54 protein-coding genes and 2 pseudogenes (1 of these 56 running past the window's edge) are annotated in these 57671 nt (G+C 62.8%); 28 read left to right on the top strand and 28 right to left on the bottom strand.

Translation table 11 applies throughout. The annotated features are described in order from the left end of the window. Positions 1-244: the 3' portion of a GlxA family transcriptional regulator gene (locus AC1MLZ_RS20535; RefSeq protein ID WP_480961836.1), read on the top strand. Its footprint begins 740 nt before the window's first position; only the last 244 of its 984 coding nucleotides appear in the window; its start codon lies off the left edge, out of view; the stop codon is at positions 242-244. A 171-nt stretch (positions 245-415) separates the two neighbouring features. Here AC1MLZ_RS20535 and copM read toward each other — a convergent pair whose 3' ends face one another. The 13 genes from copM to AC1MLZ_RS20600 are packed head-to-tail and all read right to left on the bottom strand — an operon-like array spanning position 416 to position 13177. Beyond that, positions 416-823 (bottom strand): CopM family metallochaperone, encoded by a 408-nt coding sequence (gene copM, locus AC1MLZ_RS20540; RefSeq protein WP_480961837.1) that lies wholly within the window; start codon positions 821-823, stop codon positions 416-418. Positions 824-882: 59 nt separating this feature from the next. After that, positions 883-1569 carry a ZIP family metal transporter gene (locus AC1MLZ_RS20545; RefSeq protein WP_480961838.1) on the bottom strand — a complete coding sequence of 229 codons (687 nt, stop codon included), beginning with the start codon at positions 1567-1569 and terminating at the stop codon, positions 883-885. After that, the gene (locus AC1MLZ_RS20550; RefSeq protein ID WP_480961839.1) at positions 1557-1925 is read right to left on the bottom strand and encodes a hypothetical protein; all 369 of its coding nucleotides are present in this window, start codon (positions 1923-1925) and stop codon (positions 1557-1559) included. Before AC1MLZ_RS20550 ends, AC1MLZ_RS20545 begins: the two co-directional genes overlap by 13 nt. A 32-nt stretch (positions 1926-1957) precedes the next feature. Then, positions 1958-2314, bottom strand: a complete 357-nt coding sequence (gene fliE, locus AC1MLZ_RS20555) for a flagellar hook-basal body complex protein FliE (protein ID WP_480961840.1) — start codon at positions 2312-2314, stop codon at positions 1958-1960. Between the two features lie 59 nt (positions 2315-2373). Continuing rightward, positions 2374-4857: a heavy metal translocating P-type ATPase gene (locus AC1MLZ_RS20560; RefSeq protein ID WP_480961841.1), complete on the bottom strand. Its 2484-nt coding sequence runs from the start codon at positions 4855-4857 to the stop codon at positions 2374-2376. Beyond that, on the bottom strand, positions 4850-5467 hold the full coding sequence (locus tag AC1MLZ_RS20565) for a cation efflux transmembrane domain-containing protein (RefSeq protein ID WP_151989670.1): 618 nt from the start codon (positions 5465-5467) through the stop codon (positions 4850-4852). The genes AC1MLZ_RS20560 and AC1MLZ_RS20565 overlap by 8 nt, the downstream gene beginning before the upstream one ends. After that, positions 5464-5835, bottom strand: a complete 372-nt coding sequence (locus AC1MLZ_RS20570; RefSeq protein WP_084214887.1) for a hypothetical protein — start codon at positions 5833-5835, stop codon at positions 5464-5466. Before AC1MLZ_RS20570 ends, AC1MLZ_RS20565 begins: the two co-directional genes overlap by 4 nt. Continuing rightward, on the bottom strand, positions 5832-6329 hold the full coding sequence (locus AC1MLZ_RS20575; RefSeq protein WP_052148875.1) for an SRPBCC domain-containing protein: 498 nt from the start codon (positions 6327-6329) through the stop codon (positions 5832-5834). Before AC1MLZ_RS20575 ends, AC1MLZ_RS20570 begins: the two co-directional genes overlap by 4 nt. Before the next feature lie 60 nt (positions 6330-6389). Beyond that, entirely contained in the window at positions 6390-9617 is a 3228-nt protein-coding gene (locus AC1MLZ_RS20580) for an efflux RND transporter permease subunit (RefSeq protein WP_151989672.1), read from the bottom strand. Between the two features lie 4 nt (positions 9618-9621). Then, positions 9622-10794 carry an efflux RND transporter periplasmic adaptor subunit gene (locus tag AC1MLZ_RS20585; RefSeq protein ID WP_037527202.1) on the bottom strand — a complete coding sequence of 391 codons (1173 nt, stop codon included), beginning with the start codon at positions 10792-10794 and terminating at the stop codon, positions 9622-9624. Continuing rightward, positions 10791-12104, bottom strand: a complete 1314-nt coding sequence (locus tag AC1MLZ_RS20590) for a TolC family protein (protein ID WP_480961842.1) — start codon at positions 12102-12104, stop codon at positions 10791-10793. Before AC1MLZ_RS20590 ends, AC1MLZ_RS20585 begins: the two co-directional genes overlap by 4 nt. A gap of 57 nt (positions 12105-12161) precedes the next feature. Next, entirely contained in the window at positions 12162-12494 is a 333-nt protein-coding gene (locus AC1MLZ_RS20595; RefSeq protein WP_151989675.1) for a hypothetical protein, read from the bottom strand. 32 nt (positions 12495-12526) lie between these two features. Then, a complete protein-coding gene (locus AC1MLZ_RS20600) occupies positions 12527-13177 on the bottom strand; it encodes a cation efflux transmembrane domain-containing protein (protein WP_480961843.1) in 651 nt (216 codons plus the stop codon). 70 nt (positions 13178-13247) lie between these two features. On the opposite strand from AC1MLZ_RS20600, the gene AC1MLZ_RS20605 reads away from it, so the two are divergent. Then, positions 13248-13640: a MerR family transcriptional regulator gene (locus AC1MLZ_RS20605; protein ID WP_037527198.1), complete on the top strand. Its 393-nt coding sequence runs from the start codon at positions 13248-13250 to the stop codon at positions 13638-13640. Between the two features lie 321 nt (positions 13641-13961). Here AC1MLZ_RS20605 and AC1MLZ_RS20610 read toward each other — a convergent pair whose 3' ends face one another. From AC1MLZ_RS20610 to copC, 4 genes are all read right to left on the bottom strand, one after another. Further along, on the bottom strand, positions 13962-14345 hold the full coding sequence (locus tag AC1MLZ_RS20610) for a MerR family DNA-binding protein (protein ID WP_037527196.1): 384 nt from the start codon (positions 14343-14345) through the stop codon (positions 13962-13964). Beyond that, positions 14342-16816, bottom strand: a complete 2475-nt coding sequence (locus AC1MLZ_RS20615) for a heavy metal translocating P-type ATPase (protein WP_480961844.1) — start codon at positions 16814-16816, stop codon at positions 14342-14344. Before AC1MLZ_RS20615 ends, AC1MLZ_RS20610 begins: the two co-directional genes overlap by 4 nt. A gap of 127 nt (positions 16817-16943) precedes the next feature. After that, positions 16944-17873, bottom strand: a complete 930-nt coding sequence (copD, locus tag AC1MLZ_RS20620) for a copper homeostasis membrane protein CopD (protein WP_480961845.1) — start codon at positions 17871-17873, stop codon at positions 16944-16946. Position 17874: 1 nt separating this feature from the next. Continuing rightward, the gene (gene copC, locus AC1MLZ_RS20625; protein ID WP_480961846.1) at positions 17875-18246 is read right to left on the bottom strand and encodes a copper homeostasis periplasmic binding protein CopC; all 372 of its coding nucleotides are present in this window, start codon (positions 18244-18246) and stop codon (positions 17875-17877) included. 123 nt (positions 18247-18369) lie between these two features. Here copC and AC1MLZ_RS20630 point away from each other — a divergent pair, with 123 nt between their 5' ends. The 14 genes from AC1MLZ_RS20630 to AC1MLZ_RS20695 all read left to right on the top strand — a co-directional run bounded on the left by AC1MLZ_RS20630 (position 18370) and on the right by AC1MLZ_RS20695 (position 31398). Next, positions 18370-18645, top strand: coding sequence for a hypothetical protein (locus AC1MLZ_RS20630; protein WP_480961847.1), 276 nt, complete (start codon positions 18370-18372; stop codon positions 18643-18645). Then, a complete protein-coding gene (locus AC1MLZ_RS20635) occupies positions 18642-19082 on the top strand; it encodes a periplasmic heavy metal sensor (protein WP_480961848.1) in 441 nt (146 codons plus the stop codon). Before AC1MLZ_RS20630 ends, AC1MLZ_RS20635 begins: the two co-directional genes overlap by 4 nt. Further along, on the top strand, positions 19079-19672 hold the full coding sequence (locus tag AC1MLZ_RS20640) for an RNA polymerase sigma factor (protein ID WP_465238547.1): 594 nt from the start codon (positions 19079-19081) through the stop codon (positions 19670-19672). The genes AC1MLZ_RS20635 and AC1MLZ_RS20640 overlap by 4 nt, the downstream gene beginning before the upstream one ends. 44 nt (positions 19673-19716) lie before the next feature. Continuing rightward, positions 19717-21660 carry a copper resistance system multicopper oxidase gene (locus tag AC1MLZ_RS20645; RefSeq protein WP_480961849.1) on the top strand — a complete coding sequence of 648 codons (1944 nt, stop codon included), beginning with the start codon at positions 19717-19719 and terminating at the stop codon, positions 21658-21660. After that, positions 21657-22874 (top strand): copper resistance protein B, encoded by a 1218-nt coding sequence (locus tag AC1MLZ_RS20650; RefSeq protein ID WP_480961850.1) that lies wholly within the window; start codon positions 21657-21659, stop codon positions 22872-22874. Before AC1MLZ_RS20645 ends, AC1MLZ_RS20650 begins: the two co-directional genes overlap by 4 nt. A 23-nt stretch (positions 22875-22897) precedes the next feature. After that, complete coding sequence (locus tag AC1MLZ_RS20655) at positions 22898-23593, top strand: PepSY domain-containing protein (RefSeq protein WP_480961933.1); 696 nt, start codon at positions 22898-22900, stop codon at positions 23591-23593. 62 nt (positions 23594-23655) lie between these two features. Next, positions 23656-24051: a DUF305 domain-containing protein gene (locus AC1MLZ_RS20660; protein WP_465238555.1), complete on the top strand. Its 396-nt coding sequence runs from the start codon at positions 23656-23658 to the stop codon at positions 24049-24051. Positions 24052-24106: 55 nt separating this feature from the next. After that, positions 24107-24556: a DUF411 domain-containing protein gene (locus AC1MLZ_RS20665; protein ID WP_480961851.1), complete on the top strand. Its 450-nt coding sequence runs from the start codon at positions 24107-24109 to the stop codon at positions 24554-24556. A gap of 97 nt (positions 24557-24653) precedes the next feature. Continuing rightward, complete coding sequence (locus AC1MLZ_RS20670) at positions 24654-25013, top strand: hypothetical protein (protein WP_133192481.1); 360 nt, start codon at positions 24654-24656, stop codon at positions 25011-25013. Between the two features lie 80 nt (positions 25014-25093). Continuing rightward, entirely contained in the window at positions 25094-25354 is a 261-nt protein-coding gene (locus AC1MLZ_RS20675) for a hypothetical protein (RefSeq protein WP_480961852.1), read from the top strand. Between the two features lie 83 nt (positions 25355-25437). After that, a complete protein-coding gene (locus AC1MLZ_RS20680; protein WP_480961853.1) occupies positions 25438-26676 on the top strand; it encodes a TolC family protein in 1239 nt (412 codons plus the stop codon). After that, positions 26673-27920 carry an efflux RND transporter periplasmic adaptor subunit gene (locus AC1MLZ_RS20685; RefSeq protein WP_480961854.1) on the top strand — a complete coding sequence of 416 codons (1248 nt, stop codon included), beginning with the start codon at positions 26673-26675 and terminating at the stop codon, positions 27918-27920. Before AC1MLZ_RS20680 ends, AC1MLZ_RS20685 begins: the two co-directional genes overlap by 4 nt. Then, a complete protein-coding gene (locus AC1MLZ_RS20690; RefSeq protein ID WP_480961855.1) occupies positions 27917-31072 on the top strand; it encodes an efflux RND transporter permease subunit in 3156 nt (1051 codons plus the stop codon). The genes AC1MLZ_RS20685 and AC1MLZ_RS20690 overlap by 4 nt, the downstream gene beginning before the upstream one ends. Before the next feature lie 2 nt (positions 31073-31074). Continuing rightward, positions 31075-31398, top strand: a complete 324-nt coding sequence (locus AC1MLZ_RS20695; protein ID WP_480961856.1) for a copper-binding protein — start codon at positions 31075-31077, stop codon at positions 31396-31398. 38 nt (positions 31399-31436) lie between these two features. Here the strand turns inward: AC1MLZ_RS20695 and AC1MLZ_RS20700 are convergent, their stop codons facing one another. Then, complete coding sequence (locus AC1MLZ_RS20700; RefSeq protein WP_480961857.1) at positions 31437-33392, bottom strand: FTR1 family protein; 1956 nt, start codon at positions 33390-33392, stop codon at positions 31437-31439. Then, positions 33392-34018 (bottom strand): cation efflux transmembrane domain-containing protein, encoded by a 627-nt coding sequence (locus AC1MLZ_RS20705; protein ID WP_480961858.1) that lies wholly within the window; start codon positions 34016-34018, stop codon positions 33392-33394. The genes AC1MLZ_RS20700 and AC1MLZ_RS20705 overlap by 1 nt, the downstream gene beginning before the upstream one ends. A 94-nt stretch (positions 34019-34112) precedes the next feature. Here AC1MLZ_RS20705 and AC1MLZ_RS20710 point away from each other — a divergent pair, with 94 nt between their 5' ends. Next, positions 34113-34514: a MerR family transcriptional regulator gene (locus tag AC1MLZ_RS20710; protein WP_121905647.1), complete on the top strand. Its 402-nt coding sequence runs from the start codon at positions 34113-34115 to the stop codon at positions 34512-34514. Here AC1MLZ_RS20710 and AC1MLZ_RS20715 read toward each other — a convergent pair. Next, entirely contained in the window at positions 34511-35713 is a 1203-nt protein-coding gene (locus AC1MLZ_RS20715) for a pepsin/retropepsin-like aspartic protease family protein (protein ID WP_480961859.1), read from the bottom strand. The two genes, AC1MLZ_RS20710 and AC1MLZ_RS20715, sit on opposite strands and share 4 nt — an antisense overlap. A 681-nt stretch (positions 35714-36394) precedes the next feature. On the opposite strand from AC1MLZ_RS20715, the gene AC1MLZ_RS20720 reads away from it, so the two are divergent. From AC1MLZ_RS20720 to AC1MLZ_RS20730, 3 genes are all read left to right on the top strand, one after another. Beyond that, positions 36395-36625 carry a hypothetical protein gene (locus AC1MLZ_RS20720; protein ID WP_480961860.1) on the top strand — a complete coding sequence of 77 codons (231 nt, stop codon included), beginning with the start codon at positions 36395-36397 and terminating at the stop codon, positions 36623-36625. A 672-nt stretch (positions 36626-37297) separates the two neighbouring features. Then, positions 37298-37570, top strand: coding sequence for a hypothetical protein (locus AC1MLZ_RS20725; RefSeq protein WP_480961861.1), 273 nt, complete (start codon positions 37298-37300; stop codon positions 37568-37570). A 144-nt stretch (positions 37571-37714) separates the two neighbouring features. After that, entirely contained in the window at positions 37715-38332 is a 618-nt protein-coding gene (locus AC1MLZ_RS20730; RefSeq protein ID WP_480961862.1) for a carbonic anhydrase, read from the top strand. 538 nt (positions 38333-38870) lie between these two features. Here AC1MLZ_RS20730 and AC1MLZ_RS20735 read toward each other — a convergent pair. Further along, positions 38871-40313: a TolC family outer membrane protein gene (locus tag AC1MLZ_RS20735; protein ID WP_480961863.1), complete on the bottom strand. Its 1443-nt coding sequence runs from the start codon at positions 40311-40313 to the stop codon at positions 38871-38873. Between the two features lie 489 nt (positions 40314-40802). Here AC1MLZ_RS20735 and lpdA point away from each other — a divergent pair, with 489 nt between their 5' ends. From lpdA to AC1MLZ_RS20750, 3 genes and pseudogenes are all read left to right on the top strand, one after another. Continuing rightward, entirely contained in the window at positions 40803-42197 is a 1395-nt protein-coding gene (lpdA, locus tag AC1MLZ_RS20740; RefSeq protein ID WP_480961864.1) for a dihydrolipoyl dehydrogenase, read from the top strand. Positions 42198-42290: 93 nt separating this feature from the next. Next, positions 42291-43577 carry a glycoside hydrolase family 130 protein gene (locus AC1MLZ_RS20745; protein WP_480961865.1) on the top strand — a complete coding sequence of 429 codons (1287 nt, stop codon included), beginning with the start codon at positions 42291-42293 and terminating at the stop codon, positions 43575-43577. Positions 43578-43734: 157 nt separating this feature from the next. Next, positions 43735-44011: pseudogene (locus AC1MLZ_RS20750) on the top strand (integrase core domain-containing protein); the annotation flags it as partial. On the opposite strand, the gene AC1MLZ_RS20755 reads toward AC1MLZ_RS20750, so the two are convergent. After that, positions 44008-44445 (bottom strand): DUF411 domain-containing protein, encoded by a 438-nt coding sequence (locus tag AC1MLZ_RS20755; protein ID WP_480961866.1) that lies wholly within the window; start codon positions 44443-44445, stop codon positions 44008-44010. The pseudogene AC1MLZ_RS20750 and the gene AC1MLZ_RS20755 sit on opposite strands and share 4 nt — an antisense overlap. Positions 44446-45485: 1040 nt before the next feature. Here AC1MLZ_RS20755 and AC1MLZ_RS20760 point away from each other — a divergent pair. The 4 genes and pseudogenes from AC1MLZ_RS20760 (at position 45486) to fliE (AC1MLZ_RS20775) (ending at position 49610) form a co-directional block, all read left to right on the top strand. After that, on the top strand, positions 45486-45707 hold the full coding sequence (locus tag AC1MLZ_RS20760; RefSeq protein ID WP_480961867.1) for a hypothetical protein: 222 nt from the start codon (positions 45486-45488) through the stop codon (positions 45705-45707). A 1355-nt stretch (positions 45708-47062) separates the two neighbouring features. Next, complete coding sequence (locus AC1MLZ_RS20765) at positions 47063-47668, top strand: DedA family protein (protein WP_480961868.1); 606 nt, start codon at positions 47063-47065, stop codon at positions 47666-47668. Next, a pseudogene (locus AC1MLZ_RS20770) lies at positions 47658-49141 on the top strand (phospholipase D-like domain-containing protein). Before AC1MLZ_RS20765 ends, AC1MLZ_RS20770 begins: the two are co-directional and overlap by 11 nt. Before the next feature lie 118 nt (positions 49142-49259). Beyond that, entirely contained in the window at positions 49260-49610 is a 351-nt protein-coding gene (gene fliE, locus AC1MLZ_RS20775) for a flagellar hook-basal body complex protein FliE (protein WP_480961869.1), read from the top strand. Between the two features lie 453 nt (positions 49611-50063). On the opposite strand, the gene AC1MLZ_RS20780 is transcribed toward fliE (AC1MLZ_RS20775), so the two are convergent. From AC1MLZ_RS20780 to AC1MLZ_RS20795, 4 genes are all read right to left on the bottom strand, one after another. Further along, complete coding sequence (locus tag AC1MLZ_RS20780; protein ID WP_480961870.1) at positions 50064-50435, bottom strand: TFIIB-type zinc ribbon-containing protein; 372 nt, start codon at positions 50433-50435, stop codon at positions 50064-50066. Between the two features lie 63 nt (positions 50436-50498). After that, the gene (locus tag AC1MLZ_RS20785; RefSeq protein WP_480961871.1) at positions 50499-50813 is read right to left on the bottom strand and encodes a hypothetical protein; all 315 of its coding nucleotides are present in this window, start codon (positions 50811-50813) and stop codon (positions 50499-50501) included. 196 nt (positions 50814-51009) lie between these two features. After that, entirely contained in the window at positions 51010-51978 is a 969-nt protein-coding gene (locus AC1MLZ_RS20790; protein WP_480961872.1) for a magnesium and cobalt transport protein CorA, read from the bottom strand. Positions 51979-53313: 1335 nt separating this feature from the next. Next, complete coding sequence (locus tag AC1MLZ_RS20795; RefSeq protein WP_480961873.1) at positions 53314-54549, bottom strand: integrase; 1236 nt, start codon at positions 54547-54549, stop codon at positions 53314-53316. Between the two features lie 150 nt (positions 54550-54699). Here AC1MLZ_RS20795 and AC1MLZ_RS20800 point away from each other — a divergent pair, with 150 nt between their 5' ends. Next, positions 54700-55791 carry a hypothetical protein gene (locus AC1MLZ_RS20800; RefSeq protein ID WP_480961874.1) on the top strand — a complete coding sequence of 364 codons (1092 nt, stop codon included), beginning with the start codon at positions 54700-54702 and terminating at the stop codon, positions 55789-55791. An 83-nt stretch (positions 55792-55874) separates the two neighbouring features. Here AC1MLZ_RS20800 and AC1MLZ_RS20805 read toward each other — a convergent pair whose 3' ends face one another. Next, positions 55875-56225 (bottom strand): hypothetical protein, encoded by a 351-nt coding sequence (locus tag AC1MLZ_RS20805; RefSeq protein ID WP_139227008.1) that lies wholly within the window; start codon positions 56223-56225, stop codon positions 55875-55877. Then, the gene (locus AC1MLZ_RS20810; RefSeq protein WP_082445157.1) at positions 56222-56905 is read right to left on the bottom strand and encodes a ParA family protein; all 684 of its coding nucleotides are present in this window, start codon (positions 56903-56905) and stop codon (positions 56222-56224) included. The genes AC1MLZ_RS20805 and AC1MLZ_RS20810 overlap by 4 nt, the downstream gene beginning before the upstream one ends. Positions 56906-57671 lie beyond the last annotated feature (766 nt).

Below are 57671 nucleotides of genomic sequence, written 5' to 3' on the forward strand. Positions count from 1 at the left end.
GGAAACAGGTGAAACCCCGGCGCGCGCGGTCGAGCGTCTGCGTTGCGAAGCTGCACGCATCCGTCTTCGCGATAACAATGAAAGCGTCGGGACCGTCGCTCGCCTCGTTGGGTTCGCGGATGCCGAGCGCATGCGGTGCGCATTTTTACGCAGCTACGGTCATCCTCCCCAGACACAACGCCGGCTTGATCAACCGTTGGTGCGGGGCGGTGACGGATACACCTGCTGGCCACCCATCATGTAAAACATCGTTGCCGCACACTGGCGCGCCGTTCACGCCATTCCAAATTTGTAGAGTCATGCGTCAGAATAGCTGCTCGCATCGAACTTCTGTCACGCCATCACCCCATCGGACCCCGAGGGGCGGAGGGTGCGAGGGGTAGCGCAGCATTATCGAAATGGCTGCGAGCCGTCATCAAGAGCCCTTTCCAGCAGCTTGCCGTTCGGCAAGCCAAGTCTGCATCGTCGCGATCTCGGCCTGTTGGTTGCGAATCACCTCCTCCGCCATCGCCCGAATTTTTGGATCGGTGCCGGTGGCGATCTCGGCGCGCGCCATCTCCACTGCACCTTCGTGATGGGGGATCATGCCGCGCAGGAAATCGGTGTCCGGATCGCCCGTCGATGGCATGACCATGCTTGTCTTGTCGTGCGGAGGGTTCGCCCCATGCATCTCACCTTTGGCGTTCTGCATATTCGATCCGTGGATCACATCGGCCGATTCCGGTTCGTTTGAGGTGAACTGGTATGGAGGCTTCCCAGCGGAACAGGCGGACAGGGCTATAGCGACGCTGGGAATAAGCCAGCGCGCCTTGATGATCGACATTCTTGTCTCCTTATTGAAATGGTCGGTTCCCGGATCGGCCCCGCGTGAACGATGCCCCCTCACAGTGCGATCTCCTCGATGAGAAGAAGCGTCAGGAAGCCGACGAAGAACATCGCGCTTATGAGCGGCGTGTCCGGCTTCTCGTGCGCTTCGGCTAGCAACTCTTCGGTGACGAGGAACAGGAGTGCCATGAGACCGAAGCTCAGGAAGCCCGCGACCACGGGAGGCGACAGGCCAGCGACCGGGATCGCCAGCAGCGCGCCGATCGGCAGCAGCAGCGCGAGTCCCGCCACGGTAAGGATGATCCTGAGTTTAGAGGTGATGGTTTCCGCGAGTTCCGTCGTCAGCGTCACGCCGAGGAACAGCACCTCCAGCGTGAGCGCGACGGTGAGCAGAACGCCCGCCTTGGCGCCGGCGACGAACGCAAGGCCCAGCACCAATCCGTCGACGACGATGTCGATCCCGACCGCGGATATCAGTGTAACAGGTCCAGCCGCGCGGGCTTCGTATGCTTTCAGTCCCAGCATGACCGCGACCCCGACCGATCCGCCGATGAACGTCGCCAGCGGCGACCCGGCGTGCAGGACCTGAGGCAGGATCTCGGTCGCCGCAGCGGCGAACACGACACCGGCCGCGAGGTGCTGCATGGCCGAGATGAACGCGTCACTCGGCCTGCGCCACGTCGCGAACGCACCGCCCAGGATAACCGCGAGGACCGGAATGATGGTATAGCTCAGCGCCAGCATGATTTCCCCCTGAACGACAAATGTTCGTTGCCACCCTTTTGCCCGATCCGCTCGAGGTGGAGCAGATCCTTGCCGATCGCGACCGTCAATCTTCCATCGACTGCGCGCGCACGTCCGCGTGGCACGCTCAGCGTCTCACGGTCCTCGGGCGTTGAACCGACCAGATCGACAACGAAGCTGTCGGCACTCAACCCGGTTAGGATCGATGATCCATCCTCACAGGTGAAGACATGCATCTGCATCTTGGAACCGGGCGCCGAGGTGTTGTGCGCCTCGCCATCGGCATCCGCATCGGGGGACGAGCACGCCGCGGCGAGCAAAGCGACCAGCACCACGCCCGCACGCCGGACGAACACGCTCCCGGGCAGGATCCTACTTCTGATCTGCGTCATCCGAGTGGAATGCTCATGATGTCCCTGTAGGCCGACAGGAGCTTGTTCCTGACCTGAAGCGTCGCCTCGAATGACACAGAAGCGCGGTTCTGCATCAACGCCACGGTGGCGATGTCAGTGGTTTCGCCCCGCTCGTAGCGCTCGGTGGCCACGTCCTCCGCTTCCTGCGCTTCGTTCACCTTGCCGACGATGTTCTTGAGGGTGTCCCCGAATGTCGCGGGCGCTTCGGTCCGCGGCACGGCCGCAGCTGCACCCGGCGCCGCAGCAGGCGACGCCAGGCGGTTGAGCGTTTGACTGCGTGCGAGGATCTGCGCACGGACGGCCAGGACGCCGGAGACGGTGGTATCGGACATCGCAAACGGTCCTTTCTAACCTGCGGAGACCGCATCCGATGGACGCGGTCTCCGGGGCATCAGGCGGTCCGCGTCGCGGCGAACCGATCGCGATAGGCGAGCAGCCGCAACGCGTTCACGACGACGAGCAACGTCGACCCTTCGTGCATGGCGACGGCTGCCCCGATCCCGAGACCGAAGATCGTCGCGGGAACCAGGATCGCCACCACGCCCAGACTGACGAAGACGTTCTGCCGTATGATCGATCGGGTCTGCCGCGACAGGCCGACCGCAAACGGAAGATGCGCGAGATCGTCCGCCATCAGCGCCACGTCGGCAGTCTCCAGCGCGACGTCGGAGCCTGCCGCGCCCATCGCGATCCCGACGGTCGCATTCGCCATCGCTGGCGCGTCGTTCACGCCGTCGCCGACCATCGCCACCTTGCCGTCGCTGCGCAGCTTCTTGATCGCCTCGACCTTGTCTTCCGGCATCAGGTCGCCCCATGCCTCGTCGATACCGACCTCGCGGGCGATCGCCTCGGCGACGGTCTGATTGTCGCCCGAGATCATGATCATGCGCTTGATGCCGAGCGTGCGCAGCGTCGCAAGCGTCGCCTTGGCTGCCGCACGGGGCGTATCCATCAGCCCGATCACGCCCAGATCGACGTCACCGCGTCGCACGACCATCGTCGTCCGCCCGCCCGCGCGGAGCCGTTCGACCGCAGCCATCGTCTCTTCCGCCAATGCAGCGAGACCGTCCTTACCGAACATCTCGGCCTTGCCGATCGTGACGGGATCGCCCTCGAGCGTCGCGCGGACGCCGCGGCCGGTCAGGCTTTCCAGATCGCTCGCCTGCGGCAGCGTGGCGTCGTTCAGGCGTGTCCTGCCGTCCTTGACGATCGCCGCGGCAAGGGGGTGATCGCTCAGCGCTTCCACGGCGACGGCCGTGGTAAGAAGCCGGTCGTCGGCTATCCCCGCCATCGCGACGACATCGGTGATCCGGGGCTGGCCTTCTGTCAGCGTACCGGTCTTGTCAAAGGCGATAGCTGTGAGCGAACCGAGGTTCTCCAGCGGCCCGCCGCCCTTCACCAGCACCCCGCCGCGGGCAGCGCGGGCGACACCCGACAGCACGGCGCTCGGCGTCGCGATCGCCAGCGCGCAAGGGCTGGCGGCGACGAGGACCGCCATCGAGCGGTAGAAGCTGTCGCGGAAGGGTTCATCGATGACGACCCACGCAAACAGGAGCAGGACGGCCAGGCCCAGCACTACCGGCACGAACACGCGCTCGAACCGGTCGGTCATGCGCTGCGTCGGCGACTTCTGCGTTTCGGCTTCGCTGACCATCTTCACGACCTTGGCGAGCGCGCTCTCGGTCGACAGCCGCGTGACCTCAATCTCGATGGCGCCGCTGCCGTTGATGGTGCCGGCAAACACGCGACTGGCAGCGTCGACGCGGTCGGGATTGGCCCGCGCCTGGTCCGTATCGGTGACTGCGGTCTTGTCGACCGGGATACTTTCGCCCGTCACTGGCGCTTGGTTGATGCTGCTCGAACCCAGCGTCACGAAGCCGTCGGCGGGTAACCGTGCATCGGGTTTGACTACGACGATGTCGCCGACTACCAGCGTGTCAACGGATATCTCGCTGATCTTGCCTTCGCGGCGGACAAGGGCGGTTTTCGGTGCCAGCTCGGCCAAGGCCTCGATCGCCCGCTTGGCGCGACCCATCGCATAATGTTCGAGCGCGTGGCCGAAGCTGAACAGGAACAGCAGCAACGCGCCTTCCGCCCAAGCGCCCAGCGCGGCCGCACCCGCTGCGGCGACCAACATCAGCGTGTCGATCTCGAACCGGCGCATTCGCAGATTGTCGATCGCTTCGCGGACGGTGAAGAATCCACCTAGAACGTAGGCGATCAGGTAGCAGGCTAGCGGCAGCCACGATGGCGCCTCGGCGACCAGCTTCTCGATCGCGAAGCCAATGCCGAGGACGGCACCGCAGCCCAATGCGAAGAACAGCTCGGTATTCGGCCCCAGGATGCCGCCATGATTGTGATTATGCCCCTCCTTGCCATGGTCGTGCTCGCCGGGGGCATGGTCATGGCCGGCGTGATCGTCGCTAACGGCCTGCGGGACGGCTATGTCGCGTTCGAGGACGGCGCCGCGGATCATGGTTTCGTTGGTGCGTTCTCGGTCGAACTCGACCCGCACTCTGCCACTCGCAGCTACCTCAGCCTCCAGAACGCCGGACAGGGCCTTCAATCGATCGCCAAGGGTACGCGCGCGCCGTTGATGCATGGCCCCGATGTCGAACATCGCGTGACCGTAGCGCACACCGATTTGCGCGCCCGCGCCGGTCGCGACCTCGCGAATACGCGATAGCGTAAGCTGGTCTGGATCATAATGGATGCACAATTGGGCGGGCGTCTCGCCAATGGCGGGAACGACGTGCGCTTCACTGACGCCCTCGCGGTCCGTCAGCCGCTGGACCAGCCGCGCGACGCAGGCGTCCGCGGCATCCGGCACGTCGGGCAGGACGACGGCGAGGTCGATCTTGGTCTTCTCAGCCATTCTGATTGTCCTTGGTTTTGCGCGCGTCCTGTTTCGCGTCGCGCAGGATCTTGATGCCGCCCCACAATTGGATGGCGGCCGTCGCCAGCCCAACCACGAGGTCCGGCCAGTTCATGCCCAGCCACATGACGAGGACGCCGGCGATCACGATGCCGCCGTTCGAGATGAAGTCGTTAAGGCTGAAGGTCGTCGCCGCGCGCAGGTTGACGTCCTTGTTCTCCAGCTTCTGCAGGAGGCGCAGGCATAGATAATTGATGATGCCCGCCACGATCGACATCCCGATCATGGTCGGGCCGATCGGGTCGCTGCCCTGCGCAAAGCGGCGCGCGACATCGATGAGGACGGCGACTGCGAACAGGAGCAGCATGATGCCGGACACCCCGGCCGCAAGCTGCTTCCAGCGTGCACCGCGCGTCAGCGCGACGAGGCTAAGCCCGTAGACCGCGGCATCGGAGCCGTTGTCGAGACCATTGGCGATCAGCGCGCTGGAATCGCCAATCAGTCCCGTGGCGACGAACGCCAAGGCGAGTCCGGCATTGAGGATCAGGACGATCCAGAGCGTACGTCGCTGGCGATCCGTTGTGCTGGCACTCAGAGTGGGATCGCTCATAACCGGGTTGCCTTCTGGCAAAGTACCGGGCGTTTGCCAGGTGCCTCGATCTTGATCTGGTTGCCGGAGAAGGTCGCGGTCTCCGCATCGCCGACATATTGGAGGCCTTGCAGCGGTGCGGTCAGAACGGCCGCAGGTGCTTTCGCATCGCGTCGTAACTCGACCGTGAGCCCCTGATCCTTGAAGTCGACCAGGAGCGTCTTGTTATCGTCGCATCGATAGGGGTGACGCCCAGGTGCCCTGCTGGCCACGGCGCTGTCCGCGGCGTGGATCTCCTGTTCGGTCGGGGGGCCCTTCTGCGGCTGCTCGGAACAGCCGGCCAATATCAGTACGGCGCCCAGGCCCAAGCCAACATGATACATCGTCATCGCTGCCTCCGTTGATTTCGCGCGCCGATGCGCGCAGTTCCAGTCCGGCTGTTCGGAACCGGGACCGCCGACAGGCGGCGAAGCTGGCGATCCAGGCACCTGTCCGACTGCACGAGGCTCGTCTGGAGCCTGCGGCGCATCAGGGCCCAGAGCGGACGACCGAAGATGCCTGAGAAGCGCAGACTATGGCGCAGGCGGGTTCCGGCGGGATCGCTTTCCAGCGCATAGGCTTCCTCGAACATCAGGAACCTGGCCACGCCGGCCGTCCACGCGAACGCTAGCGGTTTGTCGGCGCGGATGATGTCCGCCTTGGCCGTCATGGACTTGTCGAGCCCGCCAATGCGGAACGTGTAATCGGCATCGCCACCGCAGACCGCAGCGCCGGAAAGCTGGATAAACGGCTTCCATTGCGTGTGACCGGCAAAGTCGGTGAGGACGGTCCAGACGCGTAGCGGTGAAGCATTGAGCGTCGTCACATTGTCGATCGTCATCATGGGCGAACCTCCTTCCATGGAGTGAAGCCTGAGGGAGGGCGCAGGCGCCCTCCCTCACGGTCATGCATGCTGCGGCAGCGCCGTGGCGGTTTCCGCCGTGTCCGCGTCGTCGACCTTCACCGCTCGCTGGCCGAACCGTGCGTACAGCGTCGGCAGCACGAACAGCGTCAGTAGCGTCGCCGAGATCAGCCCGCCGATGACGACGGTTGCGAGCGGCTTCTGAACTTCCGCGCCTGCCCCGCTGGCGAACGCCATCGGCACGAAGCCGAGACTTGCGACGAGCGCGGTCATGACGACGGGGCGTAACCGCTGAAGAGCGCCCGTATGCGCCGCTTCGGCCCGGTCCATGCCGGAGCGGATCAGGTCCTGTACCGAGCTGACCATGACGAGGCCGTTGAGGACCGCGATGCCCGACAGTGCAATGAACCCCACCGCGGCCGAGATCGAGAAGTCCATGCCGCGTGCGAACAGCAGCAACACGCCGCCCACCAGCGCGAATGGTACGCCGGTGAAGACGATCGCGGCATCGCGGACCGACCCCAACGCCCCGTAGAGCAGCAACAGGATCAGCACAAAGCAGGCCGGCACCACGAGCTGAAGCCGCTTACTCGCGGATTCCAGATTCTCGAACTGCCCGCCCCATTCCAGGTAGCTGCCCGGCGGCAGGCGCACCCCGCTGGCAACCGCGGCTTGCGCGTCCGCCACAACGCTGCCGACGTCGCGCCCACGGACGTTCGCCTGAACGACGACACGGCGTTTGCCGTTCTCGCGGCTGATCTGGTTCGGCCCGTCGACGACGCCGATGTCGGCGACGCTGGACAGCGGCACATAGCCACCGCCAGCGACCGGCACCTGCACCTGTTCGAGCAGTCCGAGATCTGCACGTTCTGCGTCCGACAGGCGGATGACGACCGGGAAGCGCCGGTCGCCTTCGAAGATCATGCCCGCCGTTCGCCCGCCGAGAGTGGCGGTGATGGTGTCCTGCACGTCCTGCGCGGTGACGCCGACCCGCGCCATCGCGTCGCGGTTCACCCGGATGTCGAGCATCGGAAGCCCCGTCGTCTGTTCCACCTTCACGTCGGCTGCGCCCTGCGTCTTGCGCAGAATGCCGGCGATTTGTTCGGCGGTGCGGTTCATACTGGCGAAGTCGTCGCCAAACACCTTGATCGCGAGATCGCCGCGAACGCCGGCGATCAGCTCGTTGAACCGCATCTGGATCGGCTGCGTAATTTCATATGCGTTGCCTGGAAATTGCGCGAGCCTGGTTTCCAATCGTTCGACGAGTGCGGCCTTTTCCAGCTTGGGATCGGGCCATTCGGCATGCGGCTTCAGGATGACGAACATGTCGGTCGCGTTCGGCGGCATCGGGTCCGAGGCCAGTTCGGCCGTGCCCGTCTTCGAGAAGACGAACCGCACCTCGGGCTGTTTTGAGACCATCCGCTCGATCGGCACCTGCATCGCCTGGCTCTGCTGGACCGACGTCGCCGGGATACGTAGCGACTGGATGAGCAGGTCGCCTTCGTCGAGCTGGGGGAGGAACACCTGCCCCAGCGTCGTGAAGGCGAATGCCGCCAGCACGAGGCTGACTACGCTGGCGCCGATGGTGATCGACGGCCGCTTCATCGCCTTTTCCAGGCCCGGTTCGTAGCGCTGCTTCAGCCACGAAATGATCCGACCGTCCTCCTCATTCACCTTCCGCGACAGCCAGATGGCAATCGCCGCAGGTACGAAGGTCAGCGACAGCACGAAGGCGAAGAGCAGCGCGATGATGACGGTGAGCGCCATCGGCACGAACGTCTTGCCCTCGACCCCGGTGAGCGTCAGCAGCGGTACGTAGACGAGGATGATGATCGCCTGTCCGTACACGGACGGACGGATCATCTCACGCGCCGCGGTCGCAACGGCCTCCAGCCGCTCCTTGACGCTCAGCAGCCGGCCTTCGTGATGCTGTTTCTCGGCAAGGCGCCTGAGCGCATTCTCGACGATGATGACCGCGCCGTCGACGATGAGTCCGAAGTCGAGCGCGCCCAGAGACATGAGGTTGGCCGACACGCCGAGCCGGAGCATTCCGAACCCGGTCAGCATCATCGTGACCGGAATGACCGCCGCAGCGATCAGCGCGGCGCGGAAGTTGCCGAGCAGCAGGAACAGCACGACGATGACGAGCAATGCGCCCTCGGACAGGTTTTTCGCGACCGTCTTGATCGTCGAATTGACCAGCGCGGTACGATCCATCACCGGCTGCACCACCACGTCGGGCGGCAGCGATGCGTTGATGGTTTTCAACCGGTCGGCGACCGCCGTTGCCACGTTGCGACTGTTTTGGCCGATCCGCATAACTGCGGTGCCGACCACGACTTCGGTGCCGTTCTCCGAGGCCGAACCCATCCGGATCGCCTGTCCCGTGCGGACGGTCGCAACCTGATCGAGCGTAATGGGGATACCGTCGCGGGTTGCGACGACGGTGCGCGCTAGTTGGTTCGCGTTGCGAACCAGCGCGTCCGAGCGGACCGCCAAGCCTTCACCATTGCGGTTGACGAAGCCCCCGCCGACGCTGGTGTTGTTCTTCTCGAGCGCGGTGCCAAGATCAGTCAGCGTAATCTTGAGCGACGCCAGCTTCTGGACGTCGGGAACGACCAGAAACTGCTTGGCGTAGCCGCCGATCGAATCGATGCCGGCTACCCCGGTGACGTTCTTCAGCAGCGGTGTGACGATCCAGTCCTGCGCCGTACGTAGATAGGTCGCCTTGTCCTCGGGCGTCGTCAGCCGCTCGCCTTCCGGCGTGATATAGCTGCCGTCGGGTTGCTGCCCCGGCTCGCCGGCACGGTGCTTGTCGTCCTTCCGGTGCTCGAGCCGGACGGTCCACATGAAGACCTCACCGAGCCCCGTCGCGATCGGCCCCATTTCGGGGTTCACGCCGGCCGGCAGGTTCTCCGAGACGCCCTGCAATCGCTCGCCGACCTGTTGGCGGGCAAAGTAGATGTCGGTGGAGTCGTCGAAGACCGCGGTGATCTGGGCGAAGCCATTACGGCTGAGCGAGCGGGTATTGTCGAGGCCGGGAATGCCGGCAAGCGCGGTTTCGATCGGGAACGACACCTGCTTCTCCACCAGCTCGGGCGAGAGGGCGGGCGCGCGGACGTTGATCTGCACCTGGTTATTCGTGATGTCCGGTACTGCGTCGATCGGCAGCCGGGAGAGCGAAAAGGCGCCGATGACGGCGACGATGGCGGTGAGGAGCAGGACGAGCCAGCGCTTCTCGACCGCCCAGTTTACGATGCGGGCGATCATGACATCAATCCTCGTGCGCCGCTTCGCCCTTGCCGAGTTCGGCCTTCAGGGTGAAGCTGCCAATGGTGGCGATTTGCTCCTGGCCGGTCAGGCCGGAGCGAATGATGACGGTATCGCCGGCCGCGTCGCCGAGCGTTACAGGGGTTGCCTGGAACCCCTTGGCCGTCCGGACGAAGACGACCGACTTGCCCTCGACCGTCTGAACGGCCGTCGTTGGCACGCGGACCGCGGTGCTGCCACCGCTGCCGCTGAGCTGGACCGAGGCAGTGACGGGCTCGCCGACGCGCCACTGACCGCCGCCATTGTCGAGAGTCGCGATGACCGGCACCTGCCGCGTCTGTGAATCGAGCGCAGGCGACACGAAGCTGATCCGTGCGGTCGCCTGCCGCCCCGGTGCCGTCACGGTGACGATATTGCCCGGCTTTACCCGGCCGGCGTCTTCCGGCTTAAGGTTGAGCGCCAGCGACACCCGGCCGAGATTGGCGATGCGATAGAGTTCGCTGTCTGCTGCGACCGTCTGCCCGAGCACGACTGGTCGGGCGATGACCTGACCGCCGATCGGTGCGACGATGCCGAGCCGGTTGAGCCCGCCCCCGCCGCCGCCTGCTGCCGATACCTGACTTTGTGCCTGCCGGTAGGCGATACCCGCCTCCGTTGCCGCGGTGCGCGCGGCGATCAAATCCTGCTCGGGGGACACGCGCTGCGCGAACAGCCGCTGCTCGCGGCCAAGATTGGAGTTGGCAAGCGCGAGCCGAGCACGCGATGCCTCGACCTCACCCTTGAGTTGTGCTGCCTCGCGGCTTTCGATGACGGCGATCGTTTGTCCGCGCCCGACTGATTGGCCGAGGTTCCGGGTCAGCGAGACGACACGTCCGCCGATCGCCGCCGAGACGACCTGCGTCCCTTGCGGGTCGCCTTCGATCGTTGCCGGCAGGTCGATCGTACCCGCGCCACCCGTCAGCGGACGACCAATCTGGACCCCGGCTGCGGCGATCTGGTCCGCCGAGAGCGTCACGGCACCCTCATCGGCATGGGCGGCTTCGTTACCGCCGGCCTCGGCGCTGGCCGTGGTTTCGTTCCCGGCAGTCTCGTTGCCGCCTTCGGGTGCGCTACCGCAGGCCGCGAGCAACAGGGCAAGGCCGAACGGCAGAACGCCGCCCGTCAGGATGGTCTTCATCGGTCGGTTCCCCCGGTAATGGTTGTCGGTGCAGGCGCGGTCAGTCGCTCCAGTCGCGCACGGCTATTCTGGTAGTTGGCGAGCGCGTCGATCGCGGCGACGCGAGTCTCGGCGAGCGTGCGTTCGGCATCGAGGAGATCGAGTTGGCCGAACTTGCCTTCGCGGTAGCCGATCCGCGCGATCCGGGCGGCTTCGGCTGCTGCCGCCAGCGCTGGCCCGACCGCGGCCCGCGCCGAGGTCGCGGCATTGGCGGCTTCGGCCTGGGCGTCTGTGATCGCCTGCTCGACGTCAAGCGCGGTAACACGCCGGACGGCCTCCGCCCGTGTTCGCTCGGCCGTCGCCTGCGCGATGGCGGCGCGGCCATTGTTAAAGATCGGAATCGGGATCGAGATCGCGAACACCGCGGCGGTGTCGTTGGTCGCTTCCAGTCGCCGGAGCGCCGGTCCGATGTTGATGTCGGGCACGCGGTTCGCGCGCGCGAGCCGGATGCCGGCATCGGCAATGGCGAGATCGGCGTCCGCTGCCGCCAGCGCCAGCGTGCCGGCGGTCTGAGCTGGTGCTGCCGGGCCGAAGGTCGCCGGCGGTAGCCGATCGAGCAATCCGGCATCGAGCGTGCCGTCGATCGGACGACCGAGACGCCGCGCAAGGTTCGTCCGCGCGGCTTCGGCGAGCCGAGTGAGCCGCTCGACATTGGCATCGGCGTTGATGCGCGCGACGTCGGCGCGTTGTTGTTCCAGTGGTGACGCACGCCCCGCCTGGACGCGGACGGAGGCGCCGCGCAGCACTTCGGCCGCGATCCGCGCCTGGTCACGCGCCGTCACCAGCCGCCGTTCTGCCGCGATTGCGTCGACATACAGCTGCGTGACCTGCACGCGGATGTCGGCCGCAACGATCGCGCTTTGGAGCTGCGCGCGCGATAACTGCGCGTCGGCGACGCCGACGCGGGCACGACGCTTACCGCCCAGCTCGATCGGGATCGCGACCCCTAGCGTCGTCTCCGCGCTCCGTACGCCCCTATAGGGACCGGAGCCGACGACGTTCTCGACCTGTCCTTGAAAAACGGGGTTGGGTCGCAGGCCGGCTACAGCGCGGGCCGCCTGTGCGGCCTCGATCGACGCCGTGGCAGCAGCACCCGAAGGCGCTGACCCGCCCGCGGCCGACACGGCCTGATCGAGCGAGAAGCCGGGCAGCGGTTTTGCCGCGGTCGGCGTTTCGGCTGGGGTAGTCGCCTGTGGCGACTGCCCCTGTTGCGCCTGCGCGATCGATGCGCAGGACGCCGCGGCCAGGACGGCCGCGAGCATTGTTTTCATGGAATATCGATCCTGACAGAACACGTCGTGCCGGCAAATGCCGGCGAGCGGGTGTCGTCAGGCTGCCGGTGGCCTCAACGCAGGGTCAACCACATGCGACGCAATGGCACTGGCAGGTGTAGGAAACGGACGCAGGCCGCCTACACGGGCTATCGACGGCAGCGTATCACTTGCCGGCACATCCAGTGTTTGACCGTGGCAGGTGGCATGGTGGTGCGGCACCGCCTTATCGGCATCGCCTTGCGATTGATCGGCGTCGCCGTCGCTATGCACTGTGCCGCTGCACTCGATAGTCACCGGCCCCGGAATTTCGCGCGCATGCACGGTCGCCGTCATCACCAGGGACGACGCGATCATGACGAGCAAAAAGGACCAGAGCCTGCGTAGCATTGCAGGTCGTCTAGTCGAAATACGCCCGAGTGTCATCGCAAGACTTCCGCCGCTACCGGCCGGGCCTCTCGCCATGCCGGGATCGCTTCGGCGAGAACACGCCACGCTGACCGCAGGAAGATGAGCGCGATGACGCCGCCCACCGCGATATCGGGCCATGCCGCGCCGGTCATGGCGACCAGCCCTGCCGCGATCAACACGCCGACGTTGGAGGCCACGTCGTTGCGCGAGCACTCGAAAGTGCTGGACATATTCACGTTCTCAGACCGGAAGCGCCACAACATGGCGAGGCAGGTCAGATTGGCGACCAGCGCGGCGCTGCCGAAAGCCAGCATCAGCGAGGACGAGGGTGGCACGCCGTTCACGATCTTGTCGAAGATCTCGAACACCACTGCTATACCGAACACGAGGATGATGCCACCTTTGGCAAGCGCCGCGCCGGCTTCCCAGCGCGGGCCACGGCTCAGCGCATAGAGGCTCAGCGCATAGACGACCGCATCGCCGAGCATGTCGACCGAATCCGCCATCAGCGCCGACGAGCGGGCGAAGACGCCTCCGCCGAATTCGGCGACGAACATGACGAAGTTGATGACCATGACGGCGATCAGCACGCGCCGCTGAGCGGCCTTGCGGCCGAGCTGCGCGATCGTATCGCTTTTCCTGGAACAGCAGTCGTCCGCCATCATACCACTCGATTTGCGTGTTGAACCCCCATATGCACCCTCATGTCACTAGAGGGTCAAGGGCTCGCGCATGAAGATTGGGGAAATCGCGAAACTAACCGGCCTGAAGGTTGAGACCGTACGCTATTATGAAAGCGAAGGGTTGATCAGCGCGCCTCGCCGCAATGGCGGGAATTACCGCCTGTACGACCGGTCGCACGTGGAACGCCTGACATTCATCAAGCGCTCGCGTGACCTCGGCTTCACGCTCGATCAGGTACGCGACCTGCTCCGCCTGGCGGACGATCCGCGCGGATCTTGCGATGCGGTCGACGAGATGGCGGTGGTGCATATTGAGGAAATCGATCGCAAGCTCGCCGACCTCCATGCGTTACGTGACGAGGTTGCCACATGGGGTCGCTGTGACGCGACGACGATCGCCGAATGCCGGTTGATCGACGCTTTATCTTCACGGCTACCTTGAGCGCTGGCCCGACATTATCATCCGCGATATCTTTGTTCACTCTCCTGAGGCCGGGTCAAAGAGAAGCCGGCCACGATGGCAATTGCTACCAGGAGATATCTAGTTGACCGGTCAGCATGGCACACGCTGGACCGCAGAGGCCGATGCCGCGCTACGCCGCCGCGTGGCGGCCAGACAGACCATCGCACAGATTGCGCGTGAAATGGGGCGAACGATGGACGCGATCCGCGGCCGGGCGGCGACCTTGCGGATCACGCTTCGCTCTTCGCAACGACCTTGGCGGGACGGTGTTGCTCGTCGTCCTAGCGAGTATGCGCAACCTCATGCTTCCATGCGCCGGAGAATTGGACAGTCCGGTCGATCATCGCCGTGGCAGCGGTTTACCAATTCTAGCAGCGTCGATCGCATATCTTCGAGCGTAGCCGCCTTACGCCCAAGTTCATCAGCGCGCGCTTGAGCGAGCATTTTTACTTCGCTGCTCGAACGGCTGCGATCCGACCAGAGGCCAAGTAGCGTCCTGATCTCCTCGATTGGAAACCCAAGATCGCGGGCATTGGCGATGAAGCGAAGGCGATGAACGTCGGGGTCGGCATAGTCGCGGTAACTCCCACGCCTTGCCGGCGCGGGCACGAGACCGATCTTCTCGTAATGGCGGATCATGCGCTGCGAGACGCCGCTGGCGTCCGATGCCGCCCCGATATTCACAGTTTCACCGTGTTCAGCCGGAGCGCGTTGAGGACCACGGTAAAGGACGAGAGAGCCATCGCCGCGCCAGCCAGCATCGGCGACAGAAGGATGCCGGACACTGGGTAAAGCACCCCGGCCGCGACCGGCACACCGATCCCGTTGAACAGGAACGAGAAGAACAGGTTTTGGCGGATGTTTCGCATCGTTGCACGGGCTAGCTTGCGGGCGCGCACGATGGCTGAAAGATCGCCGCGCGTGAGCGTCATGCCTGCGCTTTCGATCGCTACGTCTGTTCCGGTTCCCATCGCGAGCCCGACGTCGGCAGCGGCCAGTGCGGGAGCGTCGTTGATCCCATCACCAGCCATTGCGACCTTGGCACCACCCGCTTTCAGTTCGCCGATGATCCGTGCCTTGTCTTCCGGCCGCAGATCGGCGCGAACATCGTCCAAACCGCCCACAGCGCGCGCAACCGCGTCGGCCGTTCCCCTGTTGTCGCCCGTCAGCATGATGACACGCAGCCCCTCTGCGCGAAGCGCTGCAATGGCATCGCCCGCCGAAGCCCGAACGGGATCAGCAACCGCGAGCAAGCCGGCGAGCGCGCCGTCAATAGCGATCAGGATGACGCCGGCCCCTTCGCTTCGATGACGATCGGCCGCAGCGTCGAGCAGTTTGGGATCGGCGCCGACCCTGTTCATCTGTGCCGCGTTGCCGATCACCACCGAACGGCCGCCTGCCGTGGCACTGACACCCATCCCAGTTTGCGAGGCGAAGTCGGCAACCGTGCCGAGTTGTAATCCGCGTTCTTTGGCGGCGACGACGATCGCATGGGCGAGCGGGTGCTCGGACTGGCCTTCGACCGCAGCGGCGAGCGCAAGCACGTCGTTCTCTCCGACGGTGCCGGTTGCCTCGATCGCGATCAGCGACGGCTTGCCCTCGGTAAGCGTGCCCGTCTTGTCGATGACCAGCGTGTCGACCTTATCGAGCGCCTGCAGGCTTTCGGCGTTCTTAACCAGCACACCGGCCTGCGCGCCGCGACCGGTGCCGACCATGATCGACATTGGCGTAGCAAGCCCGAGCGCGCACGGACAGGCGATGACCAGCACGGCAATGGCATTGAGGAGGGCATGACCCATACGTGGCTCAGGGCCGACCAATGACCACACCACGAAGGTCGCGATCGAAATCAGCACGACGAGCGGCACGAACCAGCCCGAGACCCGATCGGCGACCGCCTGTATCGGGGCGCGGCTGCGCTGCGCTTCCGCGACCATCCGGACGATGCGCGCGAGCATCGTATCCGAACCGACCGCTTGGGCTTCCATAACGAGGCTCCCCGTGCCGTTCACCGTTCCCCCGGTGACCGCGGCGTCGACTTCCTTGAGGACGGGAGCCGGCTCGCCGGTGAGCATGGCTTCATCGACCGAGGAGCGACCCTCGACCACCACGCCGTCGACCGGGATCGCCTCGCCGGGGCGAACCCGCAGCCGATCTCCGGTCGCCACGTCGGCAAGGCCGACCTCTTCCTCCGAGCCGTCAGACCGCAGCCGTCGCGCTGTCTTGGGAGCGAGGTCCATAAGGGCGCGGATCGCGCGCCCCGTCGCTGCCCTGGCGCGCAATTCGAGCACCTGTCCGAGCAGCACCAGCGTCACTACGACGCCGGCAGCCTCGTAATAGACCGGGACCATGCCCCCGTGCATCCGGAACGTCGCAGGAAAGATGCCGGGCGCGAGCGTTGCGACCAGGCTGTAGAGGAATGCCGCACCGACGCCGATCGCGATCAGCGTGAACATATTCAGATGGCGGGTGCGAAGCGATGTCCACCCCCGCTCGAAAAACGGCGATCCTGCCCATAGCACGATGGGCGCACTGAGTGCGAGCTGGACCCAAGGCGAAGCGGCAGGGCTGACGACGTGGATCCCCGACATTTCGGCGAACATCGAGACGATCAGCAGCGGGACCGTGAGAGCTCCCGCAACCCAAAGCCGGCGCGTGAAATCAACCAACTCGGGGTTGGGGCCGTCGTCGAGAGACGGTTCTTCCGGTTCGAGGGCCATGCCGCAAATCGGGCACGTCCCCGGCCCTTCCCGGCATATTTCCGGGTGCATGGGACATGTCCACATCGCCCCCGGCGTTGCCAACCGCTCGGCCTTTGGCTTCGCGCCGAGGTACGCATCAGGGTCGGCGACGAATTTGGTGCGACACCCTGCGCTACAGAAATGATAATCGTGCCCGGCATGCTCGGCATGGTGCGCTGTCTTTTCCGGATCAATGGTCATGCCGCATACGGGGTCGGTCACTGTGGCCGAGGGTTCGCCGCCCGCTTCCCCCGAGCAGCAACCTCCCTTGGTAGCTTGTGGCACAGACGAGGGTTCGGAGGGCGCGCAGCAGGACCCGGCAGCTTCGCGCTCGACCGCAGCCAGTTTGCCGTCGTGCTTGCCCGCGCAGCCGCAGCCCCCGGCAGAATGGGCGTGGGAATGAGGGTCGTTCATAGAAGAAACTCCTTCGACCCGAGGGCATGTAGGGTCTGACACCGTGTCAGGGTCAAGCCCCTATCCCGGCGATGCACGGTATGTAATGGTTTTACGCCGCCGAGCCCGATTGCCCTCGTCCCGATCTTCACATTGCTGATATGGGCGGCTCGAGGGTTCCCAGCCAAGCGACCAGCGCCAAGATCGTGACGGCGCAGGCCGCCTCGACCGCGAGGCTGCGCCGCAGCGTGCCGAGCGCGCCCCGGTGATCGGCCGCGGCGACCGACCGCTCGAATGCCGGCGTCAGGCGGAAGCGATTGAGCGACGCCAGCCCCAGCATCGCGGCAAAGAGCGCGAGCTTGGCGAGAAGGAGCTGTCCGTAGCGGGTGCTCGGAAGGTTCAGCAGATTGCCGGCGCCGACCAGCAGCCAGCCATTCACCAAACCTGTTACGATGATCGTGCCGACCATAATCGTGCCCACCAGACCGAAGCCGTGCAGTGCGCGATGGGTCAGTCTGAGATGGGTGGCGTCGACCTGACCTGGCGCGCGCGTGACGAGCAGCGTCAGCCCAAGCAGCGCGCCGATCCAGGCTCCGGCTGCCAACAGGTGGAGAATGTCAGCTACCAGATGCAACGAGCCGGTCGCACCCTCGTCCATCGCGCCGTGACCCGTCCACGCGAGCGTCGCGAGCGCGATCCCTGCCGCGAGCGCAACCATGCCGAGCGGGACGGCACGTCCTGCAGCGATCAGCGCGAAGATCGAGGCAACCACCAGCGCGACCATGCGTGCCTCCCATGCCGCACCGGTCGCGGACCCGCTGAGCAGCATCCCGATCGCCTCGCAATTGATAGGCCAGGGCGGCGTGCCGGCCATGGCCGCAGCTAACAGCGTTAGGGCGATGACGGAGAGCAAAAGGCCGAGGACGCCGCTTCCGACCAGCCAAGGGCGCAAGGCGAGCGCGGCTGTGCGCTCGCCGGCTTTGAGCCCGTAGAGGCTGAAGGCCGACAGGCCAAACAGCCCGCTCAACGTCACATAGAGCGCGAAGCGGACCGCGATCAGCGGCCAGTCGGCCTCCACCTTACTTCACCGCGAAAGCGAAGTTACCCGCGACCCGGTGCGTGTCGGTCGAGACCACGTGCCAAGCGACGCTGTACCGGCCCGCGCCGAGTGGTGACCTGGGCGTGACGACAAGGGTGCGACCGTCACCGGAGACACCGGCTGCAGCCGCTACCTTCATCAGTGCGTGCGAGGCGCCGCCATGCCCGGTCATCAACAGATCCGCGCCCGAAAATTTCGGCATCAGCTTCTCGCTGAAGCGCAGCTCTACCCGGGCGGGCTTGGCGACGGTTGCGTTCGGCATCGGAGACGCGGACACCAGCTTGGGGTGGGCGTAGGCCGCGCTGGCGATCCCGAGAAGGGCAAGGGCGGCAGGAAGGGCGACGCGACGCATAAGGTTACTCCGATGAAGGGCTCGTGTTCCCCTTTACGCGTCGCGAGCGCCGACCCCTCACGCTCGCATGAGGGATGATGGGCAGCGCTGCGTAAAGGATGGTAGAGGGGTGGAGTGGACAGCATGGACGATCTGGACAGAGCACTGGCGAGACTGGCGGGCGCACCCGTTCCGCTTGCCTTGGATGACATCGAAAGCCGGGTACTGGCGCGCATCAGTGCGCAGCCGGTTGTCGCGCGGCGGGCCGGGCTCGGCATTGGCGTGATGACAGTGGTTGCGCTGGGAATCGGCATGGCGGGTGCGGAGCTGCCGGCGACCGCCAGCTCCGTCGCATCGCTTGCGCCATTGGGAGGAGCCTCGCCGCTCGCGCCTTCCGCGTTGCTGATCGGCGAGCCATGACATCGACCAATCGCCTTGTCCTGTGCGTTGTGCTCGCCTTCCTGGCCGCGATCGGAGGCGTGTTTGTCGGGCGTGCGCTGTTGCCCCATCCCAAGCAGCCCGGCGCGGCGCTGCACGAAGTGCTGCATCACAAGCTCGCCTTGAATGGCGATCAGCAGGCGAAGTTGAAGGTTCTGGAAGACAGGTTCGCGGTGCAGCGCCGCGCCCTCGAATTGGAACTGCGCGCCACCAATGCCCGGCTCGCCGAAGCGATCGAGTCCGAGCACGGCAATGGTCCCCGTGTCGCCGCTGCGGTCGACCAAAGCCACGCCGCGATGGGCGAGCTGCAGAAAGCGACGCTCGCGCACATCTTCGCGATGCGGCAGCTGCTGCGTGCCGATCAGACTCCCCAATTCGATGCCGCGGTGGTGAAGGCGCTCACCGACGGCCAGGGGTGAGTCTCGAATGGACTTCGCTGACCGATGGCGAGCTGGCGACACTGAGCATCGCCGGTCGACACGCAGCTTTTGCCGAAATCATGCGGCGCTATCGCCAACCGGTCTTTCGGCTCGCCCGCGCCTGCACTGGGGAGCCGGACGAGGCACTCGATTTAGTGCAGGAGACGTTCGTCGCGGCTCACCAGGCCCTGTCGCGCTACGATGCGCAGCGGTCGATGAAGGCATGGCTGTCGACGATCGCGATCAACAAGTGCCGCGATTGGGGGAGAAAGCGGACTGTCCGCCGTTTCTTCTCCTTCGCCATTTCCGAGGATGGTCAGGCTGACGCGGTGATCGATGACGGTCCCGCAACAGATACCACCGTGGCCGATCGGCAGGAACTGGACCGGGTAACGCGCGCGATCGCGACCCTGCCGATGAACCTCAAGGAGGTGCTCGTGCTTCGGACGATCGAGGGCTTGAGCCAGGCCGAGACGGCAGAGGTTCTGGGCGTCAGCCAGAAAGCGATCGAGACCCGCCTGTATCGTGCTCGCGCTCGCCTGATCGAAAAGTTAAACGCGGCTCAAGGGGTAGGCTCCCGACCCGCGTAGAGGAATAAGACGGGCCGGCAGCGGCCCAACTCCAAGGAGCCACCATGTCGCGCGTTCTCGACCGCCGCCAGTTACTGCGCGGTGCTACCCTTGCCGGAGGAGGCGTCGCCCTGTCGGCGTACATGCCGGCTTGGGCGCAACCCGTTTCCGCCGGCATCGTGAAGCCACTGCCAACCGTGTCCGGCGAAGACATCCGGCTGCGCGTTGCGCATCAGATGATGACGATCGACGGGCGGCAGAGCCACGCCATCGGCATTAACGGAACCGTCCCCGCTCCGCTGATCCGCCTGCGCGAAGGCCAGACCGTGCGCCTGCATGTCGAGAACGGTCTCGACGAGCAGACCTCGTTGCATTGGCACGGTCTGATTGTGCCGTTCCAGATGGATGGCGTGCCCGGCGTTGCCTTTCCCGGTATCGAAAAGCGTACGACCTTCACCTACGAGTTCCCGATCGTGCAGGCGGGCACCTATTGGTACCACAGCCATTCTGGCTTGCAGGAGCAGATGGGCCTCTACGGTCCGATCGTGATCGATCCCGAGGGAGCCGACCCGATCCAGTCGGATCGCGAGCACGTCATCGTGCTGTCCGACCACAGCCAGCTCCACCCGCACCGCATCTTCATGAAGCTCAAGAAGCAGTCGGGCTATTTCAACCGGCAGCAGCAGACGCTCGCCGGCTTGCTGAAGGGCGAGGATCAGCCGCTGAAGGACCGCCTTGAATGGGGCAAGATGCGGATGGACCCGACCGACGTCGGTGACGTGACGGGATCGACCTATACCTATCTGGTCAACGGTCACGGCCCGCAGGACAATTGGACCGGCCTTTTTCGACCCGGCGAGCGAGTTCGCCTGCGCGTCATAAACGCGTCTGCGATGACGACCTTCAATGTTCGCATTCCGGGTCTGAAGCTCGCGATCGTCCAGGCTGATGGCCTCAACGTGCGCCCCGTCGAGGTCGACGAGTTCCAGATCGGCGTTGCCGAGACATACGACGTGATCGTCAACCCGACCGACGAGCGCGCCTACACGTTGGTGGGCGAGAGCGTCGATCGCTCCGGAATGGCGCGCGCAACCTTGGCACCGCGCGAAGGCATGGCGGCGGAAATCCCGCCTCTCCGCAAACGTCCCGTCGCCACCATGAAGGACATGGGGATGGACATGAACATGGACATGTCGGGTGGCGGATCGATGCAGGGCATGGATCATAGCGCCATGCCCGGGATGGATCATGCGTCGATGCCGGCTGCCGGCACGCCCGCTCCCGCAATGGATCACGCGCAGATGGGGCACGGCGCTGCCGGTGCCGGTGCCGGCGCCATGACCGGCATGGCGGGTATGGATCACGGCACCCAGGCCGGGGCTGCGATGCCGGGCATGGCCGGCTCCTCGAGCGCGCCCGACAGCATGGCGATGGGCGGTATGGCCGGCATGGACATGAACATGCGGGACTTCGCAAAGGCCCCCGGCGTGAAAAAGGGGCCAGGCGTCCAGACCATCTCGCCGATGCCGATGGACCGCACCGGCGATCCCGGTCAGGGGCTGGAGAATGTCGGGCATCGCGTGCTCACCTACCGCGATCTGGTCGCGGTCGATCGTAATCCCGATCTGCGCGCGCCGTCGCGCGAGATGCAGATCCACCTGACGGGCAACATGGAGCGCTACATGTGGGCGCTCGACGGCGAGAAGCTGTCCGAGGTGAAAGCACCGATCCCGTTCCTTGCCGGCGAGCGCGTCCGCGTCACGCTGGTCAACGATACGATGATGGGCCACCCCATCCACCTGCACGGCCACTTCTTCGAGCTGGTGACGGGCCACGGCGCGTACAGCCCGAGGAAGCACACCGTCATGGTGCAGCCCGGGGGCAAGGTGAGTTGGGATGTGACCGCCAACGAGGGCGATTGGGCGTTCCACTGTCACATGCTCTACCACATGCACGCGGGCATGATGCAGGTTGTCCAGGTGCGTTCCGCGAAGGGAGAGGCGGCATGAAGGCGCTGCTTCTCGCCGGGATCGGTGCATTCGTGGTCGGCGTTGCGCCCGCGACGGCCCAGACGATGGACCATTCGATGATGCCGGGCATGAGCATGCCCGGCATGAAGATGCCGGCGAAAAAGTCGGCTGCCAAACCCAAGCCCGCTGCTAGGAAAATCCCTGCCAAGAAGGCGACGTTGCGGAAGGCGCCCACGAAGCACCCGGTCGCTCCCGTAGCCGATCCTCACGCGGGACACGCCATGCCGGGAATGGACATGGGCGGTGCCAAGCCGGCCGATCCGCATGCCGGCCACGACATGTCGGGCATGCAGGGCATGGCCCCGAGTCCTGCTCCGGTCACGATCGAGGGCGAACACGCCGGGCATGACATGTCGGCAATGCCCGGCATGCAGATGGCACCCGGCCAGCCCATGCAGCACGACATGGCAGCGATGCTGGGGACGGCGGCGCCGGTCGGCACCGACCTCAAGCCGGGCAATGCTCCCGCACCTGCCCCTGCCGCGGGGCTCGCCGCGTCCCGCTACTATGGTGAGGCGGCAATGACCGTGGCCAACCGCGACCTGCGTCGTGAGCATGGCGGGATGACCTATTACCAGGTGCTCTTCAATCTCGCCGAGTACCAAGCCCGCAAGGGCGGCGACGGCTATCGTTGGGACGGCGAGGCGTGGATTGGGGGAGACATCAACCGGCTTACGCTGAAGAGCGAAGGTGAGGGCACGTTCGGTAAACCGCTCGAAGCGGCAGAGGTCCAGGCGCTCTATAGCCGTGCGCTCGACCCCTATTGGAATCTGCAGGCGGGCGTCCGCTACGACTTCAAGCCGAACCCGTCCCGCACCTATGCCACGGTCGGTATCGAGGGACTTGCTCCTTATTGGTTCGATGTCGAGGGCGCCTTGTTCCTGTCCGACAAGGGCGACGTGCTCGGCCGAGCCGAGGCTTGGTACGATGAGCGAGTGACACAGTTCTTCGTGCTCCAGCCTCGCGTGGAAGCCAATTTTTCGGCCCAGGACGTGCAGCGCGATGGCATCGGCTCGGGGCTCACCGACCTCGAGCTCGGGCTTCGCCTGCGGTACGAAAAATCCCGAGAGTTCGCGCCCTATATCGGCGTGTCATGGGAACGGCAGTTCGGCGATACTGCGCGGTTCACGAGGGCACGGGGCGATGACACCGGCGGGTTCAGCTTCGTCGCTGGTGTGAGGACCTGGTTCTGAGGAGCGGCAGGCTCCGCCTCCATATCGGCGCTAGCAAGCTTCATCGCTGGCTGGCGCTGATTATAGGTGTGCAGTTGCTGCTCTGGTTCTCCAGCGGCTTGCTGATGAGCATCCTGCCGATCGAGCGGGTTCGCGGCGAGCATCTCGTCGCCCGCGATAGCCGGGAGACACTGGCACCGGCCCAGCAGTTCGTTTCACCGACAGCCGTCCTGAGCGCGGCGCCGGGTCTTGTTCGTGAGTTGCGCTATACGAGCTTGCTCGGCCGTCCCGTCGCCGAGCTGACGATGGCGGACGGCACCGTGCGCATGCACGATGCCCTGAGCGGAAACCCGATGGCGAGCATCGATGCGCCATTCGCCGTGAAGATCGCGACGGCGGCGTACCGCGGCACCGGCGCGCCGCCTGCGTCGGCGATGCTGGTCCGCACCGCGAGCACCGAGTTTCGTGGCAAGCTGCCGGTTTGGCGCGTGCAGTTCGAGGATGCGGAGACGACCCGGGTTTTTGTCTTGCCGGATAACGGGAAGATCGTCGGTGTCAGAACCGGCACGTGGCGGCTCTATGACTTCTTCTGGGGTCTCCACATCATGGACTGGAAGAACCACGAAAACTTCAACACGCCCTGGATGATGGCATTCGCAGCGGGAGGGTTGATCCTGGCCGTAGCGGGGGTGGTGCTCCTCTACATGCGCTGGCCGCGCCGCAGGCGAAGAAAAGTTTGAGGGGTGAGCAAGGCTGCCGCGTAGCTCCTTTGTAGGGCGGGGGTTCCTAGGGAGCAGTACCCATGAAGACTATCACCACGATCGGTATCCTCGCTGCGGCGCTCGCCGCTAGCCCCGTTGTCGCGCAGCAGGGCGGCATGGCGGGGATGGACCATAGCCAGATGCAGGGCATGGATCATTCCAAGATGATGCAGCCGACCCCGGCCAATCCGTACGGGCCGGATATGATGAAGATGCATGAGCAGATGATGGCGGCGATGGGCGCCGATGCCGGCGAGACGTGGGTCCGCAAGATGATCGAGCACCATCGCGGCGCCGTGACCATGTCGCAGACCGTGCTTCGTCACAGCCAGAATGCCGAGATTCGGCGCGAGGCGCAGAAAACGATCACCGGCCAAAACCGCGAGATCGCGACGCTGAATGGGATGCTTCGCAAGATGGGCAAGCGTCCCCAGTAAGGCCGTTGCCTAAGTCCCCGCCCTCAAGGGCGGGGCTTACCCGAGGAGTCGAGCGATGAAGTTGTCGATCCGTAGCGCACTTGCCGCCGCAGCCATGATGATGCCGGCTGCCGCATTGGCGGCGAACAGTATTGCGATGCATCGCGATCCAGGATGCGGATGTTGCGAGAAGTGGGCGGCACAGGTGCGCCAGCAGTTCGGCCGCAACGTCCGGATCATCGATGATACGCACCGCGACGTGCTTCAGCGCAAGATGGGTGTGCCGGCTGATCTTGGCTCCTGCCATACCGCGATCATCGACGGTATGGCTTTCGAGGGACATGTCCCGATCGTCGACATGAAGCGAGCGCTTGCGCAGCATCCCAAGGGTGTGCGCGGGCTAGCCGTGGCTGGAATGCCGATGGGTTCACCCGGCATGGAAGTGCCGGGCATAAAAGCGCAGCCATATGACGTGATCGCGTTCGGCCCGGCTGGGAGGCTCGTCTTCGCGCATCATGGTGGATAAGAGCTGGTTGGTCCTACGGCATTGATCTTGCCGTGTAACCGACTGCTCGTTTGGGCGAATTGACCTTTAACCCCGTTGCATTAGGTTACACGATGACGTGACTCGCTTTCTTCGCCTTTTCCTGCTGTTCTTTGCGGTCGTCGGCCTGTTCGGACAGTCCACGGCCATGGCAATGAGCCCGCTTCAGAGCGAGACCATGTCCATGGCGACAATGGCCTCAATGGATTGCCGCGATGGCATGACGGCGGGACAGATGCACGGCTCGGTGCCGTGTAAGAAGATGACGCTCCAATGCATCGCGGCGATGGGATGCACCACCGCAGCGATCACCGAGCCGGTAGGTGCTACTCTCACGACACGCCAGCTCGATCGCCTTGATCCAGCATGGCCACTGACTGCGCGCCTTGATGGGCGGACCTACGGCCCCGACCCCGACCCACCCAGCTTCCTGATCTGACACCCGGAATCCGTCTGCCGCAGGCCTCTTCGAGGCTCTTGCGTGCTGGCGGCCACTGCTCAGATCAAGGAATTAACACCATGAATATCAAGTTTTCCGGCGTTCTCGTCGGTGTGATCGCCGTGTTTGCTGCCACCTCCGCATCCGCATCACCGCGTCCAGATGCCGGTCATTACGAATGGCGGGCGAGTACCCAGGCTCCCGGCCCTCGCGCGCCGCTTGCCGTGGCGCGCCGCGTCTGGGTGCCAGCGGCCATTGCGATGACCGACGCCGACGTTTGCCAGTCTATGATGACGGCCAAGTTCGGCGCTATGGCCTGCTGCGCCTCGCACAGTTCCTAATCGAGCGCTGAAAGTCGACCGGCAGGGCTGTGACCCTGCCGGTCGAATTTTCGCTACGCATCGATCTGCCAGCGGGGAAAACCATGTCCAGATACACGATACTGAGCGCTGCGCTGATCGCTGCGCTTATCACCACTACAGCCGCGGCAGGACCGCTCTCCTTCGATGCGGCGCTCGCCGCAGCGAAGAGCCATGCGCCGTCACTACGTGCTCGTACCCTCGGTGCCGATAGCGCGCGTGCTTCACGCGAGGCCGCAGGCGCTCTCCCCGATCCGAAGCTTGCGCTCGGGATCGACAGCTTCCCGGTCTCGGGGCCGCTCGCGTTCGAGCCCAATCGCGACAATTTCACCTGGGCGCGGGTCGGGCTATCGCAGGACATTCCGAACGCCGCCAAGCGGCACGCGCAACAGGCGCGCGCCGATACCGATATTGCGACTGCCGATGCAGAGGCGGTAGCTGAAGCCCGCACCGTCGAGGTCGAAACCGCAATCGCTTGGATCACGCTGGCCTATGCCGAGCGCCGTCTGGTGGCGCTCGACGCCGTGCGCGGCAGGCTCGATCGTTTGGTACGGACATCACCAAGTGCGGTATCGGCGGGAAGCGCTCGCCCAGCGCAGACGCTTGCCGGACGCCAAGGTCTCGCCGCCGTCGATGATCGCCGCGACGAACTGGTGTCCGCGATCGCGCGCGCGCGCTCAGACCTGATCCGCTGGACCGGAGATCCGACCCCTGTGGTCGCCGGCCCGGTGCCAGACTTCATGGTGGACCCCGCGCAATTGCGCAGCGCGCTCGACCGCAACCCCATGCTGGCGGCGATTGCCGCCCGTGTCGGCCAAGCCGATGCCGACGTCCGGTTGGCGCAGGCCGATCGCCGTCCGGATTTCGGGGTCGACGTCAGCTACCAGCGCCGCGATCCGCGCTTTGGCGACTATGTCTCCGCAGGCGTCACTATCGGCCTGCCGCTGTTCAAATCGCACCGCCAAGACCCGTTGATCGCCGCCCGCGCCGCGGACGCGGCGAAACGGCGCGCCGAGCAGGAAGATACCGCCCGCCAACTCGCGGCAGGCCTCGATGCGAGCCTTGCCGATCATGTGATGCACCATGCGCAATGGATGCGATCGAAGGAGACGCTCGAGCCGTTGGCGCGCGAGCGCGTCGATCTCGAGACCGCGAGCTATGCTGGCGGACGTGCCGGACTGCTCGATGTCGTCGACGCACATAGTGCGCTTGCCAATGCGGCCCTCGAAACGCTCGACCGCGAGGCATTGGTCGCGATCGACGGTGCGCGTCTCACCCTCACCTATCGGAGCGACCCACGATGAGCCCGCGCGATCTCGTCCCCCGCACGCCCGCGTCCCGCGCGGTCGTTCTTGCGCTCCTTGCCAGCGGCGGGATCGGGTTCGTCGCCGCACGGTTGACTGGTCCGGCTACGACCGCCCCGGCGACATCGGCGACCGCCGGTCCGGCCTCCGCGGCGAAGCCCAAGCCACTCTATTATTACGACCCGATGGTGCCGCAGGAGCATTACGACAATCCGGACTCGCTCTCGTCGATGGGGATGAAGACGATCCCCAAATATCCGGATGCGAGTGCCACGGGACTGGCCGCCAAGCCCGGCATCTCGATCGATCCGTCCGCGATGCAAAATCTCGGCATCCGTATCGCCACGGCGACTACCGGGATGCTGGCCGGCGCACTGGATGCGACCGGCACGATCGACTTCAACCAGCGCGACGTAGCAATCATCCAGTCGCGCGCAGCCGGGTTCGTCCAGCGGGTCTATAATCGGGCGCCGGGCGACGTGATCGCGCGCGGTGCGCCGATCGCCGACATCTTGGTGCCCGAATGGGGCGGTGCACAGGCGGAATATGAGGCCGTGCGGCGGACCGGCGACAGGGCGCTCACTGCGGCCGCAGCCCAGCGCCTGCGCCTTCTCGGTATTCCGGGCGGCACGCCGCGCGGGCGCGGCATGACCACCGTGCGCAGCCCAATCGCCGGTGTCATCCAGACGCTTGACGCGCGGCAGGGTGTAACGCTCGCCACCGGGCAGACGCTGGCACAGGTCAACGGCCTAGCCACGGTCTGGCTGAATGCCGCAGTGCCCGAGGTGCGCGCGAGCGCCATCAAGGTCGGGCAAACCGCGACTGCCGAACTGGCGGCCTTCCCTGCCGAGCATTTTACCGGACGGATCATCGCTGTCTTGCCGACGACACAAGCCGACAGCCGCACGCTCACGGTACGGATCGAGCTGCGCAACCCTAGCGGCCGCTTGCGCCCCGGCATGTTCGCGACCGTCCATCTGGGCGGCACGTCCGACACCGCGCTGCTGGTGCCGAGCGAAGCCGTGATCCGCACCGGCACGCGGACGCTGGTCATGCTCGCCGAGGATAAGGGCCGCTATCGGCCAGCAGAGGTCAAGACGGGCCGTGATGCAGGTGGCAGGACCGAAATCCTCGCCGGACTGGCACCAGGCGAGAAGGTCGTCGCGTCGGGCCAGTTCCTGCTCGACAGCGAGGCGAGCCTGACCGGCATCGCCGCGCGGCCGATCACGGGCGACACGAAGTGATCGCGCGGATCATCGAGGCGTCCGTCAAGGCGCGCGTCCTCGTTCTGCTAGCCGCCCTCGCGCTGATCGTCATCGGGGTGGGCGCTTTGCGATCGACCGCGGTCGATGCGCTGCCCGACCTATCCGACGTCCAGGTCATCATCCGCACCACCTATCCGGGCCAGGCCCCGCAGATCGTCGAGAACCAGGTCACGTATCCGCTCGCGACGACGATGCTGTCTGTGCCGGGCGCGCGCGTGGTGCGCGGCTATTCGTTCGTCGGCGACAGCTTCGTCTATGTCCTGTTCGATGACGCGACCGATCTTTATTGGGCGCGCAGCCGGGTACTCGAATACCTTAGCCAAGTGCAAAGCCGCCTGCCCGAGGGTGCAAAGGCATCGCTCGGCCCGGATGCTACCGGGGTGGGCTGGGTCTATGAATATGCACTTGTCGACCGGACCGGCCGTCACGATCTCGCACAGCTCCGCAGCATCCAGGACTGGTTCCTGCGCTACGAATTGAAGACCGTGCCGGGGGTCGCCGAGGTCGCGAGCATCGGCGGCATGGTGAAAGAGTATCAGGTTGTCCTCGATCCGCAGAAGCTGGCCGCTTACGGCATCACCCACGAGGCGGTCACTGAAGCGCTGAAGCGCGGCAACCAGGAGAGCGGCGGATCGGTCCTTGAGATGGCCGAGGCGGAATATATCGTCCGCGCGACCGGCTATCTGAAGACGCTCGACGATTTCCGCAGCGTGCCGCTCAAGACGGTTGGCGGCGTGCCCGTGACACTCGGCGACGTCGCCACGATTCAGATCGGTCCCGAAATGCGTCGCGGGTTGGCCGAGCTCAACGGCGAGGGCGAGGTTGCAGGCGGTGTCATCGTGATGCGCCAGGGCAAGAACGCGCGTGAAGTGATCGACGGCGTTCGTACCCGGCTCAACGCATTGAAGAAGAGCCTGCCACCCGGCGTGCAGGTCGTCACCACTTATGACAGGTCGGGCCTGATCGATCGCGCGGTCGACAATCTGACCGCCAAGCTGATCGAGGAGTTCATCGTCGTGGCGCTCGTCTGCGCGCTGTTCCTCTGGCACGTCCGTTCGGCGCTGGTTGCCATCCTCACCCTGCCGCTCGGTATCCTCATCGCCTTCATCGCGATGCGCGTGCAGGGACTGAACGCCAATATCCTCTCGCTGGGCGGCATCGCCATCGCCATCGGCGCAATGGTCGATGCGGCCGTCGTCATGATTGAAAACGCGCACAAGCATCTCGAACATTGGGCACACGATCATCCGGACGAGACGTTGGCGGGTGCCGAGCGCTGGCGCGTGATTACCACCGCAGCGGTCGAGGTCGGCCCTGCGCTGTTCCTCAGCCTGCTCATCATCACCTTCTCGTTCGTGCCGATCTTCTCGCTTCAGGGCCAGGAGGGGCGGCTGTTTGCGCCGCTCGCCTTCACCAAGACCTATGCGATGGCGGGGGCCGCGATCCTGTCGATCACGCTGATCCCGGTGCTGATGGGGTTACTGATCCGCGGGCAAATTCCGTCCGAGAATGCCAATCCGATTAATTGCGTCCTCACCCGCATCTACCGTCCCGCGCTCGATTGGGTACTGGCGCGGCCGAAACAAGCGCTGGTCATCGCCGGCCTCGTCTTTGCGACCAGCCTCTGGCCGATCAGTCAGCTTGGCGGCGAGTTCATCCCGCAGATGAACGAGGGCGACCTGCTCTACATGCCGTCCGCGCTGCCCGGCATCTCGACCGCCAAGGCCGGCCAGCTTCTCCAGCTCACCGACCGGCTCATCAAGACCGTACCCGAAGTGGAAAGCGTGTTCGGCAAGGCCGGCCGCGCAGATACCGCGACCGATCCTGCCCCGCTCGAAATGTTCGAGACCACGATCCGCTTCAAGCCCAAGGATCAGTGGCGCGCGGGCATGACGCAGGACAAATTGATCGATCAGCTCGACAAGGCGGTGAAGGTGCCGGGCCTCGCCAATTTCTGGATTCCTCCAATCCGCAACCGGATCGAGATGCTGTCGACCGGCATCAAGAGTCCGATCGGCATTAAGGTGGCAGGCGCGAACCTCGCCGAGATTGACGCAACTGCGCGCGAGATCGAACAGGTCGCGAAAACCGTGCCCGGCGTTGGATCGGCGCTCGCCGAACGGCTTACCGGCGGGCGATATATCGATGTCGACATCAACCGGGCTGCTGCGGCACGCTATGGCCTCAACGTCGCCGACGTGCAGTCGATCGTGTCGGGCGCGATCGGCGGCGAGACGATCGGCCAGACCGTCGAGGGACTCGCGCGATATCCGATTAGCGTGCGTTATCCGCGCGAGCTGCGCGACAGTATCGCGGGATTGCGCAATCTGGCCGTGCTGACGCCGGCAGGGCAGCAGATCACGCTCGGCACCGTCGCCGACGTTCGCATCACCGATGGACCGCCGATGCTACGCAGCGAGAACGGCCGACCGGTGACGTGGATCTACATCGATGGACGCGGCGCACCGCTCACCACCATCGTTCGGGACGTGCAAAACGTGATCGCCGCCAAGGTAAAACTGCCGCCCGGCGTCAGTGTCACCTATACCGGCCAGTTCGAGTATCTGCAGCGCGCGGTCGAGCGATTGAAAATCGTCGTTCCGGCGACCTTGGTCATCATCTTCCTGCTGCTCTACGCGACCTTCCGCCGGCTCGATGAAGCCGCGCTGGTGATGGGCACCCTGCCGTTCGCGCTCACCGGCGGCCTATGGCTGCTCTATCTGCTCGGCTACAACCAATCGGTCGCCACCGGAGTCGGGTTCATCGCGCTTGCCGGTGTCTCCGCGGAGTTCGGCGTGGTGATGCTAATCTACCTCAAGCACGCGCTGGATGCCCGGGGCGAGACACCGAACGATGCCGAGGTCGCAGCGGCAGTGCGCGAAGGTGCCCTCCTTCGGGTCCGGCCCAAGGCGATGACCGTCGCGGTGATCCTTGCCGGGCTGTTCCCAATCCTGATCGGGACAGGCACCGGCTCCGAAGTGATGAGCCGGATCGCTGCACCGATGATTGGTGGGATGCTGACGGCGCCACTTCTTTCGATGCTGGTGCTGCCCGCCGCCTATCTGCTGCTGCGACGATCGCGCCAGCCTGCCGCTTCTACGTTCCCCCTTCCCTCTTCAATCAAGGATTAGACATGAAAACCATCGTCCTACTCATCGTCGCCAGCCTCACGGCAACCTCCGTAGTAGCGCAGACAATCAAACCGATGCCGGGCACGGCGACGAAGGCCGCCAAAACCGGCAACGGTAGCGGCATCGTCAAGGCGCTTGATCCGAAGACAGCCAAGGTCACGATCCAGCACGGGCCGATCGCCGCACTGGCATGGCCCGGGATGACGATGGCCTTTGTCGCCAACCCGCCAACGCTCCTTAGAAGCGTCAAGGTCGGGCAGCGGATAGATTTTACGGTGCAGGTGACCGCGGCGGGTCCGACCATCACGGCCATCAAGCGACGTTGACGGGCTGCAGGCGGACCGTGGAGCGGTCCGCCTCTACTCTAGGCCGAGGCAGCTTTCTGGGTCCGGCTTCCGCCACGCCGGTTCCACGCGAACCCGATGGCGATAGCGACCGCCATGAGAATTTGCGCGAGCACCGATTGCCAGGTTGGAAACAGACCAAGCATCGACAGCCGTGGTACGTCTGCAAGCGGCGCTATGTCGATGATCCCAGCTTCCTGGAGTGCGGCAACACCCTTACCCGCAAGCACGACCGTCAACGCCGCCATCAGCCAAGAGCTATAACGGAAGAACTGCGTGATCGGCAGCTTTCTGGTGTAGCGGAGCATGGCCCAGGCGATGACGCCCAGCAAAGCAACCGCTGACCCAGCACCGGCAAGGAGCATCGCGTTGTTCCCCTGCGCCGAGAGAGCCGCATAGAACAGTATCGTCTCGAAGACCTCGCGATAGACCACGACAAACGCCAGCCCGAACAGGAACCAGCCCGAACCGCCCGAAAGCGCGCGGGACATCTTCTCGCGAATGTAACGCTGCCACTGATCGGCTTGCGCCTTGCCGTGCATCCAGATGCCGACCGAGAGTAGCACGATCGCTGCAAACAGCGATCCGAACCCTTCGGTAAGCTCGCGGCTCGCGCCGCTGATCCCGATCGCATAGGTCGCAATAGCCCATGTGACGCCGCCGGCGACGAGCGCGCCAATCCATCCGCCATGAACGTAGCGTAGCGCGTCGGTGCGATCGGCCTTGCGCAGAAATGCGATCATGGCGACGACGATGAGCAGCGCTTCGAGCCCCTCGCGCAGCAAGATTGTAAATGCCCCCAGGAAGGTGGACGCCTCCGTGGCGGCATCAGGGGACAGCACGGCTTCCGCATCGTCGAACAAACCGTCGAGCACCGATACCTTTTCTGCGAGATCTTCGGGCGAGGCACCGCGGTCGATCGCGGCGCGGAACTCGCCCATAGCGCCCTCGATACGACCCATCAGGGTCGCATCGCGCGCCGTAAGGGTCGGTTCGATCGGCTCGAACCCGTCGAGATACGCCGACAGGGCCAGCTCCTTCGCCCGGCGCGCATTACCGCGCCGGGCCGCAGCGACACTTTCGGCAAGCTTGGCACGGGCAAGCGAGAGCGATCCCGGCGCCTGTTGCACCACCTGATCGGGGTGGCGACGCAGGAACGCGAGCACGGCCTCGGCCTTGGCTTCGCCGATTGAGGTGGCGAGCGCAGCCGGGGTGAGCGCGACCAGCGTTTTCAAATCCGGAATAAGTCTGCGAAGCGCCGGGTCCGACTTCCACAGCCGCGCGCCTTCTCGCGCCTGTTTGTCGGTAAAGGCAAAGCTGCCAGCGCGGAACGCAGCCGCCCAACGCTGATCGTTCGGCAGATCAGCGAAGCTCTGCATCGCCGTCCCGTCAATGCCCTGCGTCACCACCTGATAAAGCGCGAACACACTCCGTTGCCGGGCGCGGGTTACATCGGTGAACGCAATCGGAGGCGTGGAAAGCTTGGCCGCGTCGGGACCGTGCCCGTTCCCTGTCATGCCGTGACAAGCGGCACAGGTCTGCTGGAATAGGGCAGATCCCGATGCGAGATCCGGCACCTTGTCGGGCGCAAGCGGCACCGGATAGGCGCGCAGCAGATCGGCTGCGAGCCCATGCGCGAGGGTAGCGACCTGTTCGGCCGATCCCTTGCGGCCAATAAGCGCTTGGAGGTTGGTGGCGCCTTGAATGAGGCTTTGCCGTTCGGGCTTCGCCGGCAAGCTCAGAAGCCGTGTCGAAACCGATGCAGCAAACTCATTCATTTCGGAATATTCGGACTTGCTCTTGATCCTGCCGGCCTCAACGGCACCACCATAATCGACCGCCACATAGTCGAGCAGCCGCCACGCGGTTTGCACATCAGCCGGATCGGCCATCGCCGCGGTGGGGACGAGCAAGGCAACTATCGTGGCCAAAAAGCGAACCGAGAGCAGCGCCCTGATCACGTCGAGGAAACGCATTATCGCTGCCCTCGTTCGCGCAACGCGCCTGTGACAATCTCATAAGCCGAGTGCAGGAACAGGAGTGCGATTACACCGGCGACCGCCAAGTCCGGCCAGGCGTTCCCCGTCCAAGCGACCAGCCCGGCAGCGGCGATCACTGCCACATTAGCGAGTGCATCGTTGCGGCTGAACAGCCAGATCGCACGGACGTTGGCGTCTCCTTCCCGGAAGCGTGCAAGCACCAATGCCGAGGCGACATTGATTGCCAGAGCGACGACGCCAATCGCGCCCATCAGCTCGGCATCAGGTGCGGTAGCGTTGAGGGCTCGCCAGATCGCGAAGCAGATCACGCCCACTCCGAGAGCCCCAAGAAACAGCCCTTGCGAGAGGGCAAAATTAGACCGCGCCCGAGGTGCCCAGGCGAGCGCAAGCAGGCCAAGCAGGCTAATCGAGCCGTCACCTAGAAAGTCGAGCGAGTCCGCCTTCAGCGCCTGACTGTCAGCAATAAATCCGCCGAACAGCTCGGCAACACCGAAGCCGAGGTTGAGCACCACGACGATCAGTAACGCGCGGCGGTAGGCTGGATCATGTTGCGCGCGGGCCGGTTCGCCGGCGCAGCCGCAGCTTGCTTCGTTGGAGGTCATAGCGTCCCCCTACATGCTACAGTAACTGTAGGATCAAGCGGAATCTGCGATCCGTTCGCATTAGCGGGATGACACTATGACGATTGCACCCATGATGATCGGCCAGCTTGCGCGAGAGACCGCGACAAAGGTGACGACAATTCGCTTTTACGAGACGATCGGGCTGCTAGCGGCCCCACCGCGAACCGCGTCCGGACGTCGGACCTATGCCTCTGGGGACGCGCAACGGCTTCATTTCATCCGCAATGGCCGTAGGCTCGGCTTCTCGATCGACGAGATACGCTCGCTGATCCACCTGGCGGAGAACCCAGCCCAGGATTGCAGCGCGGCATCCGCCATTGCCGCCCACCACCTTGCTGATGTGGAGAGCCGTCTTGCGCAGCTCGCATCCTTACGCGACGAGCTAGCGGCCCTTACCCGAAGCTGCACGAACGAACAGATAGCGGATTGCCGGATTATGCAGGCGATTGGTGAGGTCCGTGCGCCAAAGACTTAGTAATAATCCGCAAGTCGGAGCTGACGGTCATGACCGGCCTGATCCTTGAGTTTTATGACCGTTCCGGATGGCATGAAGCGCCATCGCCAACGCGCCCCGTGTGTGTAATCCGCATCGATCGGGAAGCCATTCACTGCAACGATGCGGTTTCCGGGTATCCAACCGTCTTTCCCCGCCGGGCTGTTCGCCGCCACATGGACGACGTCGAGGCCCGTTGGGGAAGCTGCGAGCCCGAGGCCGCTTCGATCCTTCAACATGGGAAGGCGGTGTCCGGAGGCGGGCGGGCGGAGCCATACAAACCCGGCAGTCACATCAAATATGGCGTCGAACTGACCAATTAGTGGCAATCCGATATTGCCGACCGTGCGGGTCGAAAGCCAGTTGCGGTTTCCCAACGTCGGAATGTTCTCGGCAGAGAGCCCGCCGATCGTCAGTTTAGGGGTTGTGAAAACGTCGACGGTAGCAACGCCTTCGACGCCGCCAAGCGCCGCATTAGATGTCGCTCGCCCGCGAGTCAGGCCATGCGCATCGACATAAGCCGAAGACAGCATGAGCGCCGCGGAGCTGCCAAGGTCGATCATCAGCGGCACTGCGCTCATGCCTCCGATCGCGGCAGATACATACAGCTCCTGCTTCGCACCATGCCCCAGAGCGACCGGCGTCCAGTCCGAACCGCCGAGGAAACTGCCGGTCGGCGTGAGTGCGAATCGCCGATGTCCAAAATCAAGAGCTATGCAATTCCCGATGAACATATCTGCGCCGAGCAGCATGTTGATCCGTCTTCCGAACGCGGCTGACAGTGCGCCCAGATCCGCTACCACTGCGAACGGTAGTCGACGTGTTCGATGCCCGAGCTGCACCTCGACATCATGGATCAAGCGGACCGCAGCTTTCCCGCCCAAGCCGCTTATCGTGCGCCGTTCGCCGTCCGCCATCCCGAGTGTTCGTGCCAACGACACGTCGATGATGGACGCCCCGCTCCCGCTGTCCAGCACCGCCTCGACTGACGATCCCGCCACCCGAGCCTTCACCAACAGCGTGTCGCCGGTTGCTACTTCCAAAGGCTGCCAGTCAGGAAATAGCGGACCAAAATTCCACTGGCCAACGAGATGCGGCGCGATGGCCGCCAAGCCAGGTTTGCCCACGGCTGCAGACACACCGAAACCCAACAGGCGGCCGATCAACGAGCGCCGGGACACGCGCGGGGTTCCCGGTTGTGTGAACAACACAAAGCGATCTCCAAGCCTCCGTGGACGGAAGGTGCAGAAGTCGCCTACAAGCTACAGTCACTAGAGGAGCAAGCGCTTCTGTTTCGCTGTGCATGTTTGCGGGTGTTGATATGCCAACAGCGGGCGCGACCCTACGGGCACGGCTCTATCGACGCAGTGGCGTCCACCGAGCCGCCTCTGGCGTCTCGTCCCATATGGGTGACGATCCTCGCGTGAGGTGCGCCACGTGGCACACCCGTGGACGCGCAGCGCGCGAGCAATACCGGATTGACGTCGAATTCGGCAACGAGCGCAACGTCAGCCTCCAGAATGCTGGGGCACGCTTGAGTTTGCAATGACAGCGTGTTTTCGCCTGAGCCTTATGCCATAGTGGTTTGGCTTGGGCATGGCTTGAACACCATCCCTGGCCCGCATGTGCGGTCGAATGCTGGGTCCCCGATTTCCGTCGGGCGGCCCGCGAAATACAAGACCTTGCTACCGCTTGTCGGTGCGGGGAATACGTGGGGCGTGGTTACCAGTATTCCCGCGTGTTCAACCGTCCCGGCTACGGGAAGTTGATGGAACGCGCGCATCTCCTTGATCAAAAGTTTGCTTACGAGGTTCCGCTGGCGTCAAAGCCCTTCAAAGGCTTTCTCCGGCAGCGGTTCGGGAATGCTTCAGATCGAAGCGCTGGTGCAGGCACATGGTGACTGGCTTGCACTGCTGGCCACGATACTGGAACGCGAACGCGAAATTACTGGTGCCGAACTCGCCCGCACCCTGTCCGAATTTGCCGCGCATACAGCCGAAGATCGCCCTGCCGAGGGACAGATCCTTTCCTTTTGGGCCTCACGCTTCAACGGCACAGCCGCAACTCTCGGCAAATTTCCGTCCGTTCACTAGGCTACCACTCATGCTAAGGGGCGGCCGCTGCTGATCGCCGAGATGCGCATGGGTTCGGGCTGCTTCGAAATTGAGAACTCAGCGAGGCGTCGTGGGCGCTCGAACGTGACCTCTTCGTCGCGTTCGCGCGCGGACTCAACCCATTCGCGATGTGGATCGGTGCCGAAATTAGGACCCCGGTAGGTTTCTGCCAAGCCAATGAATTGCGCAAAAGCTTCACTCAGTCAGGGGTCTCGATCGGCGCCGATCGAGACCCCTGCACAACCCATAATTTGCGAATATTACAGGTAGCTGCCGCGCTTTGAGCGGGGGTCGCTTTTGGCGCCGACCCACACTTCCGATCAAGATATATGCCGACGTCGCCCGTGCGCGTGCCGTGTTCTATACGCCGACAGTCGGAAGGACGCTGCGCAAACTTCGTAAGGACCCGCCCCGCCCCACTGACCTGGTTGATATCTGCATCGATGAGCATATCCGGCCCAAAGGCCAGATCGTCGCTTCGCCCCGAAGGCATTTCGTCGAATTGCTGATCGTCCACAAGGCGACCGCTGTCCAACACGGGGTTGAAATATCTGCGCGACCTGTTCGTTCGGCAGGTCATCGGCCTGATCCTGATCGGGATGCCGGGGATCGAAAAGCGGTTGAAGCGATACGCACAACCCTTCAACCGTGTTGGCTTTGCCCACCTGTATCGCCGTTGCAGGATTAGGACTGACCTTCGTGCTGACCCGGCGCTGCCGGGCCCTCGGGCTGGCGATGGACGAGGCGCACTTTACCGACGCGTATGCGGTCGCCACCATCGTGCGGATCACGGGCGGTAACTTCTGGCTGCTTCATCGCCTGTTTGTCCAGATCGAGCGTATTTTCCGGATCAACGGCCTGAACGCGATCGTCAACGACGTGGTGGAAACCGCGCGCAGCATTCTTATAATCGGTGTCACTTAATTCTGACAGAACCGTGCCAATTAGCGCTGACATCGACAGACGATGCGGCCAATGCGGTTTTTCCCACGGCAGAAGTTATCAGAAGCACATGAAGTTTTTGTCATGTTAGCCTACAAGGAACATATATATGGAGGAATGAGACAGATGGACGGTACCACGAAGACGGCGAACCAGCCGACGCCCGACGAGGCATTGCGGAAGCTAAAAGAAGGCAACGCCTCCTTTGTCGCCGACAAACCCACTTCCAACGACATATCGCACGATCGACGATTGGCGTTGGCGAAATCCCAGCATCCTTACGTAACGCTCGTCGGTTGTTCTGACTCCCGGGTCGGTCCTGAATTGCTATTTGGAACTGGTTTGGGCGACATGTTCATTGTCCGCACCGCAGGCAATAACGTCGATATTGCCGGAATGGGATCGATCGAATATTCGGTTGTCGCGCTCAACGTGCCACTCGTCGTTGTGCTGGGTCATGAGGCGTGCGGCGCCGTGGTAGCAGCGACCGACGTGGTCACGAAAGATACACGCTTTCCCGGCAGCATAGGTCCGATGATCGCACCGATCATTCCCTCCGTCCTTGCAATGCAGCGGGTCAGCGAAAACGACTTGGTCGAGCGGTCGGTCGAGGAGAACGTCCGGCGTGTGGTCGATCGCCTGCAAAACTACGAAGCCGTGCTGCAGGATGCGCAAGAGGTCGGCGAACTCAAGATCGTCGGCGCAGTGTACAGCCTGTCGAGCGGTGAGGTGCGCTGGCTTTAACATAATCCTGCAAGGACCATCGGCTCACTACCGATATTGTGCCACTGGGCGTGCGGTAAACGCCGATAATGGGCTGTCTAGATGTAGGCGACAAGCGGTCGGCCTCATCGACGATCAGCAACTCGACGAAATGCTTGCGGGGCGAATTGATGATCTGGTCCTTGAGCCGTACGTGCTGATCGATGCAGAATCGACCCGATCGATGAGGCGGGGCGGGTCCTGGCGAAGCTCGCGCAGCATGCTGCCGACTGTCGGCGTATAGAATACCGCACGCGCACGGACGAGGTCCGCGAATATTGTAGGTCGGCCGCCTGCCGCGCACCCCAGATCATGAGTAGATCAACTGTGCCATCCCAACGGATGTAGAGGCGCGCGGACAGGGTTTTGCCGACGCCGGCCGCGCCGTGACACAAGCCGATGTAGCGGTGCTTCTGGACAGCGCAAACGTATGATGATGGAGATCCTGACATACTTGTCCCATGCGGCTTCCTTCCATTCCAACGAAAGGATCGCACCATCAAACCGTGAGATCAAACCCCTAAGGCTGAGTGGATACCAAAGAAGCAGTGAAAGGCCGAGCATCCTGTCCTAAGTCTTCGGCAGGCCCGTAAGTACTATCCAAGCTCTGATCTCGCACGGGTGCCTGCTTGCGAAGTCGTGGCTGATACAAATCGCCGCCCAACAATCCCAAGTCCCGCGCTTCTGCGCGTCCCATAGCCACGAGCAACGCAAAACCGGCGACATAGGCGTCTCGTTCAGCGGTTACCAATTGTACCCTACTATTGAGTAGTTCCTGTTCAGCGTTTAGCACATCGAGTACATTGCGCGTGCCAACGCTGTTTTCGGCGCGAACCCCCTCAAGCGCCAGTTCGTTTGCCGCTACGGCTGCCTGCGACGATTGGATTACCCGTGCCGTCGCACGATGCCGGGTAAAAGTAGCGCGTGTTTCGGCAACGATCCGGCGCTCGACAAACACGATCTGCTCCAGTGATTGACTCGACAAAGCCTGTGCTCGTCGAACCTGCGCACCAGGCAGACCACCCTGGTAGAGCGGGATCGTAGCAGAAAGCCCGACTGTCGCAGTGCGCTGCGACTGAAGGAACGCCCGACCAGGGATAGTGCTGGTTAGTGTGCCCAAGTAGTTATTGTAGCTGCCTGAACCGACAGCCGCCAACCGGGGCAGCCGGGCGGCGTTAGCCACACGGATATCGTAGCGTGCGGCTGCAGCGTCGAACTTCGCAGCGATTAGCAGTGGGTTGTTGCCCAATGCCGTCGCAAGTGCTGCCTCTACGTTCGCCGGCAGTCCTAGAAATTTCGGCGGCTGCACCAGATTTTGTGCTGGAATACCAACGAACCGAAGATAGTTTTCGAGGCTGGTAACCAACTGTGACCTTCCGAGTTCGAGCTGGCCCCGGGCGAACTCAAGCCGTGCCTGCGACTGAGCGACGTCGGTCCTGGTAAGATCACCGACCTGAAATCGATCACGGGAAGCGCGAAGATTGGTCTCAAGAACTTCAATATTACGGGTGTTTAAACCGACAATGGCACGGTCACGAATGACATCCATGTAGACCGATACAATAGCGGTAAAAACGTCCGCTTCAGTTGCTCTAAGGTTTGCCCGACCGGAATCCACCCGAGCGTCAGCTGCGCGAATACCGTTTTTGACACGGCCGCCTTGATAAAGCGGCAGCGACATATTCCCGCTGGCATTGGCGGCTCGAAGTGGCGCAGAAAAGCTGTTAGCCGTACGAACGATAAATTCTTGATAGTCCGCGGTTGCCGATAGGGTCGGCCGCGCTGCGGCCTTCGCGATCGAAACACCCTCATCGGTCACGCGCAAACCGGCTCGCGCACCTGTCAGGCTTGGGTTCGTGCGATAGGCATTTATAAGTGCATCCTCGAGCGTATCTCCTCCGACCGGCGCGGTCGTACCTAAAAGAATAACGATCGCGCATGGGCAAAAGTTGACGGGCTTCATTTCCACTCCATGTCTAGTGCTCCCATAAATGCCTGATTCGACCTCACGGGTTTGGTAATTTTACCATTGAACCAAGTTCTTACTTTTGCACCTTAGAATGCCGGCCGAATATGCCAACAAATATTAAAATCGGCGATAGTGAGATTCCATGCTCAAGCGCGGGGATGAGGATTCCGATGGTAAACCATCGCGATCGAAGTAAACGGCCCTGTTTAAAATCACCGATCATCGTGTGGCCTTGCCACGGCTCGTTGCGAAATAAGTTTCGAGCTGCACCATCTGAATTTTCCACCATCATAGGTCAATCGCGTGGACTTACTGAACAAGGCATGAATTATGTCGCGCCTATCGGGTTGGAGGAATCCAATTATAGATTTTCTACTTTGGCAAGTCGCTTTTGCAACGTCCTACATAACCGTTGTTAGTTGTCGGGGTTCGTGCTCCTAAGCAATCTGCGGTGTCTCGCCATCAGGCCGAACGGAGTTCCAAATGGCTCATTACGATTGCGACGTTCTTGTCATTGGCGCCGGCCCTGGGGGCTATGTCGCGGCCATTCGCGCGGCGCAGCTCGGGCTGAAAACAGTCTGCGTCGAGGCGCGTGCGACCTTGGGCGGAACCTGTCTCAACGTCGGTTGCATCCCATCGAAGGCACTGCTCCACGCCTCCGAGTTGTACGAGGAAGTCAAGTCGGGCGCTCTCGCGAAGTTTGGGGTAAATATCGAAAGTGCTCGCCTCAATTTGATGCAGATGCATTCCGAGAAGAGCAAGGCTGTCGGCGAATTGACCGGCGGCATCGCGTTCCTGTTCAAAAAGAACAAGGTCGAGTGGCTTAAAGGGCTCGCCACGTTTACTAGCAAGGAAAGCGTGGAAGTCGCAGGGAAAACTGTGCGCGCGAAGAATGTCGTGATCGCTACCGGATCGTCGGTAACGCCGCTTCCGGGTGTCGAGATCGACGGCGAAGTGGTTGTGGACTCCACGGGGGCGCTGGCGTTCCCCAAGGTCCCCGAACATCTCGTCGTCATCGGTGCCGGCGTGATCGGGCTTGAACTCGGTTCAGTTTGGAAGCGGCTTGGCGCCAAGGTCACGGTGATCGAATATCTCGACGAAATCCTCCCTGGCCTCGACGGCGAAGTGCGCAGGGAAGCGCGCAATATCCTCGCCAAACAGGGGTTCGCGTTCAAGCTCGGCACCAAGGTCACGGCGGTCGCACGCAACGGCTTGACTGCGACCATTACGGTTGAGCCCTCAGCGGGGGGCGAGGCTGAAACCATTGAGGCTGACGCGGTGCTGGTCGCGATCGGGCGGCGCCCGAACACCATGGGCCTGGGGCTCCACAAGACCGGGGTGGACTTGAACAAGAAGGGGCAGATCGAAGTGGACCATCGCTTTGCAACCGCTGTTCCCGGCATCTGGGCGATTGGGGACGTCGTACCCGGGCTAATGCTCGCGCATAAAGCGATGGACGAAGGAATTGCGGTCGCTGAAAATATCGCCGGGCAAGTCGGCATCGTAAATCATGCGGTGATCCCGTCCGTCGTCTACACTCATCCTGAGATCGCGGGCGTCGGCCTGACCGAGGAGGAGGCGAGAACCCGTGGTGAAATCAGGGTCGGCAAGTTCCCCTTCGCAGCCAATAGCCGCGCCAAAACCAACCGTGACACTAATGGCTTCGTCAAGGTCATCGCCGACGCCAGGACCGACCGCGTACTCGGGGTTCATATCATCTCCACGCTTGCTGGCACGATGATTGCCGAATCCGCCCAGGGGATGGAATTTGGCGCGACCAGCGAGGATATTGCCTACATCTGCCATGCTCATCCGACGCATTCAGAGGCGCTCAAGGAAGCGGCGATGGCGGTGACTGGCAAACCAATTCATATGTGAGGCAGAATACCTTTGGCTGCCCGACCCGCTTACCGCACGGTGTCTGATTGCCATAAACGGCGGCTTAGAACTCAAGACACATGAAGGTCTACCATGGTCGAACGCGCGAAGCTTCGTTTTCACGACATCCTGCTGCGTCCCAACCCGTCACGCACTGTGGTAAGGCCGTTCGAGCCCGGCTACCCACGTGGCTTCGATGGCGGCAAGACGCGTACGCAGGAGACGGTCGATTTCATTCTCGCGCTCGACGAGGCGGAGCTGATCAGGCAGTTGGAGGGTGTCACGGCCTCGCTCGACCAAAACCATCGCGGAGTTGATGCGACCCTTCGGCGACGCTTTGACGAAATGGCCGATCGCTTCGACGGCGCCGATCGATGCAACGACGCCCAACGCAGGTTGATTGGAGCGTACTTCAGCCAGGAATATGCCTATGAGGCGGCGGCACTGTTCAACCCGAGTGCGGTGCTCCATCCGCATCAGGTCGACGTTGCGGATGGCGAGGTCCGCTTCGTTCTATCGCTGCGCGGAATCGGCGAAGGCCACCTGTCTTCCATAACGTTCCGTACGGGTCGGTGGACACCCGGCGGCACGCTGAGCATCGACGATCCGGGGTCCGTGTCGGTGCCCCCCGTCATTGATCAGGCCGATACGAGCAATGCTTGTGTGCGACTCTATTCGGGCGAAAGCCGGACCATCTCGGAGACGGTGCTGTTCCCGGTACTGCCGAGCCAACGCCAGGGCGTCGAGGATCTGCGCCTCGTTCGTTTCGATGAGGGCGACGGCGTCTTCGCCTATCATGGCACCTATACTGCATTCAGTGGTGCGGCGGCGCGCTCGGAGTTGCTGACCACCACCGACTTCAGTGCATTCGAGATGCGTGCGCTGACCGGCGATGCTGCCGGCGGCAAGGGAATGGCGCTTTTCCCGCGCCTGGTTGACGGTCGCTTCGCGATGCTCGGCCGCCAGGACAACAAGAACATCTGGCTGCTGACGTCGGACGACATCCTCGCTTGGAACGGTGGCTCAAAGCTGGTCGAGCCGCGCTATCCGTGGGAGTTCGTCCAAATGGGCAATTGCGGGTCGCCGATCGAGCTGGACGAGGGCTGGCTGGTCCTCACTCACGGCGTCGGAACTGTTCGCAATTACTGTATTGGGGCATGCCTGCTGGACAAGAACGATCCGTCGAAGCTGTTGGCACGCACGCCGCGTCCGGTCTTGGCACCCAGTCCAAAGGAACGTGACGGATATGTCCCCAACGTGGTTTATAGCTGTGGTGCGCTCGCAGTGGGACGCGACCTACTCCTTCCCTACGCCGTCGCCGACAGCTTCACCGGGTTTGCCACCGTTTCGATTAACGACCTTCTTGCTGTAATGGAATAATTAGCCCAAATGTCGCGATTTGGTGGTTACATAAATTATTGTTCATTTGATAAATTGATTTATTGTAAATGTTGTGTTATCATTATGGTTATTAGTTAGTTTTTTGATAATCTGATAACTTCACTATAGCTTATCTGGCTAAAGCTAATTGCACGGGCACCGGTTGACCAAGCCGAACCACCCTGTGGACCAACGGTAAGGCCGATCGGATGAACCGCACCATTAAGGCGGCGACCGTCAAACGCTTCCATTACAAGAGCCACGAGCAGTTGCTGGCGCACCTTGCAGACTTCATGGCACCCTATAATTTTGTCCGTTGGTTTAAGACGCTCGGTGGCCTCACGCCTTAAGAATACATCGTTAAAACCTGGAGGTCAGAGCCAGACAGGTTCATCGACGATCCGATCCACCAGATGCCAGGACTAAACATCTAGCCTCCGTGGCGGGCATAAACGCGCTGACCAGCCGGGCCGAACGCGATGACGTCGAAGGGCTGCGCCTTCTCGCCTGGCACCTCCATTCCCGGCGAGCCGAGTGGCATTTCCGCCACGGCCAGACCGCGCACGCCTTTGGGATGTTGCGCGAGCACGCGCTTCATGTCGGCGATCGGCACATGCCCCTCGAATGCCATGCCATCGATGATGGCGGTGTGGCAGGATGCGAACTGCGCCGGCACACCTAAACGGCGCTGAAATGCCGCCCGGTTCGCATCGTCCGAGATCTGTACCTCGCGCCCGAACTGGTGGTGGACCTGGGCCGCCCATTTCTTACAGCAGCCGCAACCCGGGTCGCGGTGCATGGCAATATCGGCGGCGGCCGATGCGACGCCAGGAAGGACCGCCATCAGGAGGATAGCCAGACCAGCCATTCAGTGTTTCATGTCAGTTCCTGCCATCGGGCCTCTCCTATACTTGATGCGATGGACCGCTGCCACGGCCATCGCGGTACCTCGCCTCGATCTTGCCTGTGTCCGGAACGCGGCAGAGGCAAAAGTAACATCGAACGAATTTGCTATGACTCCAGCCTGCAACCGCTACTGTAAGGCAAATATGAGAAACAGGAAGGGTCAGGATGCGCCTACCAGCTAGGTCAACATTGGCTTTCGCAATGTTCGCGCTCACAGCATGCACCGGCCCCCTTGCCCGCCCTCGCGCGTCAGCCGCGCCTGTCTACGATCATGTCCCTTGCGACACTCCGGGCGCGCGGCGTGAGGAACCCATCCCGTCAAATGGCGCGATATCCGGATCAGCTTCGGCGAAGGCTGATCCGACCAAATCTCGTGCCATCACGTGCGTGATTGAACGTGGGCCTCGCTGAAAGCGCATCATACCTGCGGTTCGACCGCTTGCACGACGGTGATTTTCGGTATCCCACGTCCGGAGTTCCGCCATGGCGACGCTTGTCCATTCTGATCGCGTTGGCAACGCTGATGGCCTTGGTGCTGCCTTCGCTGGGCGAAGCAGCGTGCATAAGAGCCGCCTTGAGTTGGTCAGCCGGCAACGGGCTTGAAACAGCAGCAGCTTCGGGAACGGATCTTACGCTAAAACCACTACGATCTGACGATGATCAGACAGACCGTCCTCGCCATACCGTCACTTGTCAGCATGCACACTGCAGGAATGCGCAAACAGGCGTGACAGGATCGAGCGTACATTTCTCACCAGTTATTTCCAATCGACCTGTCTTTGTATTTAGCAAAAAAGTCTGATTATCGGTTCACCGCTGTTTTGCTTGGAACGCCCCCCTCGACTGGCTTGAAGTCGGCAAGTGCGCATTGACAGGTTTTCCGATGAGGTGAGCGTGTCACTCGCATCCGCACATATTCTTGAAGATTCCAAGGCCCTGCACATGGAGCAGAGCGCGCCAGCCAAATTTTCAATCGCCCAGTCGTAGGTCGAGGGGATCATCATGAAAGACGATGATATAGTTTATTTCCAGCACCGAGCGGAAACCGAAATTAGTTTGGCGCAACTTGCAACTAACTCCAGAATAGTTGCGGCACACTACAACATGGCTGACGCATATTTTGAAAGAATTGGTGCATTGCTGGCGGTCGACGCAGCTAACGCCATAGCTTCTTTAACCGCCGGTGAAGACAAAGGCAGTCGCGAGGCGAAATCGAAGCCATAGCCTATATCTGAACAGCCGCTGCCCTACGGGCCCCGTTAGGAGCAGCGCTAGCTGCCCCCAACCACACGAGGCAAGCCGCAGTATTGCTCGTGAAAACGGGTCTGCTCTGCCGATCGGCAACGCCGCGCCGTTCACGAGAGGAATGGAACCATCATGACGAACTTTCGAAAACCTTTCATCGCCCCACTTGCCGGAGCGGTCTTGTTAGGTGGCTGCGCCACTTATGCGCCGCAGCCTGTCTCCCTTTCCTACTTCGCCGTACCTTGCGACACGCCGGGTGCGATCCCGGCGACGCTCATTCCGCCGCTGAATGACCGGCTCGGCACGACGGCCTTCATCCAGGCGCCGTCGCCGGAACCCGCCGCACCGGCCACACCCGCCAGTGCGGAACAGCCAGCCCCGAGCAAGTGCCTGATAGCGGTCGCCGACAGTGGAGGCCGTTGGCGTGGTGCCAGCTACGACGGTGGCTATCCCAATCGCTATTCAAACCCCTATGGCTACTATGGCTTTCCCATCTATGGATCTTTTGGGGTCGGGGTCGGTGGCGTCCGCTACCGAGGTAGGCACCACGGGGGGAGAGGTTATAGCAGAGGTCATGCCGGTGGGGGGCATTCAGCAGGAGCGCATGGCAACGGACATGGGAGCGGGCACCATTGATACTATCGTGTGCACTAAGCGTTCGGGGGGTGTTGCCTCTGCAGACGGCAGGGGTAGGCAACACCATCCAGCCGTCTGCTGGTCGCCAAACCCAAAATAGCTGATCACCGCCAGCGGCGAGCACCATAACGATCACCGTTCCATAAGAGGGATGAGCAGTATTTGCACAGGATCTGTCAATCGATCGGACAGCATTGCCCGGTCACCGTACGCCTGCCAATGTCCGCCAGTGTGCTGCCCGGACGGATCTCCATCGATAAACAGGCCCCAAACGAATTTGACGTTCGACACTTTTGGACACCCAACCTCAGAAAAGCGATATTTCGATGATCCACAAGACACGTTTGACCGCCGCCTTCGCGGTCACGCTTAGCTTATGCGCTTGCGGTGTAGTCACCCCTCCCGATGAGGAATATTTTCGCACTCATGCCGACGAAGCCAGACTGGTCATAACACGCTGCAAGCGCGGTCAGGAAAGCGGAAGCGATTGCAAGGTGGCAGCGAAGGCTGTCGCTACGCTGAATGCGGACGCCAAGAATGCTTCCGCTAAGGGGGTTCGCTAGCGAGCATCCGTCATGATCCAAGCAAAACAAAGAAACGTCGCTCGGCCAAACCCTGAACAAACGATCGCTCGCACGGAACGCCACAGGTGCTCCGGGGCGGCGAGCCTTTAGTCCATACACGAAGGGAGAAGCAGTTTGGGGCAGTGGATCCAGCAGCTCGTGGATCAGCTCGGCTATCTTGGCGTCGCGATGCTGATGTTCGCCGAAACCGTGTTCCCACCGCTGCCCTCGGAAGTCATTATGCCACTTGCCGGCCTGCGCGCTTCGCGCGGAGCATTGTCGCTGCCTGGCGTGATCGCCGCCGGAGCGGCGGGCGCCATGGCGGGCAATCTTTGCTGGTACGCCGTCGCGCGGATACTCGCCATCGACCGGCTGCATGGCCTGGTCGATCGGCACGGCCGATGGCTCACGCTCGAATGGCAGGAGGTCGAACGCGCGAAGACTTGGTTTCGTGATCATGGTGCCCTGTTCGTCTGCATCGGGCGGATCGTCCCCACGGTGCGATCGGTCGTATCGATCCCGGCCGGGCTCGTGCGGATGCCCCTGGGACCGTTCCTCCTGTGGTCGACGATCGGCACGACCGCCTGGACCGCGATGCTGGCAGCCGCCGGCTATCTGCTGGGGCAGCGCTATGGGGCGGTCGAGCGCTATGTAGGTCCGGTCTCGACGGCGATCATCGTCGCGCTCGTGCTCTGGTACGCTTGGCGGATAGCGACGTGGGGGCGTCGTCATGGGCGTTGAGGTGCCAAAGCCCATGAGCGACGCCACCATCCGACGCGCGTTCTGGCGGACCGCCACGGCAAGCCGTGCGGCCGTCATCATCGACGCCGATGACTATTTCAGGGCGGCCCGCTCCGCGATGCTCAAGGCCAAGCGGCGCATCGTGCTGATCGGCTGGGACTTCGACGCCCGGATCCAGTTTGCCGGGGAGGGTCAGGACGAGGGTCCGCCGACGGTCGGGGCGTTCATCAGCTGGCTGGTCCAGCGCAGTCCCCTGCTCGATATCCACATACTGCGCTGGGATACCGGTGCGCTCAAGACGCTGTTTCATGGCCGAACCCTGTTCACGATCCTGCGCTGGGTGCGCGACCGCCAGATCCACCTCAAACTCGACGGACATCATCCGGTCGCCGGATCGCATCACCAGAAGATTGTGGTGATCGACGACTGCATGGCCTTTTGCGGCGGCATCGACATGACCCGCGAACGGTGGGACACGCGAGACCACCGGGACGAAGAACCGCGCCGCGTCCGACCGGACGGCACGCCGCACGGGCCGTGGCATGACGCGGCCATGGCGCTGGAGGGCCCGGTGGCACGCGCCCTCGGCGACGCCTGTCGGGAGCGGTGGCATGCCGCCGGCGGCTATTCGATCGAGCCCGTGACCGATGGCGCGGATTGCTGGCCTGACGGGCTCGAGGCAGACTTCAGGGACGTGCCCGTCGGGATCTCGCGCACGCTGCCAAAGCTCGCCGACCAGGAACCGGTTCACGAGATCGAGGCGCTGTATGTCGCGCTCATCGCGCGGGCGCGGCGGCTGATCTATGCCGAAAGCCAGTATTTCGCGTCCCGGCGAGTCGCCGAGGCGATCGCCAGACGGCTCGACGAGGCCGATGGTCCGGAGATCGTCGTCGTCAATCCGACGACCGCGAACGGCTGGCTCGAACCTATCGCGATGGATACGGCCCGTGCCCGGCTGGTTGCCGAACTCAGGACGCGCGACGTGCACGACCGCTTCCGTATTTATCACCCGTTCACCGCCGCGGGCACACCGATCTATGTCCATGCCAAGGTCATGATCGTCGACGACGTCGTGCTGCGAGTGGGATCCTCCAACTTCAACAACCGGTCGCTGCGCCTCGACAGCGAATGCGACGTGACGATCGACACGACCGGGGCATCCGACGCCGATGGGCATCGAACGATAGCCGACATCCGCGCCGGTCTACTCGCCGAGCACCTCGGCACCCACAAGGACGCGGTCATCACGAAATTTGCCGAAACCGGCTCGTTGATCGCAACGATCGCGGCGTTGAAGGCGCCGGGTCGCTCGCTACGCGAGTACGAGCTGCCCGAACTGTCTTCCATTGAAAAAAATGGCTGGCCGACAGCAAGCTGCTCGACCCCGAGGGACCGGATGAAATGTTCGAGCCGTTTTCGCGACGCCGCGGTCTGCTCTTTCACCTGCGGCACCGACACCGCCGTCAGCCGTGACGCGTATCGCCCGGATCGGGACGACCGGGGGGCAATTCCGAACAAACATCCTTAACCGTTCCTAATCGTTTTTGCGCGAAGATGCGCTTTCCATCGGTCGGGCAAGAGGTCGACAAGCATGAATGTGAACGGCGTGGCCGACGTCATGGCGATGCGCAACGCGATGCTTCAACGAAACGCCGCGCTGAGGGATGTCGGCTCGGCTTCGTCGCCAAATGCGCTGCGGGGACCGGATGGCACTGCCCCATCGACGAGCTTTGCCGCGACGATGCAGACCGCGCTTCAAAAGGTGAATGCGCTCCAGGAACAGGAGGATGTCGCGACCGAAGCCTACGAACGCGGTGAGACGACCGATATCGCGACCGTCGCGCTGATACAGCAACGCGCTTCGGTTTCGTTCGAGGCCACCTTGCAGGTCCGGAACAAGGTTCTTTCGGCCTACAAGGACATTATGAGCATGGCCGTCTGATCACAGCCTGCGTCCATCGAGTGCCCGATGGCCCCGGGATGGCTCACCTGCGTTCAAGACTCCGAACCGCCGGTGGTGATGAACGACGATCGTCATGCCGGACGGCGTGATCGCTGCTGTCATTTTGGGCGTATGGCGCACGAGGTCCATGCATGGGATAAGGCGTAGGCTGCGGCATCTGGTACGTGGGACGGGGTGCGGACGAGGCAGGGTAGCCGCCGTAGCTTCCGCCCTCATAGGCATGCCCACCATCCCAGTTGACCCCGCCATGCGTGCCGCTCCAGTTGACGCCCGCGCCATGAGACATGCCCTGTGCGCCGGCCGGCGCTGCCGCCAAGCCGGCAAGGATCATGATCCCAAGTGTCAGCCCGCATCTTCTGGTCACGCTATTTCTCCCTCGATGCACCGACACCATGACACGGCTGCCTGCTCGGACCGCCGGCCGAGTGCGGATCAATGCCGAAACAGACCGCCAAGAAAGCCGCCGGGACGATAGCCGCCGTGGCCGTCACGGTCATGCCCGCCGCCATGACGTCCACCGCCATGAGATCCCTCATTGTACCCGCCCCAGGGAACAGGCTGAGCATATCCAGGTGCTGTCGGTTGTGGCGGGTAATCGGGTGCCGGCCTCGACGTCGCCTCGTACGAAGCGTTCTTCTCAATGATCTTGTCGAGTTCGCCGCGGTCCAGCCAGATGCCCCGGCATTGCGGGCAATAGTCGATCTCGACCCCCTGCCGGTCGGCGAGCACGAGGTCGACCCGACACACGGGGCAGAGCATGCCCTGCATCCGGGTGGTCGCGGGTACTGTTGCGGCATCCGTCATGGTGCATTCCTCTCTTTGGTCGGCACCGCTGGGGCGGTCTGCCCAGAAAGCGCTGCTTTCAACTTAATAGCCATAACTCCCGTAGCGCTGATTGCGCTCCTGGCGCTCATGCCGCCGCTCACGACGTTCCTCGCGACGATCATGGCGATTGTTGTAGCCGTAGCCGCCTTGGTAATAGCCGCCGCCATTACCGCGCCAAGACTGCTGATGGCCACCGCCTCGATCGCGGTAGGCGTCGCCATATCCGCCGTGTCCCCGGACCTGATTGCCGTAGGACGGGCCGCCATTATGCCCGCCGTAACCGCCATGGGACTGGGCCATCGCAGCCGGCGCAGAAAACGCCAGCGCCGCCGCGGCTAAGATTAAGGATCCTCTCATGACTACCTCCATCAAGCGTGACCGAATGTCACGTCTAGTAGATAGGACCGCGATATTGAATACAGGCGGAATGCGATCGACAGCTCACATTCATTAACAAGATATGATATTATATTTATTGCGTAGTCAGGTGAGAATCATGGCATGAAATTATCTCGCCGAACCTTCAGGTGTCTCAAGCCGCTTGTACACTCGACTAGATCCATTTTGCGCGCTTGAACCTGATATAAAGCACACTGCACACCGTAGCGACCACCGCGAGTACGACGAAATATCCATACTTGGTTTTCAACTCTGGCATGTTCTCGAAGTTCATACCGTAGATGCCTGCGAGGGCAGTCGGCACGGCCATAATGGCCGCCCAGGCCGCAAGCTGCCGGGTACTCGCACCAGTGCGCTGCTGTTCGAGCAGATTGCTAACCTCAAAGACCGATGTGAGCACTTCGCGAAGGCCGCCCACCGTGGTTTCAACTCTGTGAATATGGTCCAGCACATCTCGGAAATACGGGATTACCTCCCGGTCGATGCAAGGCATGTCGGGGTGGGTGAGTTTGTTCGCTACCTCGCCCATGGGGCCAAGGACTCGTTGGAACCGCATCAGCTCACGTCGTAGATTGAAGATGCGACTGATTTCTTCCCGGGCCAGGAAAGCGTCCAGCGCCCGTTGCTCCATTATGACTACTTCCTCCTCGATGGCCTCCCCGATCGGCAGATAGCCATCGACGATGAAGTCGATAATGGCGTGCAGAACATAGTCAACACCATGAGAAAGTAGGGACGGCGCCGCTTCAAGCTGGTCACGCAGCGTGCTGTGCGATCGTGCCGATCCATGACGCACGGTGATGACATGACTGGGACCAACGAATATCGCGGTTTCACCGTAGGCGATAACCTGATCCTCAAGCCGGGCAGTCAGCGCTACCACGAACAGCTGATCGCCGTAGACATCGACCTTCGGATGCTGGTGGGCTTTCAGGGCATCCTCGACCGCAAGAGGGTGAAGGCCGTAGTTGTCCTGTAGCTTCCGAAGCTCTTCCTCGGATGGCTCCAGCAGACCGATCCAGACGAACTCAGCCTTGTCGTCCGAACAGAATGTCGACTCGTCGATCGAAACAGACCGGACCCGCTGGCCATGGCGATACAGGGAAGCGGCAACAACGCTCATCAGGACCCTCTAAACATTGATAGACGATCGCTCCTAGCAGGAGCCGATCCTTGCGTCGCTGCGAACGCATATCCCTACAAGTGATGCCTCAGGGATGCCTGGAGCTTCGTCACCATCAATTTTTTCTCGGCCGCCGCTACGCCAGCACGTTCACAGCACGGGCAGCGACAAGGCCCACCGTCAGGAGCGAAGCGCCTGCTTCGACCATCAAGGGCAGTTGCTTCATGCGCTTGGGGGCTTCGTATCGGTAGGGGAAAAGGCTTGAGATTTCGTGCTAGGCTATGATCTAGTTGTGCCTGGCACAACGATCGAGCAGGAAAGAGAGCCGTGTTCAGGTGACGATCAACAACCTGCCCCATTCAGTCACGGAGCGTTCGCGACCCCCTCGCGTCCGCTCACCTCTTCGCTGGTGGCAACTGGCGCTGCCGGCCGGCGTGTGGATTGTCACCGGAAAGGCGTTGCTGGCGGGCGCCCGTACGCTGGGCCGGCCCGGACTTTTGCATCCATATGCAATGTTCTTGCTCCTCCGATTATCCGGTCGTTCCTCCCGCATCGGCTTCAGGGTTTGGCGGCATCTGGGAGGCAAATGGCGTTAGCCGAGCCGTGGTGATGTGCCAGCCGTCAATTATAGACCAGAATGTCGGCGATGCCGAACCGCCGTGCGACCTCGCGCACGGTGTCCCCTCGCTCGAAGCTGGCGGCTACTGCCGCCGACTTCATCATGGTCATTGTAGATACGTCGGCGTTCCGTCCGGGTGACGACCTCTGTGAAACGGCGACGAAAGTAGGAGCCCGGTAGATTTCTGCGAAGCTAATAAATTTGCGCAAAACCTTCACTAAATCAGGGGCCTCGATAGGCACCGATCGAGGCCCCTGCACAACTCATACTTTGCGGAGATCACAGGTAGTTGCCGCGCTTTGAGCGGGGTTTCGCGTTCGACGCCGATCCACGGGCACAGATCGGCAAATCAGCCGGGCATCGACGATAAGGACCAAGCGGCTCACAGTCCTAACCAACTCCAAGAGCGGTGCCGAGTGTTACGCTTGCCTTCAGGTAACTGACGCCAAATGGTGGATTGATCACCGCGGTCTGACGGACGTCGATCTGATGGCGGCAGCGACGCACATCCAAAGCGCCACGGCGATCACGGCGTCGATTGCGGACATGCCTCGATTGCCATGATCATTTTGCCGATGTCATCGCGACGACCAACCTTGCGACGATGGTATCATTGATAGCACGAACTCTAACGCGATACCGCGCGCACGCCCTACTTCTTGGGATTCGAGACGGTGCTAAACGTACGTCTGGCAGCCCAGTACTAGTATGGTATATCATCCTCTTATCTTCGACAACACGCGCGCTGCAACATTGCTCCTGGCGGCAAGCTTCCGCCCATAGCGCAGTGCCGTCGACGGCGACGACCATCGCAGCGCCTGGGCAATGCCAACGCCGTCCTCGCCGGCGGCAAACAGATCCTGCGTCAGCCCAACGCGCAGCGAGTGGCTTGATAGCGCCCTTGCAGCTTCCTCAACCTTCGCGATCGGCATCTCTACCAGCCCCTGATCGAATGCACTCAGCGCCACCCGCCGATAGATCCCGTTGACGCCCTGCCGGCTCAGCGACGCGGTCCCCACGGTGTAGACGGTGCGTGCCGGTTCGGCCTTCTTGCCACGGAGCTTCTCCTGCCAGTGCCGCGTGTGCCCGGGGATCGCCTCGTACGCCATCGGCGGAACTGCGGCGCGTAGACGGCGCCGATCGACACCCACGCGGCGAAAGACCGGCCCCTCGGTGATGGCGCTCGCTACCAGCCAAGCGCCGACTCGGCGCATCGTGTCGGCGGACAGCCAGCCCCAGGCCCCCTGCCCTTCCTGATCGGTCTTGGACGACGGGATGAAAAGAAGCGCCGAGCCATCGCTGTGCGGATCGATGTGCGCGACGGTGACGGCGACGAGTTCACTGACGCGCAGTCCAGCATCATAGCCAAGCGATAGCAGCGCGGCATCACGCAACCCCTGCAGGTCGCCGCCACAGGCGCCGAGCAGCGCGGTCAGCGTGAACCCCTTGGTATGGGGGTCTAGCGAGGCCCCGAAGCGCAACGGGGCAGCCTGACGCTGCGCAGCGCCACGCCGTCGGCGCAGGCCCTTGAGCGCCGCACGGACCATGACGTGGCTGGTGGGCGCATGCCCCCTCTCCTGCAAGCCTGACAGGGCGTGTGCGGTGGCGAGACTGGCAACTCGCCGGGCCACCGTTGCGGGCTTGGCGCCGCGCGTTTCTAGCATGGCAATGTAGCGGATCAGGTTTTCGGGCTCGGCGGGCAGCGGGGCGACACGGATGTCCTCACACCACCGCAGATAGCAGGCCAGGTCCGACGCCAGCGCCGCCTTGCTCGCCGCTGCCATAGCGCCGAGCTGCGCCGCGAAGCCGATCTCGCTGACGAGGCCAGCGTCCGCTGGCAGCGCGAGAGCCAGCAACCGGGTAACGCGGGCATCGATCGGCTCGACGATCCCACGCCGGGCTCGGATCGGCAGCCCCTCCCCGTCGGTGCGGTGGACGACGATTTCGCTCATGAGGGTCGCGCCCGCTGGTCCGATTTACCCTGCATTCCGCCTATGTAGCACATCGCGGTAGTTACCATAATGTCCGATTATGGTAAGTTACTAGCCATGACCTATAGCAATGCCTAGTGATCTCGTTATTGCTAGCATATGATGGGCGCGATGACGTTCACTGATCATACTTCGCTAGGCTACGCGCTCGGTCGATTGGCAGGTGCAATTCGCTTTGCCTCCCCAGAAATCCGCAAGGTTGCGAGCCTCGCCACCGTGGCCGACTCGTGGCGCGCGTATCGACGCGATGCCGGCATTGGCAACGTCGGCCCTGCCCACCAGCCTTCTACTGACGCCCTCTCGATCCTTCTGACCGATGACCCCCGCCGCGACGCCGTCGTGCTCTGGCTTGCTGCACACGGGGTGCCACCGATTGCCGACGCTGCAACGATGGTCGTTCGCATGGTCAACGCGACGCGCGGGTTCGAGGTCGATGCGCTGGCATTGCTCAACGCCGCCGAGGATGCCTTGGCGCAGGCGGCTGCCGGTGGCCCCCTCACCGGTGCCTGCGGACTGGCGGACGCCGGTCCGGATCATCCGCTCCATGGGCTGGCGCGCGCTGCGGTCGCGGTCGACGTTTTGATCCGCGCGCCGGACTTCGCCGAAAGCTCTGGGCACGAGGCGCTACTCCCCCTGCCCTCCCGATCGATGCGGCATTACGTTGCGTCCGAGCCGGCCGGATGCTGGGCCCTGAACCTTGTGCTTGTTGCACGCGGCATCGTCCCACCGGTTACCGGGATAGTCCCGCGCACGGTCTTTCGCCTCGATGTCACGGACGCCCAGCGGGCTGCCGCGCTCGTCGACCATAGCACGCATGAAGCGTTGGCCGCCTTCACGAACTTGGAGCGCATAGAGTCGGTGTTGGGTCGCGGTCGTGATGCCCTCGTCGGCTTATCCCGCAACGCCCGTGCGTTTGAGGCTTGGACGCTTTTGGCGGCGCTCGGTCCGACCACGCGCAAGCAGCTCATGCGCGCGCTTGGCTTGTCGCGCGCCGGTGCCGATATCCAGGCGCGCGCGCTTGCTGCTGCGAGACTCGTTGGGCTCGAAACGGGAGGTTTGGTATCCCCTGCCCTCCCCGGTTCGTCTCCGTCGCCGTCTGCGTCCCTCGATCACGGTTCGCTTTGTGCAGCGGCTGCGGATCTTGATATCGCAATGGCAGAGATTGACCGCCTCCTCACACGGGGTCTCGATAAACGAAACTAGCCAGTGCGATTTTTGGATACCCACGAAGAATATTAGCCTGTTCGCTTGCCTTACTTGCAGGAGGCTCGGTGCCTAGAAGGACCCTAACCCTTCGCGGTAAGTGCTCGCAGTTCCTCAAGTGCCTGCCAATAGGAACGGTGACCACGCTGGTTGGTAAATTCAACGAACCAGTCGAGTGTTTCTTGTGGACCCTTAATAAAGAGATTTCCCTGAGCGACTGTCTCTCGCCGACGTCGGCTAGGTCGAGCTGAGACACTCTCGCCCTCCCCCTGGGCGCGATCGACGAACCCCATTGCAGCGCCACGCGCGACTGCTTCCTCTTCTCTCACAGGATCGATACGAAGAGGCGCTTTCGAGAGGCCGGAAAGATTGAGTTTGTCGGCGACTTCGTCAGCCGATGCCGCAATAGGCTTCTTGAACCCATAACCGCTCATCGGTCAGTCTCCTCACGCACAGCCTCTACGACTGCGTACGCAACTTCGAATGCGTTTCGTTTGGCTGCTGCAAGCCCTGAAGTCTTTTCATCGGTCAGTTCTTCCAACGTTGATGCAAAATCGAATACGTCACGGTAAGCCGCTCGTTCTACCAGTCCCTTGTTGAGCAACGGTAGATCAGCATCCTTGATTGCTGAGGTAATTCGTTTCGCAGATTTCGTTTCGATCGCCGCGTTGTCACGACTTCGGACGAGGCGGTACGGAATAACGCGGCCTAAGGCTTCCGCCTCCTCGTGTATCAAACCAACGGCATTAGCTGCTAATTCTGCGTCAATCGGCGACAGATTGAACGGAATCAGTACCAAGTGAGAACGGGCAAGTGCTCTTGATGTCATCCGCGAGGCCGTCCCCTCAAGATCGATTAAAACAAAGTCGTTCTTCTCGGTGAGGGCGTCTAGCACCTTTACTAGCTCTGACTCTTTAGGGCTTGCTACGATCTCAAACGGAAGTGCCCTCCCCTCAGCGGTACGCCTGGCGCCCCACTTCGCTATGATCGCATTTGGATCAGCATCGACGACGACAACCGACGCGCCGCTGCGAGCCAGCTCCCCAGCGAGAATGAACGTAAGAGTCGTTTTGCCGGCACCCCCTTTCGGGTTTGCTACTGATATCGCTGGCATGCCTGCGTTTCCTCATTAACATTTTACTAGGCTACTAATTGCCTATTGCGATCGATTGGCCATGCATAGGCTGTTGGCTGCCTATCGAAATCCTATTGATAGTGCAAGACATATACAATGGATATCCTTTTGGAAGCCTTTGGATGGCCTATCGATATAGCTGCCTATGCATATGGTGGCCTATGCATATGCCTGCCTATGGATATGCTTGCCTATGGATATGCTTGCCTATGGATATGGCGGCCTATCGATATGGTGGTCGATGGTTGATAGCTAACCAAAGAATATTGACTGGATATCCTTATGGTAGCCAAACGAAATGGATATCCTGCGGATATCCACCCTCCTCGCTGGCCTACGTCGTAGGCTGCTGGAGTTAGACGACCACCGCTGCTGCCAGGATCGTTGGCAAAGTAGAGCAGCTTTACATGCAATAGATAATCTGTCGCCTTCAGCGCAGGCTGATTGTTCGCGCCAGCGACCGATCCACCCACAGCAAGCTGCCGCTCGCGCTGGAGGGCATATAAACCTTCTCCGCGGGCGACGCGCAGGGGATCGCCCGACTATGACACCAGGAGCTTCAGCAAAGGGGGTAGGGGAGGGGGTCAACACACAGGCATCCATCGTTTTGTGCGTCAGCCACCCAAATCAGAGCCACCATGGCGGCAAAGAGCCCGTCGGCAGGGTTCACCGCGTACGCTTCTAGCCCAGCGCGATTGTCCCTAGGAGCGGTCGCCGCACGGCACCTCCATGTCACCATCAGTGT

Source organism: Sphingomonas sp. PEI4 (assembly GCF_056679955.1).

Bases quoted from the DNA above. Each gene is read 5' to 3' on its own strand.
- AC1MLZ_RS20700 (WP_480961857.1), bottom strand. From the start codon at position 33,392: ATGCGTTTCCTCGACGTGATCAGGGCGCTGCTCTCGGTTCGCTTTTTG.
- AC1MLZ_RS20545 (WP_480961838.1), bottom strand. From the start codon at position 1,569: ATGCTGGCGCTGAGCTATACCATCATTCCGGTCCTCGCGGTTATCCTG.
- AC1MLZ_RS20710 (WP_121905647.1), top strand. From the start codon at position 34,113: ATGATCGGCCAGCTTGCGCGAGAGACCGCGACAAAGGTGACGACAATT.
- AC1MLZ_RS20645 (WP_480961849.1), top strand. From the start codon at position 19,717: ATGTCGCGCGTTCTCGACCGCCGCCAGTTACTGCGCGGTGCTACCCTT.
- AC1MLZ_RS20650 (WP_480961850.1), top strand. From the start codon at position 21,657: ATGAAGGCGCTGCTTCTCGCCGGGATCGGTGCATTCGTGGTCGGCGTT.
- AC1MLZ_RS20565 (WP_151989670.1), bottom strand. From the start codon at position 5,467: ATGAGCGATCCCACTCTGAGTGCCAGCACAACGGATCGCCAGCGACGT.
- AC1MLZ_RS20805 (WP_139227008.1), bottom strand. From the start codon at position 56,225: ATGAGCGGTTATGGGTTCAAGAAGCCTATTGCGGCATCGGCTGACGAA.
- AC1MLZ_RS20635 (WP_480961848.1), top strand. From the start codon at position 18,642: ATGACATCGACCAATCGCCTTGTCCTGTGCGTTGTGCTCGCCTTCCTG.
- AC1MLZ_RS20790 (WP_480961872.1), bottom strand. From the start codon at position 51,978: ATGAGCGTTGTTGCCGCTTCCCTGTATCGCCATGGCCAGCGGGTCCGG.
- AC1MLZ_RS20590 (WP_480961842.1), bottom strand. From the start codon at position 12,104: ATGAAAACAATGCTCGCGGCCGTCCTGGCCGCGGCGTCCTGCGCATCG.
- fliE (WP_480961840.1), bottom strand. From the start codon at position 2,314: ATGTCCGATACCACCGTCTCCGGCGTCCTGGCCGTCCGTGCGCAGATC.
- AC1MLZ_RS20575 (WP_052148875.1), bottom strand. From the start codon at position 6,329: ATGATGACGATCGACAATGTGACGACGCTCAATGCTTCACCGCTACGC.
- AC1MLZ_RS20745 (WP_480961865.1), top strand. From the start codon at position 42,291: ATGGTCGAACGCGCGAAGCTTCGTTTTCACGACATCCTGCTGCGTCCC.
- AC1MLZ_RS20685 (WP_480961854.1), top strand. From the start codon at position 26,673: ATGAGCCCGCGCGATCTCGTCCCCCGCACGCCCGCGTCCCGCGCGGTC.
- AC1MLZ_RS20665 (WP_480961851.1), top strand. From the start codon at position 24,107: ATGAAGTTGTCGATCCGTAGCGCACTTGCCGCCGCAGCCATGATGATG.
- fliE (WP_480961869.1), top strand. From the start codon at position 49,260: ATGAATGTGAACGGCGTGGCCGACGTCATGGCGATGCGCAACGCGATG.
- AC1MLZ_RS20780 (WP_480961870.1), bottom strand. From the start codon at position 50,435: ATGACGGATGCCGCAACAGTACCCGCGACCACCCGGATGCAGGGCATG.
- AC1MLZ_RS20730 (WP_480961862.1), top strand. From the start codon at position 37,715: ATGGACGGTACCACGAAGACGGCGAACCAGCCGACGCCCGACGAGGCA.
- AC1MLZ_RS20560 (WP_480961841.1), bottom strand. From the start codon at position 4,857: ATGGCTGAGAAGACCAAGATCGACCTCGCCGTCGTCCTGCCCGACGTG.
- AC1MLZ_RS20630 (WP_480961847.1), top strand. From the start codon at position 18,370: ATGGACGATCTGGACAGAGCACTGGCGAGACTGGCGGGCGCACCCGTT.
- AC1MLZ_RS20605 (WP_037527198.1), top strand. From the start codon at position 13,248: ATGAAGATTGGGGAAATCGCGAAACTAACCGGCCTGAAGGTTGAGACC.
- AC1MLZ_RS20600 (WP_480961843.1), bottom strand. From the start codon at position 13,177: ATGGCGGACGACTGCTGTTCCAGGAAAAGCGATACGATCGCGCAGCTC.
- lpdA (WP_480961864.1), top strand. From the start codon at position 40,803: ATGGCTCATTACGATTGCGACGTTCTTGTCATTGGCGCCGGCCCTGGG.
- AC1MLZ_RS20675 (WP_480961852.1), top strand. From the start codon at position 25,094: ATGAATATCAAGTTTTCCGGCGTTCTCGTCGGTGTGATCGCCGTGTTT.
- AC1MLZ_RS20795 (WP_480961873.1), bottom strand. From the start codon at position 54,549: ATGAGCGAAATCGTCGTCCACCGCACCGACGGGGAGGGGCTGCCGATC.
- AC1MLZ_RS20585 (WP_037527202.1), bottom strand. From the start codon at position 10,794: ATGAAGACCATCCTGACGGGCGGCGTTCTGCCGTTCGGCCTTGCCCTG.
- AC1MLZ_RS20695 (WP_480961856.1), top strand. From the start codon at position 31,075: ATGAAAACCATCGTCCTACTCATCGTCGCCAGCCTCACGGCAACCTCC.
- AC1MLZ_RS20755 (WP_480961866.1), bottom strand. From the start codon at position 44,445: ATGGCTGGTCTGGCTATCCTCCTGATGGCGGTCCTTCCTGGCGTCGCA.
- AC1MLZ_RS20810 (WP_082445157.1), bottom strand. From the start codon at position 56,905: ATGCCAGCGATATCAGTAGCAAACCCGAAAGGGGGTGCCGGCAAAACG.
- AC1MLZ_RS20720 (WP_480961860.1), top strand. From the start codon at position 36,395: ATGCTTCAGATCGAAGCGCTGGTGCAGGCACATGGTGACTGGCTTGCA.
- AC1MLZ_RS20705 (WP_480961858.1), bottom strand. From the start codon at position 34,018: ATGACCTCCAACGAAGCAAGCTGCGGCTGCGCCGGCGAACCGGCCCGC.
- copM (WP_480961837.1), bottom strand. From the start codon at position 823: ATGTCGATCATCAAGGCGCGCTGGCTTATTCCCAGCGTCGCTATAGCC.
- AC1MLZ_RS20570 (WP_084214887.1), bottom strand. From the start codon at position 5,835: ATGACGATGTATCATGTTGGCTTGGGCCTGGGCGCCGTACTGATATTG.
- AC1MLZ_RS20800 (WP_480961874.1), top strand. From the start codon at position 54,700: ATGACGTTCACTGATCATACTTCGCTAGGCTACGCGCTCGGTCGATTG.
- AC1MLZ_RS20760 (WP_480961867.1), top strand. From the start codon at position 45,486: ATGAAAGACGATGATATAGTTTATTTCCAGCACCGAGCGGAAACCGAA.
- copC (WP_480961846.1), bottom strand. From the start codon at position 18,246: ATGCGTCGCGTCGCCCTTCCTGCCGCCCTTGCCCTTCTCGGGATCGCC.
- AC1MLZ_RS20785 (WP_480961871.1), bottom strand. From the start codon at position 50,813: ATGAGAGGATCCTTAATCTTAGCCGCGGCGGCGCTGGCGTTTTCTGCG.
- AC1MLZ_RS20580 (WP_151989672.1), bottom strand. From the start codon at position 9,617: ATGATCGCCCGCATCGTAAACTGGGCGGTCGAGAAGCGCTGGCTCGTC.
- AC1MLZ_RS20660 (WP_465238555.1), top strand. From the start codon at position 23,656: ATGAAGACTATCACCACGATCGGTATCCTCGCTGCGGCGCTCGCCGCT.
- AC1MLZ_RS20615 (WP_480961844.1), bottom strand. From the start codon at position 16,816: ATGAACGACCCTCATTCCCACGCCCATTCTGCCGGGGGCTGCGGCTGC.
- AC1MLZ_RS20595 (WP_151989675.1), bottom strand. From the start codon at position 12,494: ATGCTACGCAGGCTCTGGTCCTTTTTGCTCGTCATGATCGCGTCGTCC.
- AC1MLZ_RS20680 (WP_480961853.1), top strand. From the start codon at position 25,438: ATGTCCAGATACACGATACTGAGCGCTGCGCTGATCGCTGCGCTTATC.
- AC1MLZ_RS20735 (WP_480961863.1), bottom strand. From the start codon at position 40,313: ATGAAGCCCGTCAACTTTTGCCCATGCGCGATCGTTATTCTTTTAGGT.